The 57,671-nt window shown below is 70.6% G+C and carries 38 protein-coding genes; 14 read left to right on the top strand and 24 right to left on the bottom strand.

Going from position 1 to position 57,671, the window contains the following annotated elements; all coding sequences use genetic code 11:
- Positions 1-55: 55 nt before the first annotated feature.
- Both ACZ3HL_RS37300 and ACZ3HL_RS37295 read right to left on the bottom strand, forming a co-directional pair.
- Positions 56-1,030 carry a glycine betaine ABC transporter substrate-binding protein gene (locus ACZ3HL_RS37300; RefSeq protein WP_465536146.1) on the bottom strand — a complete coding sequence of 325 codons (975 nt, stop codon included), beginning with the start codon at positions 1,028-1,030 and terminating at the stop codon, positions 56-58.
- Between the two features lie 28 nt (positions 1,031-1,058).
- The gene (locus tag ACZ3HL_RS37295; RefSeq protein ID WP_465536144.1) at positions 1,059-3,467 is read right to left on the bottom strand and encodes an ABC transporter permease subunit; all 2,409 of its coding nucleotides are present in this window, start codon (positions 3,465-3,467) and stop codon (positions 1,059-1,061) included.
- A gap of 162 nt (positions 3,468-3,629) precedes the next feature.
- Between ACZ3HL_RS37295 and ACZ3HL_RS37290 the strand changes: the two genes are divergently transcribed.
- A complete protein-coding gene (locus ACZ3HL_RS37290) occupies positions 3,630-4,202 on the top strand; it encodes a TetR/AcrR family transcriptional regulator (RefSeq protein WP_465536142.1) in 573 nt (190 codons plus the stop codon).
- Positions 4,199-5,356 (top strand): NADH:flavin oxidoreductase, encoded by a 1,158-nt coding sequence (locus tag ACZ3HL_RS37285; protein ID WP_465536140.1) that lies wholly within the window; start codon positions 4,199-4,201, stop codon positions 5,354-5,356. The genes ACZ3HL_RS37290 and ACZ3HL_RS37285 overlap by 4 nt, the downstream gene beginning before the upstream one ends.
- Before the next feature lie 89 nt (positions 5,357-5,445).
- Here ACZ3HL_RS37285 and ACZ3HL_RS37280 read toward each other — a convergent pair whose 3' ends face one another.
- The 3 genes from ACZ3HL_RS37280 to ACZ3HL_RS37270 form a co-directional block, all read right to left on the bottom strand.
- Positions 5,446-6,510: a DUF4037 domain-containing protein gene (locus ACZ3HL_RS37280; protein ID WP_465536138.1), complete on the bottom strand. Its 1,065-nt coding sequence runs from the start codon at positions 6,508-6,510 to the stop codon at positions 5,446-5,448.
- Between the two features lie 80 nt (positions 6,511-6,590).
- Positions 6,591-7,448: an SAM-dependent methyltransferase gene (locus tag ACZ3HL_RS37275; protein WP_465536136.1), complete on the bottom strand. Its 858-nt coding sequence runs from the start codon at positions 7,446-7,448 to the stop codon at positions 6,591-6,593.
- A 161-nt stretch (positions 7,449-7,609) separates the two neighbouring features.
- Positions 7,610-8,206 carry a TetR/AcrR family transcriptional regulator gene (locus ACZ3HL_RS37270; RefSeq protein WP_465411743.1) on the bottom strand — a complete coding sequence of 199 codons (597 nt, stop codon included), beginning with the start codon at positions 8,204-8,206 and terminating at the stop codon, positions 7,610-7,612.
- A gap of 120 nt (positions 8,207-8,326) precedes the next feature.
- Between ACZ3HL_RS37270 and ACZ3HL_RS37265 the strand changes: the two genes are divergently transcribed.
- Together ACZ3HL_RS37265 and ACZ3HL_RS37260 are read left to right on the top strand one after the other, a co-directional pair.
- Positions 8,327-9,181, top strand: coding sequence for an NAD(P)H-binding protein (locus tag ACZ3HL_RS37265; protein ID WP_465536134.1), 855 nt, complete (start codon positions 8,327-8,329; stop codon positions 9,179-9,181).
- A 113-nt stretch (positions 9,182-9,294) separates the two neighbouring features.
- Positions 9,295-9,477 carry a hypothetical protein gene (locus ACZ3HL_RS37260; RefSeq protein ID WP_465536132.1) on the top strand — a complete coding sequence of 61 codons (183 nt, stop codon included), beginning with the start codon at positions 9,295-9,297 and terminating at the stop codon, positions 9,475-9,477.
- Between the two features lie 5 nt (positions 9,478-9,482).
- On the opposite strand, the gene ACZ3HL_RS37255 is transcribed toward ACZ3HL_RS37260, so the two are convergent.
- Together ACZ3HL_RS37255 and ACZ3HL_RS37250 are read right to left on the bottom strand one after the other, a co-directional pair.
- Entirely contained in the window at positions 9,483-10,811 is a 1,329-nt protein-coding gene (locus ACZ3HL_RS37255; protein ID WP_465411745.1) for an MFS transporter, read from the bottom strand.
- Positions 10,808-12,034: a M20 metallopeptidase family protein gene (locus ACZ3HL_RS37250; RefSeq protein WP_465536130.1), complete on the bottom strand. Its 1,227-nt coding sequence runs from the start codon at positions 12,032-12,034 to the stop codon at positions 10,808-10,810. Before ACZ3HL_RS37250 ends, ACZ3HL_RS37255 begins: the two co-directional genes overlap by 4 nt.
- 116 nt (positions 12,035-12,150) lie before the next feature.
- Between ACZ3HL_RS37250 and ACZ3HL_RS37245 the strand changes: the two genes are divergently transcribed.
- Positions 12,151-13,203, top strand: a complete 1,053-nt coding sequence (locus ACZ3HL_RS37245; RefSeq protein ID WP_465536128.1) for an AsnC family transcriptional regulator — start codon at positions 12,151-12,153, stop codon at positions 13,201-13,203.
- A gap of 359 nt (positions 13,204-13,562) precedes the next feature.
- On the opposite strand, the gene ACZ3HL_RS37240 is transcribed toward ACZ3HL_RS37245, so the two are convergent.
- The 9 genes from ACZ3HL_RS37240 to ACZ3HL_RS37200 all read right to left on the bottom strand — a co-directional run bounded on the left by ACZ3HL_RS37240 (position 13,563) and on the right by ACZ3HL_RS37200 (position 39,843).
- Positions 13,563-14,498 (bottom strand): TauD/TfdA family dioxygenase, encoded by a 936-nt coding sequence (locus tag ACZ3HL_RS37240; RefSeq protein ID WP_465536126.1) that lies wholly within the window; start codon positions 14,496-14,498, stop codon positions 13,563-13,565.
- Positions 14,495-15,760 (bottom strand): ATP-grasp domain-containing protein, encoded by a 1,266-nt coding sequence (locus ACZ3HL_RS37235; RefSeq protein ID WP_465536124.1) that lies wholly within the window; start codon positions 15,758-15,760, stop codon positions 14,495-14,497. The genes ACZ3HL_RS37240 and ACZ3HL_RS37235 overlap by 4 nt, the downstream gene beginning before the upstream one ends.
- Positions 15,757-17,028: an ATP-grasp domain-containing protein gene (locus ACZ3HL_RS37230; protein WP_465536122.1), complete on the bottom strand. Its 1,272-nt coding sequence runs from the start codon at positions 17,026-17,028 to the stop codon at positions 15,757-15,759. Before ACZ3HL_RS37230 ends, ACZ3HL_RS37235 begins: the two co-directional genes overlap by 4 nt.
- Entirely contained in the window at positions 17,025-22,460 is a 5,436-nt protein-coding gene (locus ACZ3HL_RS37225; RefSeq protein ID WP_465536120.1) for an amino acid adenylation domain-containing protein, read from the bottom strand. The genes ACZ3HL_RS37230 and ACZ3HL_RS37225 overlap by 4 nt, the downstream gene beginning before the upstream one ends.
- Positions 22,457-25,492, bottom strand: a complete 3,036-nt coding sequence (locus tag ACZ3HL_RS37220) for a non-ribosomal peptide synthetase (protein WP_465536118.1) — start codon at positions 25,490-25,492, stop codon at positions 22,457-22,459. Before ACZ3HL_RS37220 ends, ACZ3HL_RS37225 begins: the two co-directional genes overlap by 4 nt.
- 254 nt (positions 25,493-25,746) lie before the next feature.
- A complete protein-coding gene (locus tag ACZ3HL_RS37215; RefSeq protein WP_465536116.1) occupies positions 25,747-31,071 on the bottom strand; it encodes a type I polyketide synthase in 5,325 nt (1,774 codons plus the stop codon).
- A gap of 13 nt (positions 31,072-31,084) precedes the next feature.
- Positions 31,085-34,540: an acyl carrier protein gene (locus ACZ3HL_RS37210; RefSeq protein WP_465536114.1), complete on the bottom strand. Its 3,456-nt coding sequence runs from the start codon at positions 34,538-34,540 to the stop codon at positions 31,085-31,087.
- A complete protein-coding gene (locus ACZ3HL_RS37205; RefSeq protein ID WP_465536112.1) occupies positions 34,537-37,965 on the bottom strand; it encodes a beta-ketoacyl synthase N-terminal-like domain-containing protein in 3,429 nt (1,142 codons plus the stop codon). Before ACZ3HL_RS37205 ends, ACZ3HL_RS37210 begins: the two co-directional genes overlap by 4 nt.
- A gap of 1,026 nt (positions 37,966-38,991) precedes the next feature.
- On the bottom strand, positions 38,992-39,843 hold the full coding sequence (locus ACZ3HL_RS37200; RefSeq protein WP_465536110.1) for a phytanoyl-CoA dioxygenase family protein: 852 nt from the start codon (positions 39,841-39,843) through the stop codon (positions 38,992-38,994).
- 94 nt (positions 39,844-39,937) lie between these two features.
- Between ACZ3HL_RS37200 and ACZ3HL_RS37195 the strand changes: the two genes are divergently transcribed.
- Positions 39,938-40,933: a LacI family DNA-binding transcriptional regulator gene (locus ACZ3HL_RS37195; RefSeq protein ID WP_465411757.1), complete on the top strand. Its 996-nt coding sequence runs from the start codon at positions 39,938-39,940 to the stop codon at positions 40,931-40,933.
- A 12-nt stretch (positions 40,934-40,945) separates the two neighbouring features.
- Here ACZ3HL_RS37195 and ACZ3HL_RS37190 read toward each other — a convergent pair whose 3' ends face one another.
- Complete coding sequence (locus ACZ3HL_RS37190; RefSeq protein ID WP_465536108.1) at positions 40,946-41,896, bottom strand: DMT family transporter; 951 nt, start codon at positions 41,894-41,896, stop codon at positions 40,946-40,948.
- 179 nt (positions 41,897-42,075) lie between these two features.
- Here ACZ3HL_RS37190 and ACZ3HL_RS37185 point away from each other — a divergent pair, with 179 nt between their 5' ends.
- Positions 42,076-42,504, top strand: coding sequence for a hypothetical protein (locus ACZ3HL_RS37185; protein ID WP_465536106.1), 429 nt, complete (start codon positions 42,076-42,078; stop codon positions 42,502-42,504).
- Positions 42,505-42,533: 29 nt separating this feature from the next.
- Here ACZ3HL_RS37185 and ACZ3HL_RS37180 read toward each other — a convergent pair whose 3' ends face one another.
- Positions 42,534-43,328, bottom strand: coding sequence for an SAM-dependent methyltransferase (locus ACZ3HL_RS37180; RefSeq protein ID WP_465536104.1), 795 nt, complete (start codon positions 43,326-43,328; stop codon positions 42,534-42,536).
- Between the two features lie 118 nt (positions 43,329-43,446).
- On the opposite strand from ACZ3HL_RS37180, the gene ACZ3HL_RS37175 reads away from it, so the two are divergent.
- From ACZ3HL_RS37175 to ACZ3HL_RS37160, 4 genes are all read left to right on the top strand, one after another.
- A complete protein-coding gene (locus ACZ3HL_RS37175) occupies positions 43,447-43,977 on the top strand; it encodes a MarR family transcriptional regulator (protein ID WP_465536102.1) in 531 nt (176 codons plus the stop codon).
- A complete protein-coding gene (locus ACZ3HL_RS37170) occupies positions 43,974-45,134 on the top strand; it encodes a cytochrome P450 (RefSeq protein WP_465536100.1) in 1,161 nt (386 codons plus the stop codon). Before ACZ3HL_RS37175 ends, ACZ3HL_RS37170 begins: the two co-directional genes overlap by 4 nt.
- An 82-nt stretch (positions 45,135-45,216) precedes the next feature.
- On the top strand, positions 45,217-46,002 hold the full coding sequence (locus tag ACZ3HL_RS37165; protein ID WP_465536098.1) for an alpha/beta fold hydrolase: 786 nt from the start codon (positions 45,217-45,219) through the stop codon (positions 46,000-46,002).
- Between the two features lie 4 nt (positions 46,003-46,006).
- Positions 46,007-46,966, top strand: coding sequence for a MerR family transcriptional regulator (locus tag ACZ3HL_RS37160; RefSeq protein WP_465536096.1), 960 nt, complete (start codon positions 46,007-46,009; stop codon positions 46,964-46,966).
- A gap of 198 nt (positions 46,967-47,164) precedes the next feature.
- Here ACZ3HL_RS37160 and ACZ3HL_RS37155 read toward each other — a convergent pair whose 3' ends face one another.
- The gene (locus ACZ3HL_RS37155) at positions 47,165-48,400 is read right to left on the bottom strand and encodes an acetyl-CoA hydrolase/transferase family protein (RefSeq protein ID WP_465411765.1); all 1,236 of its coding nucleotides are present in this window, start codon (positions 48,398-48,400) and stop codon (positions 47,165-47,167) included.
- Positions 48,401-48,407: 7 nt separating this feature from the next.
- Positions 48,408-49,049, bottom strand: a complete 642-nt coding sequence (locus ACZ3HL_RS37150; protein ID WP_465536094.1) for a winged helix-turn-helix transcriptional regulator — start codon at positions 49,047-49,049, stop codon at positions 48,408-48,410.
- 60 nt (positions 49,050-49,109) lie between these two features.
- Between ACZ3HL_RS37150 and ACZ3HL_RS37145 the strand changes: the two genes are divergently transcribed.
- A complete protein-coding gene (locus tag ACZ3HL_RS37145; protein WP_465411767.1) occupies positions 49,110-49,994 on the top strand; it encodes an alpha/beta fold hydrolase in 885 nt (294 codons plus the stop codon).
- 71 nt (positions 49,995-50,065) lie between these two features.
- Positions 50,066-50,974 carry an RNA polymerase sigma-70 factor gene (locus tag ACZ3HL_RS37140; protein ID WP_465536092.1) on the top strand — a complete coding sequence of 303 codons (909 nt, stop codon included), beginning with the start codon at positions 50,066-50,068 and terminating at the stop codon, positions 50,972-50,974.
- Between the two features lie 67 nt (positions 50,975-51,041).
- Here the strand turns inward: ACZ3HL_RS37140 and ACZ3HL_RS37135 are convergent, their stop codons facing one another.
- Entirely contained in the window at positions 51,042-52,424 is a 1,383-nt protein-coding gene (locus ACZ3HL_RS37135) for an amino acid permease (protein WP_465536258.1), read from the bottom strand.
- A gap of 194 nt (positions 52,425-52,618) precedes the next feature.
- Complete coding sequence (locus ACZ3HL_RS37130; RefSeq protein ID WP_465536090.1) at positions 52,619-53,509, bottom strand: LysR substrate-binding domain-containing protein; 891 nt, start codon at positions 53,507-53,509, stop codon at positions 52,619-52,621.
- Positions 53,510-53,581: 72 nt separating this feature from the next.
- Here ACZ3HL_RS37130 and ACZ3HL_RS37125 point away from each other — a divergent pair, with 72 nt between their 5' ends.
- Positions 53,582-54,577 (top strand): YeiH family protein, encoded by a 996-nt coding sequence (locus tag ACZ3HL_RS37125; protein WP_465536088.1) that lies wholly within the window; start codon positions 53,582-53,584, stop codon positions 54,575-54,577.
- On the opposite strand, the gene ACZ3HL_RS37120 is transcribed toward ACZ3HL_RS37125, so the two are convergent.
- Positions 54,555-55,547: a phosphotransacetylase gene (locus ACZ3HL_RS37120; protein WP_465536086.1), complete on the bottom strand. Its 993-nt coding sequence runs from the start codon at positions 55,545-55,547 to the stop codon at positions 54,555-54,557. The two genes, ACZ3HL_RS37125 and ACZ3HL_RS37120, sit on opposite strands and share 23 nt — an antisense overlap.
- A gap of 67 nt (positions 55,548-55,614) precedes the next feature.
- On the bottom strand, positions 55,615-56,979 hold the full coding sequence (locus tag ACZ3HL_RS37115) for an aspartate aminotransferase family protein (RefSeq protein WP_465536084.1): 1,365 nt from the start codon (positions 56,977-56,979) through the stop codon (positions 55,615-55,617).
- Positions 56,980-57,671 lie beyond the last annotated feature (692 nt).

Raw genomic sequence — 57,671 nt, 5'->3', positions numbered from 1 at the left:
CACTCGCAGGCCGGTCAAGCGGGGCCGCCACGAGTCGACCGTTCAAGTGCGCGGTTCAGCTGATGAAGCCCGCCGACTTGAGCCAGTCGTGGGCGACCGTGGCGGGCTTCTGGCCGTCGACGCTGACCTTCTTGTTCAGGTCCGTGAGCGTCGCGGTGTCGAGCTTCGCGGCGATCGGCGTGAAGACTTCTTCCAGCTGCGGGTATTTCTGGGCGAGCGGAGTGGCGATCGTGATCGCGGGGTTGTACGTCGGGAAGAAGTGCTTGTCGTCCTCGAGCACGGTGAGGTGCTGCCCGGCCACGCGCCCGTCGGTGGAAGCGACCGAGCCGAAGCCGCACGGGTCCCCCTTGCCGACGCTCGGGTAGACGACGGCGTCGTTGAGCAGGTGCACGTGCGGGTCGGGCAGCGTGAACCCGTAGGTCTTCGCCAGGCCGGGGAACCCGTCGTCCCGGCTCTTGAACTCCGGCCCCATACAGGTCGAGGCAGCGGCCGGGTCCCGCTTCACCAGGGCCGCGTAGTCGGACAGCGTTTTGACGCCGGTCCTGGCCAGTGTCGCCGGATTGCCGGCGAGGGCGTAGGTGTCGTTGGCGGGCGAGCGTGCCCACCAGGTGACGCCGTTGGCGACGTCGGCTTGCTTGACCGCGTCGTACTGCGCCTGCGGGTCGCTGATCGGCTTGGTCTGGTTGAGATAGCTGATCCAGGCGGTGCCGGTGTATTCCCAGTACAGGTCGACCGCGCCACTGGTGAGCGCCTGGCGGACGTTGCTCGAGCCGGTGATGTTGGTCTTGTCCTGCGGGCTCGCCCCGGCCGCCTGCAGTGCGACGAGGGCGATCTGGCCGAGCAGCAGCTGCTCGTCGAACTCCTTGGAGCTGACCCGGAGCTGGACACCGTTCAGCGCGTCGATCTTCTTGATGGAGCCCGCGCCCACCTGCGCGCCGGTCTCGTCCTTGCCGATCGTGCAGCCGGCCGCGAGCGCCGCTGTCGCGACGAGCGCGAGCACGGCGGCGGTCGTGCGCTGGAGCATCCGCATGGGTTGGTCCTCCTTGAATTCGGTCGAGCTACAGGCCGCGCGGGTGCAGGACCTCCTCGGCGACCAGCCCCAGCCAGTCGACGAAGAGCGCCAGTACGGCGACGATGATTCCGAAGGTCAAGCTCAGCATCGGGCGGTACAGGCCGATCCCGGCGACAAGCCCGCCGCCGAGGCCGCCGCCGTCGATGAACGTCGCCAGCGTCGCGCTCGCGACGGTGAGCACCAGCGCGGTCCGGATCCCCGCGAGGATCACCGGGACCGCCAGCGGAAGTTCGATCCGCCACAGGATGGCCGCCTTGCCCATGCCCATGCCTCGCGCGGCGTCGACGACGGTCGGGTCGACGCCGTCGAGCCCGACGATCGTGTTGCGCAGCACCGGCAAGGTCGCGTAGACGACGAGTGCCGTCACCGCCGTCGCGGTGCCTGTGCCGATCCAGAGCGCGAGCAGCACGACGAGCCCGATCGACGGGATCGCCTGGCCGAGGTTGCCCAGCCCCAGCCCGATCGGCCTGGCCCAGCCGGCACCGGCGCGGGTGAGCAGGATGCCGAGCGGGAGGGCGATCGCGATCGTGCACGCCGTCGAGATCCCGGTGAGCCGCAGATGCGCGCCCAGTTCGGTGAAGATCTCGCCGGCGTTGAGGAAACGCTGCTCGATCGAGTCGAGCGGATGCGCACGTACGATCAGGAAGAGCGCCAGCAAGGTGACGCTGAGCAGGACCGGGCGCACCAGCAGCCCGAGCCGGCGCCGGCGAGGGCGCGCGGGCACCGTGGTGTCCGGACCCGCGTCAGGCGTCTCCTCGGCGTCCGGAATCGTGGGCGCGGCCGCCTCGTCGGCGGGCCGGAGCGCCGCGACGAGGCTGGACACGTGGCACACCCCCAGCGGCTGTGCGGTGCCGTCCTCGGTGACCACGACCGCGGTACTGCCGGTCCGCACCATCACGTCCAGCACGTCCCGAAGGGTGACGTCGGGCCGGACCGGCGGCAGGCCGTCCGGCCCGGACACCGGCCGGAGCTCCAGGTCACCCACCCGGATCAGGGCGAGCCGTTTCAGGTTCCGCTTCGGCCCGACGAAGCTCGCGACGTAATCGTCCGCCGGTGCGGCGAGGATCGCCTGGGGCGTGTCGTATTGCGCGATCGCCGACCGCGGCCGCAGCACGGCGATCCGGTCGCCGACCTTCAGCGCCTCGTCGAAATCGTGCGTGACGAAGACGATCGTCTTGCGCACTTCCCGTTGCAGGCGAAGGAATTCGTCCTGCAGCCGGGCACGGGTGATCGGGTCGGTGGAACCGAACGGCTCGTCCATCAGCATGACCGGCGGGTCCGCGGCCATCGCCCGCGCCACACCGACGCGCTGCTGCTGACCGCCGGAAAGCTCACGCGGATACCGAATGCCGTGCTCGCGGGTGAGACCGACGACCTCGAGCAGTTCGCGCACACGGTCGGCGATGCGCCGCCGGGTCCAGCCGAGCAGCCGCGGCACCACGCCGATGTTGGCGTCCACTCGCAAATGCGGGAAGAGCCCGACCTGCTGGATGACGTAGCCGGTGTGGCGCCGGTGTTCGTCGAGGTCGAGCGCCGACACGTCGGTGCCGCCGATCGTGACGACGCCCGCGGTGGGCTCGACGAGCCGGTTGATCATCCGCATGGTCGTGGTCTTGCCGCACCCCGACGGACCGGTCAGCACGACGATCTCGCCCGCGGGGATGCGCATCGTCAGGCGTTCGACCGCCGGTACGGCTCGTCCGGGATAGTGCTTGCCGACGTCCCTCAGCTCGATCGTCTCACCGCCCGTTCCGGCGGCTCCCCCAGCCGTCGCCGGGGCCACCGCTCGGAGGGCACGGGGACGTCGCCTTGTGGTCAGCTTGCCGACCACCACGAACGCCAGGTCGAACAGCAGCGCCAGCACCATGATCCCGAGCGTCCCGGTGAGCACCTGGTTCAGGGAGTTGACCGAGCCGAACCGGCCGAGCCCGTCGAAGATCTGGTTGCCGAGGCCGGGGCCCTTGACGTACGCGCCGATGGCCGCGATACCGATCGTGATCTGCGTCGAGACCCGGATGCCGGAGAGGATCACCGGCCAGGCGAGCGGCAGCCGCACGCGGAACAGCAGCCGCAGGCGGCCGAACCCCATCCCCCGCGCCGCGTCCACCACGGCCGGGTCGACGCCACGCAGCCCGACGATCGTGTTGCGCGTGATCGGCAGAAGCGCGTAGAGCACCAGTGCGAACAGGACATTCGTCAGCCCCAGCCCGAACGGGCCGATCAGGATGCCCAGCAGGGCGATGGACGGGACGGTCAGGAACGCCGCCGTCGTCGTGGTCGCCATCGCGCCGAGCCACCGCCGCCGGTAGGTGAGCAGGCCGATCGTCATTCCGACCAGCACGGCCAGCGCCATCGCCGCCAGGGTGAGATCCACGTGCAGGATCGCGTCGTTCACGACGTCGATCCAGTTCTCCCGGAGGTACTCCGACAGGCTCAGGGCGGCACTCCTCGACGTCGCAGGAAGAAAATCGCCGACCACAGCCCAACATGGCGGCGGGGTTCCTGTCCAGTTCAATCAGTGATTGAACTGGTGATGGAAATATGGTGTGCTGCACGAATGCCCAGCACCGACGCCACCACCCGGGAGCGACTGCTGACCGTCGCCGAACGACTGCTGCTGGAATCCGGGTACGACGCGGTGTCCGTCCGCGCGATCAACAGCGCGGCCGGCATGAATCCGGCGGCCGTGCACTACCACTTCGGGTCGAAGGACGCCTTGATCGCCGCGTTGCTGGAGGCCCGGCTCGCACCGGTGTGGCAGCGGCGGCTCGACGAGATCACCGGGCGGCGGCGGGGCGGTTGGGTGCCCACGGTGGCGGAACTGGTCGATCTCGTCGTGACTCCGCTCGCCGAGCTGGCCGCGGACCCGGTCGGGCGGCTGCGGTTGCGGTTGCTGGCACGGTTCGTGCTGGGACGGCGGGAGCAGGCGTGGACTTCGCGGTGGTTCGGGCTGGGGCCGTGGATCGAGCTGCTGCGGGACGCGCGGCCGGAGCTGTCGAAGGCGGCCGCGGCGCACCGGTGGCTGCTCGCCTTCGGCCTGATACTGCAGTTCTTCGCCGACGAGATGCCGGGCGAGGTGCCTGCCGGGACGCTGCGCGCGTTCCTCGTCGCGGGCTTGGCGGGGTCATGACCGACGTTTTCGCGCCCGCGCGGCTGGGTCCGGTGCGGCTGCGCAACCGGATCATCAAGGCCGCGACCTTCGAGGGAGCGACTCCGGACGCCGTGGTGACCGATCGGCTGATCGAGTTCCACCGGCGGGTGGCCCGCGGTGGTGTGGGGATGACGACGGTCGCTTACTGCGCGGTGTCCCCGGAGGGCCGGACCGACCGGCACCAGATCTGGATGCGCGACGAGGCCGTGCCCGGGCTGCGCCGTCTCACCGACGCGGTGCACGCCGAGGGTGCGGCGGTGAGCGCGCAGATCGGGCACGCGGGGCCGGTCGCGAACGCGGCGTCGAACCGGTCGCCCGCGCTGGCGCCGGGGCGGTTCCCGAATCCGCTGGGGATGCGGATGACGAAGGCGGCCACGGAACACGATCTGGATCGGGTCGTACGCGCACACGCGAAGGCGGCGCGAGTGGCGATCGAAGCCGGCTTCGACGCTGTCGAGATCCACTTCGGACACAATTATCTGGTCAGTTCGTTCCTCAGTCCCCGGTTGAACCGCAGACGTGACTCCTACGGCGGATCGCTCGAGAACCGGGCCAGGCTGGCACTGGAGGTCGCGCGGGCGGTCCGGGACGTAGCCGGCGACCGGATCGCGGTGACCGCGAAGCTCAACATGGACGACGGGGTGCCGGGTGGGTTCTGGCTGGACGAAAGCGTGCGGGTCGCGCGGTGGCTGGAGGCGGACGGGTCCGTCGACGCGCTGGAGCTGACGGCGGGTAGTTCGCTGCTGAACCCGATGTACCTGTTCACCGGGGACGCGCCGGTGCGGGAGTTCTCCGCGCGGTTCCCGCGGCCGTTGCGGTGGGGCGTCCGGGCGGCCGGTGGCGCCTTCCTGCGCAGTTACCCGTTCCAGGAGGCATACCTACTGGACCGGGCACGCCAGTTCCGCGCGGCGCTGGACCTGCCGCTGATCCTGCTCGGCGGGATCACGCGGCTGGAGACGATGGAGCAGGCGATGGCGGAGGGCTTCGCGTTCGTCGCGATGGCGCGGGCGCTGCTGCGTGAACCCGATCTGCCGCTGCGGCTGCGGTCCGGGGCGCGCTCGCTGTGCGTGCACTGCAACAAGTGCATGCCGACGATCTACCGCGGGACGCACTGCGTACTGGAAGCTCGGTGACGGCGGCCAGCAGGCGGATTGCCCGAAGGAGACGTTCGAGCTATTCGTCAGGACGACCGCGTCACGGCGGAGATGTGCTTTGTCGCCGGTCAGAGGCTGGGGCCCGCGATGTAGCGGCGGCGCAGCTCGGCGTACCCCCGGTCGGTCACGACGGTGCTGTCGACGTACTGGTCGATCGCCCCGACCGGCGGCAGCGCCCTGACGGCCGGGTCGCTGATCGTCGAGACAAGGGCGTCGGTGAACCGGTGAGCGCCCAGAACCTGGAACGGCCGGTCGTGGAAGTCGCGGACCGTCGTATCCAGCGGCTCCGTGAGACCGAGATTGTTGTGCACCCTCGCGGCGATCTCGTATGCGGGAGAAAGGTGCTGCTCCCGTTCCTGCCAGCTTCGTGCGGACAGTGCGCCGGACAGGTGCGGAGCCAGCACCTTGGCGCAGGGCAGTGCGCCGAACGCCGTGCCCAGCCACTTGCTGTAGGGCGGGTACTCCCGGTTCATCACCAGGCACAGCTTCATCAGGTCGCGGACCTGGCGCGCGGCGACCACGGCCGAGCCCAGGTCGTCGCCGACCTCACCGCAACGGCCGACGAAGGGCTCCTCCTGGGACAAGCGCATCCACTGACAAGCCAGGACATAGCGCCACACGTCGTCCGGATACCAGGCGAGGTGATCCCGGTAGCGCTCCAACAGGCCGGTCCCGTCGTGGAAGACCGCGCCACCGGTCAGTTCCCGCAGTACTTGTGTCGGGACCGTCAACCAGGCCGAAATCGGCAGGCCGCCGTCCGGGTCCGCGCCGAGTTGCTCGGTGAAGAAGCCCTGCAGATCCGTGACGTCCACCCAGTGCCGGGCCGGCGCGTCCGTTGGGAAGGCGAAGCGTACCGGGTAGCCGCGGAACTCGGCCGGGAGCTCGCGATCAAGCAGGGCGTCCAGATCGTCGACGCGGGCATGGAAGTCATCACTGCCAAGGAAAAGCTGCAGCCGCGGGCCCCAGGCATGGTCGGTGGAGCGCACCGTGTCGAAGCCCTGCACCTCCGAGCCCCAGCCGATCAGCGCCGCCGAGTAGGGCACCTCGTTCAGCGCCTTCGCCAAGATCGGCGCGACGACCTCGGTATGGAACAGCCGGGACAGCTCAAGCCCGGGAAGGAACGATCGCGTCACGTCCGTCACCCTGGCAGGAGTGACGAACGACGGGCGATCGATATTCGGCGTGCGGTACCGGCTCCCGACGGCAGCAGGCGCTAGGGTTTGCGGGCGACGACCCCGGCGATGCACTGCTCGACCTCGTTGAGCGGGGCGAGTTTCGGCCCGTCCGGCCACCAGAGATCGCACAGCTCCAGGCCCGGTTCCTTGCCAGGGCCGGAGGGCATGATCTCGAGGCCCTCGACGAAGCTCGAAATCTCGCTTGCCGTCCGGAACCGGCCCGAGCCCATCGGGCTGTGCATGAACAGCTCTTCCATCTTCCGGGCGAGCTCGCTCAGTCCCGGCTTCTCCGGATCGAAGAAGTGCGCGATGACGACGAACGAGCCACTGGGCAGCGCGTCGATGTACTCGCGCATCAGGTCCGCGCCGTTGTCGGCGGTGTAGTGATGCAGGGTGCCCACCTGCAGCAAGGCAACCGGACGCGTGAGGTCGAGGTGCTCACGAACCGCCGCGTTGGCCAGGAGCCGCTCGGGCTGGAAAATATCCTCGGCGACGAAGTGCGTGTTCGGGTTGTTCTCGAGGATGGCCCGGCCATGGGCGAGCACCACGGGATCGTTGTCGACGTACACCACCTGTGTCCCGGCGTTGACCCGCTGGGCGATCTGGTGGGTGTTCTCCGCCGTCGGCAATCCCGAACCGCAGTCGAGAAACTGGGTGATCTTCCCTTGCTGGGCGAGGAACCGCACGGCCCTGGTCAGGAAATTGCGGTTGGACCACGCCAGATCCCGGACTTCGGGTGCCTTGGTCGCGACCTGCCGCAGCACCTCACGGTCGATCTCGTAGTTGTCCTTGCCGCCCAGCGCGGCGTCGTACACGCGCGCGATGCTCGCCCGGGTCGGGTCCACCCCGACCGGAACCGAACTCGGCGCGGTGTACCCGGACTCGTACGACGGCATTTCCACCCTCACAACCGAACGCCGGCAAAGATCGACCCCACTACGTCAGTGATTCACCTACTGTACGCAACCACCGGCCGAAGGTCATGACGGCGCGGACGCTACCGAACACCTGCCACTCGGCTGGGCTACCGCGGAAGCCTTCGCCCTCGGCGAAGCCCTCAGGCGACAGGGTGGCGGATCCCGGCCAGGAGGTAAGTGGTGCGGCGGTCGTAGTCCTCCCGAGGAGGCCGCTTGCCGTGTTTGAGGGCGAGAGCGTTGTCGACGACGAGCGCGTGGAGATCGGCCGCCGTGAACTCCGGCCGCAGCGCACGGGAGGCCCGCGCCTCGGCGATGAGTTCTTCGTTGGCCTCGCTTCCGACCCGGCAGATCTCCATGAGCGGCCGCGAGTGCGGATAAGTCTGCAACAGGACGTCGTTGACGGCGGGCTGCCGGTATTGGAGGTCACGGATCGCCGTGAGGTAGTAGGCGATCCGCTCGCCGATGTCGTCGATGGTCCGAGAGTGGTCGATGACGGCGAACAGCTCGGTCGCGACGACCTCCTCGATCACGGCGTCGATGAGGCCGATCCGCCCGCCGAAGCGGTTGAAGATCGTCGCCTTGCTCACCCCCGCCACCTTGGCGACCTCCTCCAACGGCACCGTCAGGCCCCGTCCCTGGAAGGCGCCGATCGCCGCGGAGCGGATCTGCTCGGAATTGCGCCTGGCGTCGGCACGCAACCGGGATCCCGCGGGCACCCCACCGGCCAAAGCCTTCACCGCCCCTCACTGTCGCCCAGCTTTTCGTAATTTGACTACCCGGGTCAGCTTACCTAATGTCGTTGACGGACGCGAAACTGACCATGAGGGTCAACTTATGCGCACAGGAAGGCCAAGAACATGATCGTTGTCACCGGCGCAACAGGCGGACTGGGCGGCGCGACCGTCGAGCACCTCCTCGAACGCGTACCAGCCGACCGGATCGGTGTCAGTGTCCGCGACGTCGCCAAAGCGCAGCACTTCGCCGACCGCGGCGTGCGCGTGCGGCAGGGCTCCTACGACGACCCGGCCGCGCTGCGCGATTCCTTCGCCGGCGCCGAACAAGTCCTTCTGGTGTCCGGCAACGACCCGGCCGCCGACCTGGTCGGCCTGCATCGCAACGCCATCGAAGCCGCGGTCGCGGCCGGCGCCGGCCGGATCCTCTACACGAGCCAGCAGGGCGCCGTTCCCGGAAACCCGTACCTGCCGTCGGACTTCCACATCGCCACCGAGGCGATCCTCGGTGAGTCCGGGGTCGCCTGGACAGCCCTGCGCAACGGCGCCTACGGCCCGCTCGATCAGGTGCTCGGCCCGTGGCAGCAGACCGGCGAGGTCGCTCAGCCGGAAGACGGCCCCATCCCGTACACCGACCGTGCCGACATAGCCGAGGCCATCGCGGTCATCCTCGCCGGTGACCGCTCCTTCGACGGCCCAGTCACCCTCGCCGCGCCGACCGCCGTCACGTTCGACGATATCGCCAAGATCGCCTCCGACCTCACCGATCGCAGTATCAAGCGCGTCGTCGTGGACGACGAACAGTGGGTCGCCGGCCAGATCGCGACCGGCGTCCCGGAGCAGGCGGCCCGGCTCATCCTCACGTGGTACCAGGCAGCCCGCGCCGGCCACTTCGCCGAAACCGGCCGCCTGCTGGCCGGACTCCTCGGCCGCGAGCCCCGCACCGTCGCCGATCGGCTCGCTGCCGACATCGCCGCCTGACACGGAACCGGCGGCCGGCGCGGAATTCCTCGCTGTGGTCGAGCAGGAGTTCCAGGTGGTGCCGGGTCCGCGGAGGTGACCGTCTTGCGGAGCCCCGCGGTGAAAACGCGCGTGTGCAACGGACCCAGCGGACTCGGGCATCCAGCGGGCGCCCCGCCGAACAGACCGTCTACTCGCGACTCCGCGGCAAGGACGAGGCCGCACGAATCTGGCGGATCTCCGAGGAACTCACCGGCACCGCCTTCCCGGCCGACGAGGACGCCCACCCGAACCCGGGATCACCGCGTCGGCCGTGAGCGGATCACCGGACGGCGGTCCTGGACCCGGCTTCCGCGTTCGCCTTCTCGTGCAGGTCGACGCCCCGGGTTTCCGGAAGGGTGAAGACGACCAGGGCGCTGATGACCATGAGCACCATGCCGTAGACGACGAACAGCGACGGGTAGCCGTTCTTGGCGAGGAGCGTCTGCAGGTAGGGCGCGGTACCGCCGAAGGCCGCGACCGCGATCGAGTACGGCACACCGACTCCGATGGTGCGGATACGGGTCGGGAAGATCTCCGCGTAGACCGCCGGGCCGATGGAGGAGAACCCGGCCATGAAGACCAGCGCGATCGACATCGCCAGGAACAGCTGCCAGGCCTGGTCGCCGACCATCGCGTTCAGCGGGAAGCTGAGCACCAGGAGGCCGACGATCGCGATGAACAGGACCGGCTTCCTGCCGATGCGATCGGACAGCCGTCCCCACAGCGGCAGGGCGATCAGGAAGATCACGTTCGCGAAGACGCCGGCCCACAGCGCACCGGTCGGGTCGACGCCGCGCACGGTGATCGCGTACGACGGCGCGGCCACGGCCCACATGTAGTAGATGACCGTGGCCCCGACGGTCAGCCCGACGACCTGCACGAGCAGCTTCGGGTGCCGCTTGATCGTCTGCCAGATCCGGCCCTTCTCGGCCTTCTTCCCGGCGGCGTCGTCCTTGGCCGACTCGGCGAGGAACACGCCGGTTTCCCGCATGCGCAACCGCATGTAGAGCGAGTAGAGCCCGAAGACGCCACCGAGCACGAACGGGATCCGCCAGCCGAACGAGATCATCTGATCGTGGCTCAGCACACCGGAGAGGACCGCGCCCAGCAGCGTGCCCGCGAGCACGCCGCAGGTGCCGGAAAAGTAGATCAGGCTCGACCACAGTCCGCGTCGGGCGGGCGGGGCGACCTCGGCGATGTAGGTCTGCGCCGAAGGCAGCTCACCGCCGTGCGCGAGACCTTGGGCCAGCCGCGCCACCACGAGGATCATCGACGCCCACACGCCGATTTGGCCGTATGTCGGGGAAAAGCCGATGACGAGACTGCCACCGGCGGCGATCGCGACCGTCAGCGTCATCGACAGCTGACGGCCCTTGCGGTCGGCGATCCAGCCGAAGACCAAGCCGCCGAGAGGCCGGGCGGCGAAGCCGACCGCGAAGACCGCCAAGGTGCTCAGCAGCGCCGAGACCTCGTCCTGAGCGTTGAAGAACTGTGCGGCGAAGAACGACGCGAACGTCGCGTAGATGTTCCAGTCGAACCATTCCATCGCGTTGCCCGCGCCGAGCCCGAACAGGGTACGGCGGCGGTCCTTGCCCGCGGTCACGCTCATCGGGTGGCTCCTTCGGCGAAGCGGTCGAGACGGCGGACGGCGAGTTCGGCGTAGACGGTGGCGGCCCTGGACAACACGGTCGGATCGAAGTCGGCGTACGGGCTGTGGTTGTTGGGCGCGGTGTCCGGTTCGAGCCCGGGCATCAGCGCGCCGAGGCCGAGGAACGTGCCCGGAACCTCGGCCAGCACCCGGGAGAAGTCCTCGGAACCGGCCACCGGATTGGGCAGTTCGGTGTAGTACTGCTCGCCGATCGTTTCGCGGACGACCTGGGCGCCGAACGCGGTCTCGTCGACGTCGGTGACGGTGACCGGGTACTCGCTTTCGAACACGACGTCGGCGGTGACACCGTGCGCTCGCGCGACGCCGTCGATCGTCTCGCGGATCGCCGTGTCGAGCAGCGCACCGGCGGCGTCCGAGAAACAGCGGACGGTGGCCTCGAATTCGGCGGTGGCGGGGATGACGTTGCGTTTGGTACCGCCGCGGATCACGCCGACGGTGAGCACCGCCGGGTCGAAGATGTCGAACCGCCGGGTGACCATCGTCTGCAACGCGGTGATCATCGCCGCGGTCGCGGAGATCGGGTCCTTGGCGCGGTGCGGCATCGACCCGTGGCCGCCTTCACCGTGCACGGTGACGAGCAGCCGGTACGACGCGGACATCAGCGTGCCGGGACGGCTGGCGAATTGCCCGCTGGGCAGCATGGACGAGAAGACGTGGAGCCCGTAGGCCGCGTCGGCGCGCCTGCCCGCGGCGTCGAGCACGCCTTCCCGGAGCATCACGCCGGCGCCGTCCCAGCCCTCCTCACCGGGCTGGAACATCAGGACGACATCGCCGTTGATGCGGTCTCGGTGGGTGTGCAGGAGCCGGGCCGCGCCGACCAGCGACGTCGTGTGGAGATCGTGGCCGCAGGCGTGCATCGCGCCGTTCGTGGCGGCGAAGTCCAGTCCGGTCGCTTCGGCCACCGGGAGCGCGTCCATGTCCGCGCGCAGCAAGACCGTGCGCGGCCGGGCCGCGTCCCGAGCCGCGCCCTCGCCGCGCAGGACCGCGGTCACCGAGGTCGTGTCGGTGCCGGTGGAGACCTCGAGGCCGAGCCCGTCGAGTTCACGCAGAACCCGCTCCTGGGTGCGGGGCAGGTCGAGACCGATCTCGGGTTCGCGGTGCAGGTCGCTGCGCAACCGGACCAGCTCGTCCTGCAGGCTTCGAGCGTCGTCGTGAAGGTCCACCGGTCGATCTCCTCTTCGTCGGACGTCGGCGTCTTGGTCGTCGAGTGTGCGAATCCGCGTCCGATATCGGGCTAGAATTGTCGGAATCGCTCAACGATCGGCCCCTGGAAGAAGAAATGGTGATCGGCTCACTGGATGAGGAGGACTTTTCGCTCATCCACGCTCTGCAACTGCGGCCCCGTGCCACCTGGGCACAGCTTGGCGACGCCCTCGGCTCGTCGCCGGTGACGCTGGCGCGGCGATGGGAGCGGCTGCGCGATGGGGGCGGAGCCTGGGTGACGGCGTATCCACGCGTGCCCGGGCGGTCCCGGATCCAGGCCGCGTACGTCGAGATCCGCTGCGCGAGCGGTCAGGTCCGGGAACTCATCCGCGAACTGTCCACCTGGCCGTCGGTGGTCAGCATCGAGGAGGCTTCACGCGAGTACAGCCTGGTGCTGACGGTGTTCGGCCTCGGCATGCACGACCTCTCCACCCTGCTGCTGGACGCGATCCCCGGACTTCCCGGTGTCCTCAACATCCGTTCGCATCTGGTGTCCCGGCTGCACGTCGAGGGCAGCTCATGGCGGGTGGGCGCCCTGGACCGGGAGCGCGTGAAGGCGTTGTCCCAGCTGCCGCCGTCCAGTGGCACGGGCGGACGGCAGACGGCGCTACAGCCGTGGCAGGAGCCGTACGCCACGCTGACCGCGGCGATGGGCGAAGACGGCCGTCGCACCGCCGCGGACCTCGCCCGGCTCACCGGCCGTCCGGTGTCGACCGTCCGGCGTCAGCTCGGTCACCTGATCGCCGCCGACGCGCTGACGTTCCGGTGCGAGATCGCGCAGGGGCTCACCCCGTCGCCGATCGTCGTCAACTGGTGGTGCCAGGTGCCCGTCGCGCACGTGCCGACCTGTGTGGACCGGCTGCGGGCCAACCCGGCCATCCGCCAGATCGCGAGCCTGCCCGGCCCGGCGAATTTGCTGGTGACCACGTGGATGCGCTCGATCGAGGAATCGATGCGGATGCAGGAACATCTGGAACAGGACCTGGCCCCGCTGTCGATCGTCGACTCGGCACTGATCCTGCGGACGGCCAAACGGATGGGCTGGCTGCTGGACGATCTGGGGCGCAGCACGGGATTCGTCGTCACCATGCCCGCTCGCCGGGGGCGAGCCACGTTCTCAAGTCCGTGAAGGCCTCCTTGAGGGACTCTGGGTCCCTCAAGGAGGCCTTCAAGGACTGGGCGGCGGACCAGCCTTCCCAGAGTCGCGGCACCATCGGGCGCCGAGACGACGGTGCACCCAATGTGGCGTCGGAGACGCTCAGTGACCCCAATGCCACATCGGGAGCGTCCACCCGCCGACCGCACCGGTGGATAGCAATTTGGTCCGGCAAGGAGGCCTCACGGCGGCCGGGGAACGCTCGGGCGAGGGGTTTCGGGGAGTGCTCGGGTGGTGTCGCGACACGATCGCAGCCCGCATCCGACGCGGCGAAGGGAGCCTTCAGCCCACCATCGGCCCCACGACCGACCCCGGCCCCCGAAAGACGAAGGTCACGTCATCGCGACCAGGGTCCGCCGCTTTCCGGTGAACGGCTCGCGCCCGTGGGCCATCAGCATGTTGTTGATCACCATGATGTCGCCCGGCTGCCACGGGAACGCGTAGCTGACCTCGTCGTACACCGACTTGATCGTGTCGAGGTCCGGCTGCGGGATCGGCGAGCCGTCGGCGAAGAAAGCGTTGCGGGGCAGGTCTTCCACCGGGTACAGCTCCAGCAGCGCCTCGCTGACCTCCTCCCCCAGGCTCGACACGTGGAACAGGTTGGCCTGGTTGAACCACACCATCGCGCCGGTATGCGGTTCCGCGACGAAGGACGGGCGCACGTGCCGCGTCCGCAGGCCTTCGTCGGTCCACTCGAACGTCTGCCCGTTGGCGGCGCAGTACTCCTCCACCACCTGGCGGTCGTCGGTCTGGAATGCCTCCTGCCAGGTCAGCCCGAGGCCCTCCCGGAACGCCCGGGTGTAGGTGACACCGCCCGCGAACCGCTCGCGCAGGTCCTCCGGCAGCAGTCGGTACATGGCGCGGCTGTCCGCGATCGGCGTCGCGCCGCCGGTTTCGGCCGCCGTGTCGCACAGGAAGAACAGGCGGTCCGGCCAGTGCGCCGAGTAGGAGTTCTCGTTGTGCATCGGGATCGACTCGGCGGGCGGGTACTCCGTCGAGGTGTAGATGTTGCCCGAGACCGCCGAGCGCGGCGTCGACCGTTCCGTGTACGTCAGCAGCGAGCCGCCGACCTCCTCGGTGATCTGGTTGAACACCGTCAGGTCGGCCGGCATCCCGCGCAGCAGGATCGCGCCGTGCTCGCGCAGCCGGTCCTGCAGCACTTCGCGGTGCGCGCGCACCCAGTCCAGGCCCGTGGCCGCGTACACGGTGAGCTTCGTGTGTTCGTTGCCCTCGATGTGACCGAGGTTCGCCGCGAGTTCGGCGGTCATGACTCCTCCAGTTCGAATCGGATCAGCTTGGCGGCCTCGGCGTGCAGCGCGGCGAGGTCTTCGGTGTCGGCGAAGCCCGCGGCGAGCACGTTCACCGCGTAGATCTCCTGGTCGTCGGTAAGCAGCTGGCCGGGCCTCACGATCGTGACGACCTCCAGGACCTCGGGCAGGTCGGCGACCTCGTCGGTGCCCTCGACGCGGATCAGCCGCCCGGTGCCCTCGGTGTAGAAGATCAGGTAGCCCACCGGCACCGGCAGGCCCGCACCGCGCGCCGGTGGCGGCGTGCCCAGCGCGAGCGACACGGCCTCGGCGATGACGTCGATGCCGGTCGCGAGCTTCAGCAGCACCGGCTGGGCCCCGCCCGCCGGGCGGCCCGCGTTCACCTCGACGATCGTCGGGCCGAGTTCGGCGTCGTCGATCAGCTCCAGATGAGCGCAGGTGTTGTCCAGGCCCAGCGCGAGCGCGGCGGCCGTCGCCGCCGACAACAGCCGCTCGGTGTCCTTTTCGGACAGTTCGAGCGGCGGGCAGACCATGCCGAGCTCGAATTTGCGCTCGTCGATCAGCGGCTTCTCCACCACGGCCACCGGTTCCGCGACGCCGTCGCGTACCAGGACGTCGACCGCGTACTCCGGGCCGCGCAGCAGGCCCTCGACGAGAAACACCTTCAGCGGGTCGATCGTCCCGACGAGCCGGTGGTACCGGGCGTCCTCCGACAGCGGCAACCGCTCGGCCAGCAGCCGGTACGCCGCCGCCAGCTCGTCCACTGTGGACACCGTCCGCACGAGATTGCTCGCGGCACCGTTCACCGGCTTGACGATCGCCGGGAGCCCGACCGCCGCGGCCACCGACGCCGCCTCGGACTCGGCGGAGATCAACGAGCAACGCGGCCCCGGCAACCCGGCCGCGGCCAGCGCTTGCCGCACCGCGAACTTGTTGTGTGCCAAGGTGAACACCGCCGCCGGACAGCGCGCCACGCCGAGCAGCTCGGCCGCACGGGCGACGCTCGCGACGATCCCCTCGGCGACCGTCAGCACCCCGGCCGGGCCGGCGGACCGCGCCCGGATCGCCTCGGCCATCGCTTCGGCGTCACGGACGTCCTCGACGAAGACGAAACCGTCCACCAGTTCCGCCAGCTGTGCCTGCTCGGCCGGTTCCAGGGGCTGGGTGACCAGCTCGGCCCGCAGCCCGGTCGCGCGCACGGCGGCCACGACGTCGGCGAACCACTGCCCGGCGGTCTCCCGGACCACGAACGCGGTGTTCACACATCCTCCAGTTCCAGCCGGACGAGCTTGCTCGCCTCCGCGTGCAGGTCGGCGAGGTCGTCGTGATCGGCGAACCCGGCCACGACGAGGTTGACCGCGTAGATCTCCTGCTCGTCGGTGAGCACCTGCCCCGGCGAGACGGTGGTGACGACGTCGATCACCTCGGGCAGCTCAGCGATCTCGTCGAGCCCGCCGATACTTCTCAACCGGCCCGAACCGGCCGCGTAGAGGATCAGCATGCCCAGCGGGATCGGCAGTTTCGCGGGTTCCCGCACCGGCGGCGGAGCGCCCACCGCGAGCGCCGCCAGCTCGGCGAACACGTCGATGCCGGTGCGCAGCTTCGCCAGCAGCGGCATGATCGACCCGGCGGGCCTTCCCGCGTTGACCTCGACGATCGTCGGTCCGCGTTCGGCGTCGTCGATCAGCTCGACGTGGGCACAGGTGTTGTCGAGACCCAGCGCGCGGACGGCGGCGACGGCCGCCGCGGTGACCAATCCGGCCCGTTCGGCGGTGAGCCCGGCGGGCGGGCACGACAACGCCAGCTCGAACTTCCGCTCGTCGATCAACGGCTTGTCGAGGATTTCGACCGGTTCGGCCACCCCGTCACGGATGAGCACGTCCACCGCGTACTCAGGGCCGCTCAGCAACCCTTCGACCAGGAACGTCGCCGAAGGGTCCAGTGTCCCCAGTGGACGGTGGTAACGCGGATCCGCGGACTCGGGCAGCCGCGCGGCCAGCACCTCGTACGCGGCCGCCAGCTCGTCCACAGTGGACACGGTGCGAACGAGGTTGCTGCCCGCGCCGTTGACCGGTTTGACGATCGCCGGGAACCCGACCGCCGCGGCGACCGATGCCGCTTCGGCGGCCGACGAGATCAGGGCGTGGGCGGGCCCGGGCAGCCCGGCCGCGGCGAGCGCCTCCCGGACCTCGAACTTGTTCGCGCACAAGGCGAACACCGACGCGGGGCAGCGCGCCACCCCGAGCAGCTCCGCGGCACGGGCCGTGCTCGCGATGGCGCCGTCCGAACCGGTGAAGATCCCGGCCAAGGCGCTGCCCGCGATCTCCCGGACCTTCGCCGCGACGGCCTCCGCGTCGTGGACGTCGTCGAGCGCGACGACGTCGTCCACCACGCCGTCCAGCGCGGCGCGCTCGGCCGCGTCCATCGGCGGGGCGAGCAGCACCACGCGGTGCCCGGCCGCCCGCACCGACGGCGCGACCTCGCCGACCCAGTGCCCGCGGGCCTCCCTGACCAGCACTGCCGTACTCATGTGGCTTCCTTCCCCGCGAGCTTGCGCTCCCGTTCCTGCGCCCCCACCAGGTCGTCGGGCAGCGAATCGGGTACTTCGGTGTCGAACCGGCGCAGCAGCCGCAGCGAGAACCCGCCAACGTTGATCAGCAGCAGGATCAGCGCGAAGACGACGTAGGCGAGCCCGATGCCCCGGGTCTCGCCGGTACCGAGCACGGCGCCGACCGACCCGGTCAGCGCGCCGCCCGGCGCCAGCAGCGGCGAGAACCAGCCGACGGCCAGCGGCGCCAGCACGGCGAACCCGATCGGCAGCGTCGACCACGTGATCGTCTGGTTGATCGCGAACACCCGGCCGTGGAACCGCTGCGGCACCTTGACCTGCACGAGCGTCGCGTAGATGCCCTGCGACACGGACATCGCGGCGGCGAGGAGGAACACCCCGGCGGCGACGACGATCAGCGACGGCCGCAGGCCCATCACCAGGCTGCCGAGCGCGATCCCGACGTTGCCGACGAGCACGCCGACCATCCGCCGGTGCCGCGGTCCGCCCCACAGCGCCATCCCGATCCCGCCCGCCACCGCGCCGACGGCCTCGGCCAGGGCCACCTTCGCGACGTCGGTGACCGAACCGAACGACAGCACGAGCGGCGAGAGCAACACCAGCGCGGGGGCGAGGAAGACGTTCGCCAGCGCGAAGTACAGCAGCATCGTGCGGAAACCGCGGTGGTTCCACGAATACCGCAGGCCGCCCGCGATCGCCGTCAGCAGCGGTTCGCGCGGGCGCCAGCCCAGCATGTCCGGGAACCGCACCAGCAGCAGCCCCACGATCGCGAACGTGTAGCTCGCCATGTCCAGGATCAGGATGCCGGACAGCTGGATCGTCGCCAGCAGCCCGGCCGCGATCACGGGCATCAGCAGCTGGGCGAATCCGGTGGACAGCTGTGCGAGGCCCATCGCGTGCCCGAGATACTGCTTCGGCACCAGCTGCGCCACCGAGGACTGATAGGCGATGCGCTGGAACGAGGCGGCCACCGACCCGAGTGGGATCAGCACGTAGAACAGCCACAGCTGGACGTGCCCGGTGATCAGCAGCAACGCCAGTATCAGCTGGATCCCGCCGGCGATGCTGCTGGCCGCGATCATGATCCTCCGCCGGTCACCGCGGTCGACCAGAGCGCCCGCCACCGGCAGGACGAGCACGCCGAACAGCAGCGCGAGCGCCCACAGCAGGCCGAGGTCGGCGACCGAGCCCGTGCGGGTGTAGAGCCAGATCGGCACCGCGAACGACGTCAGCGCCGAGCCGGTCGAGGACACCAGCTGTCCGATCGTGATCGTGACGAACCGGCCCATACTCGGCCGCACCGCGGGCTTGTCGTCCACTTCTGCCCGGTGCGTCTCGTGCACCGCCCAGCCCGCGTCCTCGCCGCGGACCCGGACGTCGAGCTCGCCGGGGTCGTCCAGCGCCGGGTGCACGCGCGTGACGATCTCCGCGAGTTCTTCGGCCCGGTAGCGCAGGAAGAAGTGCCCTGCCTGGTCGAGCACCACGAGCCCGGTGGTGTCGGTGAGGAACTCCCATTCCCGGTACCGCTCGGCGTAGAAGTCGGTGACCGGGTCCTCGGAGCCGACCACCGACACGATCGGCGCGCGCAGTTTGGCCACGCGGGCGTCGAGCAGGCCGCTGAAGTACTCCTCGGCGGCGCGGCTATCGGCACGCATGTTCGTGATGATCCGGTCGGCCTGCGCCGGGTCGAGGTCGTCGGTGTCGACGCCCATGCCCTTGAGCCAGTTCGAGTAGTACCGGTTGCTGCGCAGCTTCTCCAGCCGGGTGCGCAGCGTCCCCACCGCGCCCTTCATCCGGGCGAACGGGAAGATCGCGCCGATGTAGACGACCTCCAGCGCGCGGCCGCGCTCTTCGAGCAGCCGGGCGACGGCGACGGCGAGCGCGTTGCCGACACCGCAGTGACCGTAGATGGCCAGCGGGCCGTCGATGCGGTCGAGGATCTCGTCGGTCAGCCGCTCGACCAGGTCGTCGAAGGGCAGGGCCTCCTCGGACAGCCCGACGTCGTGGCCGGGGATGGCGACCGAGTAGAGCGAGTAGCCCTCCGGGAGCGCGTCGGCCAGTGGCTGGTAGACGATCGCGCTGCCGCCGCCGTACGGGAAGCAGACGTAGGTCAGCGTCCGCTGCTTCGCCGGTTTGGTCAGCTCGTAGAGCAGGTGTCGCGGCCGGTCGGCGTCGTCACCGTCCATGAAGGACGCCAGTTCGCGGATCGTTCGGTGCTGGAACAGATCCATGACGCCGACCTGGCCCGCGCCAGCCTTGCCGATCCTGGCCACCACCTGAGTGGCCAGCATCGAATGGCCGCCGAGGTCGAAGAAGTCGTCGTCGACGCCCAGTTCGTCCACCTTGAGCACGTCGCGCCAGATTTCGGCCAGCAGGGTCTCGACCGGAGTCGACGGCGCGACCAGTTCCTTGGTCGCGTCCCGCGACGCGACCGGAGCGGGCAGTGCCTTGCGGTCGAGTTTGCCGTTCGGGGTGAGCGGCAGCTCGTCGAGCGCGACGAACGACGGCGGGACCATGTAGTCCGGGAGGCTCTGCTTGAGCGCCGTCCGCAACGCACCCGGCTCGGCGTCGCCGACGACGTACCCGACCAGCCGCTTGTCCCCCGGCGTGTCCTCGCGGACGATCACGGCGGCGTCGCGCACACCCGGCTGGGCGCGCAAGGTCGTCTCGATCTCCCCCAGCTCGATGCGGAGGCCGCGCAGCTTGACCTGGTGGTCGATCCGGCCGAGGAACGCGATCGTCCCGTCCGGGCGCCAGTGCGCGAGGTCGCCGGTGCGGTACATCCGTCCACTGTGGAACGGATCGGGCACGAACCGCTCGGCCGTCAGTTCCGGGCGGTTGTGGTACCCCAGGGCGAGACCGACGCCGGCGATGTGCAGTTCGCCGGGCACGCCGACGGGGCATGGCCGTCCGGCACGGTCGAGGACGTAGATCCGGATGTTCTGGATCGGCGCGCCGATCGGCACCGACGCGACGTCGGCGAGCGCGGCAGGCGTGCAGTGCCAGGAGGTGACGTCGATGGCGGCTTCAGTCGGGCCGTAGAGGTTGTGCAGCTCGCAGTCCGGCAGCCGCCGGACGAACTCGCGGGCGGCGTCGAGCGGCAGTTCCTCGCCGCTGCACACGACCCGTCGCAGCGCCGTGCAGGTCTCGACGCCTTGTTCGGCCAGGAAAAGCGTGAGCATCGACGGCACGAAGTGCGCGGTGGTGACGCCTTCGGACGCGAGCAGCTCACGCAGGTACGCGGCGTCCTTGTGGCCGCCGGGTTCGGCGAGCACCAGCCGCGCGCCGGTGATCAGCGGCCAGAAGAACTCCCAGACCGACACGTCGAAACCGGCGGGGGTCTTCTGCAGCACCGAATCGGTGCCGTCGAGGCGGTACGCGCGCTGCATCCAGTCGAGCCGGTTGACGATGCCGCGATGACCGTTGGGCACGCCTTTCGGCTGGCCGGTGGAACCCGAGGTGTAGATGACGTACGCCGGATCCTCCGGCCCGGCCAGCGGCTCGGGCGGCCCTGCCGTCTCGGCGAGGTCGGCAGTGTCGTCAGTGTCGTCCAAGACAACGACGGTCGCGTCACCCGGAGGCAGCGTTTCGCGCAACGCCGCCTGCGTCAGCACGACGGGCGCGACCGCGTCCCGCAGCATGAACGCCAGCCGGTCGGCCGGGTACTCCGGATCGAGCGGGACGTACGCGCCACCGGCCTTCAGCACGCCGAGGAGCGCGACGACCAGCTCGAACGACCGCTCCGCGAACACACCGGTGAGCACGCCCGGTCCGACGCCGAGGCCACGCAGCCGGTGCGCGAGCCGGTTGGCCCGCTCGTCCAGCTCGCGGTAGGTCAGCGACGCCCCGCGGAAGGTCACCGCGGGCGCGTCCGGCGTCCGGGCGGCCTGTTCCTCGACGAGCGCGTGCAGCGTGGTCTGCGGGAACTCGGCCGTCGTGGCGTTCCAGTGCTCCAGGACGAGTTCGCGCTGCTCCGCGTCGAGAATGTCCACTTCGGACAGCCGACGGCCCGGGTCGGCGACGATCGAGCGCAGCAGGGTGACCAGCCGCCCCGCCATCCCGGCGACCGTGTCCGGGGTGAACAGCGCGGTGTTGTACACGAGCTTGCCGATCAGCCCGCGGTCGAGCTCGATCGCGTGGAACTCGAAGTCGAACCGGGTCGCGGGCAGGTCCATCGGCAGCCAGCGGAAGTCCACTTCGGACTCCCCGGCCGCGCCCATCCGGCCCATCTCGTAGTTCTGCAGCACGAACATCGCCTGGAACACCGGCGACCGGCTGACGTCGCGGGGCACGCCGAGCGCGTTCACCAGCCGCTCGAACGGGACGTCGGCGTGCTCGAACGCGTCCAGCACGTGCCGCCTGGTGCGTTCCAGCAGCTCGGCGAACGTCGGGTCGCCCGCCAGCTGGGCACGCAGCGGCAGCATGTTGATGAACATGCCCGCCACACCCTCCAGCTCGGGCAGGCCGCGTCCGGCCGACGACGAGCCGATCGCGAAGTCCTCCTGGCCCGAGTACCGCGAAAGCAGCACCTGGTAGGCGGCCAGCAGGGTCATGAAGAGCGTGACGCCGTGCTCGCGGCTCAGCTCGCCGAGGGCGCGGGCAAGGTCCCGTTCGACGAAGAACTCGTGGATCGCGCCGTCGAAACTCTGCTTGGCGGGCCGGGGCCGGTCGGTGGGCAGCTCCAGGGGCTCGACCCCGGTGAGCTGCGCCTTCCAGTGCTCCAGCTGCCGGTCGAGTGCGCCGCCGGTGAGCGTGCGGCGCTGCCAGTGCGCGAAGTCGCCGTACCCGATGCTCAGCGCGGGAAGCTCGGCCGTGCCGCCGGTGCTCAGGGCGTGGTACTGCGCCGCGAGGTCACGCAGCAGCAGGTCGACCGACCAGCCGTCGCCCACGATGTGGTGCGTGCACAGGACCAGCAGGTGTTCCTCGTCGGACACCCGGGCCAGCGTCGCCCGCAGAAGCGGGCCCGCGGCCAGGTCGAACGTCTCGGCCGCGGCGGCGTCGACGGCGGCCCGGGCCGCTTCCTCGCTTCCCGCGTCCACTATGGACATCTCGACCGCGATCGGGGGTTCGATGTGGACTGTCGGCTGCCCGTCGTCCCCGGCCGGGAACCGCATCCGCAGTGCCTCGTGCCGTGACGGCAGACTGTCCAAAGCGGACTGGAGCGCGGTGACGTCGAGCCTGCCGGTCAGCCGGATCGGCACCGGGATGTGGTAGGACCCGGTGCCCGGCGCGAACTGCTCCATGAACCAGACGCGTTCCTGCTGATACGACAGCGGGACGACGGCGTCGGCAGGACGCGGGGTGATGGTCGCGGCCGGTTGCGCGCGCCGTCGCAGCCGTTGTTCGAGCAGGGCGCGGCGCGCGGCCGCGCTGGTTTCGTCGATCGCGGTCATGAGTTCTCGCCTTCGGCCAGCTGACGCTGGACCTCTTCGTCGCTGAGCTGGTCGAGGTCGTCGGAGAGCCGCCGCTCGATCTCGGCGGCGAGCCCGGCGACGGTGGTGAGGGTGAACAGTCCCCGCACCGGGATGTCGACCTCGATCTGCTTGCGGAGCCGGGCCATCGCGCGGATCGCCAGCAGCGAGTTGCCACCGCGGGCGAAGAAGTCGTCGTGCGCGCCGAGATCGTCGATGCCGAGCAGCTCCCCGAGCACCTCGGCGACGAGTTCTTCGGCCGCGGTCCGGGGTGCGACGTACGCCGGCGCTTCGCCGGGTTCGGGATCCGGCAGCGCGGTCCGGTCGAGCTTGCCGCTGGCCGCCACCGGCAGCGCGTCGAGCGGCACGAACCGGGACGGCACCAGGTACTCCGGCAAGGTCTTCCGCAGTGCCTCGGCCGCTCCCTCGGTGCTGCCGACGACGTAGCCGACGAGCGCGTCGCCGCGGACCGCCACGGCCGCGTCCCGCACTTCCGGCAGCTCGCGCAGCGCCGCTTCGACCTCGCCGGGCTCGATGCGGTAGCCGCGCAGCTTCACCTGCTCGTCGACGCGGCCCAGGTAGTCGAGCGTGCCGTCGCGGCGCCATCGGGCGAGGTCGCCGGTCGCGTACATCCGGCCGGACAGCCCCTCGGTGAACTTCGCGGCCGTCAGCTCCGGCAGGCCGAGGTAGCCGCGGGCGAGCTGCGGCCCGGCGACGTACAACTCGCCCGGGACGCCCGGCGGCACCGGCTGCCCCCGCTCGTCGAGGACGTACACGCGGGTGCCGGGCACCGGACGTCCGATCGAGACGGGTCCGGAGGGCAGCCCGTCACCGGGTTCGACCCGGTGCGCGACGCAGCCGACCGTGGCCTCGGTCGGGCCGTACTCGTTGACGACGAGCGTGCCGGGATACCGGTCCCGCCACGGCTGAACGGCTTCGGCGGTCAGCGCTTCACCGCCGAGCACCAGCTCACCCGCCGGGAACAGCTCTTCGGCGAGGATGGCGAGGTGCGTCGGCGTCGCCTTGACGAACGTCGGGCGGGCGCCGTCGACCACCGCTCCCCCGGCGGTGAGGGTGCCGAGCAGCGTCGTCACGGTGAGGTCGAACGACGGCGACGTGTGCAGCAACGCCCGTCCCGCCAGGCCGGGGTACGCCTCACGCGCCCACGCCAGATACGTGTCGACGGCCCCGTGCTCGACCTCGACACCCTTGGGGCGACCGGTCGAGCCCGACGTGTAGATGACATAGGCGACGTCGCCCGGTCCGGCAGCCGGCTCCGGGTTCTCGGTGGCCGCGGCGGACCACTCGGCCGGGTCGTCCAGCGCCAGCGTCTTGGTGTCCAAAGTGGACCCGCCGATGACCAGCACGAACGGGACACTCGCGTCGGCGAGGATCAACGCCTGCCGGGGAGCCGGGTTGGCCGGGTCGAGCGGGACGTAGGCCGCGCCGCTCTTCAGCACCCCGAGCAGGCCGATCAGCAGGTCCGCCGAGTTCGGCACGCACACCCCGACGACGGTGCCGGGACCGGCGCCCAGCTCGCGCAGCCGGTGTGCGACGCGGTTGGCTCGCGTGTTCAGCTCGGCGTACGTCAGACGGACCCCGCCGAAGTCGACGGCGGGTGCGTCCGGGGTCCGCCGCGCCTGGTCCTCGAATCGGGCGTGCACGGTCGTCGCGTCCGAAGTGGACATCGCCGGGTTCCAGCCGGTCAGGACCAGTTCACGTTCGGCGTCCGACAGCAGCGGCAGATCCGCGATCGATCGAGTGGGATCGGCGGTCGCCGCGGTCAGCAGCCGCACGTACCGTTCGGCCACGGCTTCGGCGGTTTCGCGGTCGAACAGGTCGGTGCGGTAGACGAGCCTGCCGTCCACGGCGGTCAGGTCGATCGCGATGTCGTCCTTCGCGGTGGCCGAGCGGATCGGCTCCAGCCCCGAGTCCGGCAGGAAGTTGAACCCGAGCTGATACAGCGCCTGCACACCGGGATCGCGCTCGGCCCCGACCGCTTCGGCGACCGCCTGGAACGGCACCTGGCTGTGGTCGATCGCCTCCAGCAGCGTGGTCCGCACCCTGCCCACCAGCTCGCTGAACGCGGGCGCGCCCGAGCAGTCGACGCGCACGGCCATCTGGTTGACGAACATGCCGATCAGGTCGGCCAGCTCGGGCAGGTCGCGGCCGGCGACCGGGACACCGACGACGATGTCGTCCACTCTGGACAGTCGCGACAGGAGCGCCGCGTAGCCGGCCAGCAACACCATGAACGGCGACGCCGACAGCTCCCGGCTCAGCTCGCCGACCCGGTCGATAAGACCGTCCGGGAGGGCGAAGTACACCTGGTCACCGGCAAACGTCAGCTCCGACGGGCGCGGCCGGTCGGTGGGCAGGCCGTGCACCGGTGGCAGCCCGGCGAGCTGCTTCCGCCAGTAGTCCAGCTGTTCGCCGGCCGTTTCGAGCTGCCCGCGCTGCCAAGCCGAGAAATCCGGGTACTGGATGGACAACTCGGGCAGCTTCGGCTCGCGGCCCTCGAACACGGCGTCGCACGCCTCGCCGAGCTCGGCCCCCAGCACCAGCACCGAACCGGCGTCGAACACGGTGTGGTGCACGACGAACGTCAGCACCCACTCGTCGTCGGTCATCCGGCACACCTGGGCCCGCCACGGCGGCGGTGAGTCGAGCGGGATGGCCCCGCGCGACACCTCACCGACGAGTTCGGCGAGCCGGTCTTCCCGGGCGTCGGCGGGCAGGTCCCGCAGGTCGTGCACCTCGGGCTCGATCGGTACCTCGGCGTGCACCACCTGCATGAGCGCGCCGCCGTCCATGCGGAACGACGTGCGCAGCGCCTCGTGCCGTCCGACGATGACGCCGAGCGCGGCGCGCCACTGCTCGGCGGTCAGCGGGCGGTCCAGCCGGGCCTGGCAGTGCAGGTTGTACACCGGGGACGCGGGGTCGAGCTGGCCGGACAGCCAGATCCGCTCCTGGCCGAACGAGGCCGGGAACGTCCATTCCTTCGTGTCGCTCATGATTTCCTGTTCTCAAGGTCTGTTGGTGAACCCGCGGATGGCGTGGTGGTCGTGAGTTCTTTCGAGGGGCAAGTCGAACGCGACGTGTTGCGAAAGCCACTTTCGCGACGCTGGAGGTTGGCAAAGTGGCTTTCGCAACGTCGGCGGCCCGCCCGGGCGGGGTCGGCGCGTGTCGCGAAAGCCACTTTCGAGACGTGTGATGTCCCGAAAGTGGCTTTCGCTACACGAACGCAGCTCACGACCACGTCACCGGCTCAGCGTTCGAGCTTCGGGATGGTGGTCCGGGCGGGTTCTTCGGCAGGCGTCGCGGCCTTACCGGCGCGCAGCTCCTCGATCCGCTCGGCCAGAGTGGCCACTGTGGACGCTTCGAACAGCGTCTTCATCGCCAGCCGCGTGCCGGTGGCCTTGCGCACCTGGGCGATGAGCTGGATCGCGACCAGCGAATTGCCGCCGAGAGCGAAGAAATCGTCGTGCACGCCGATCTTCTCCACGCCGAGCAGCTCGGTCCACTGCCGGGCGATCTCGGCCTCCAGGTCGGTGCGCGGGGCGACGTAGTCGTCCTCCGACAGGGCCACCGGCGCTTCGCCGGGTTCCTCCAGCTCCTCGGCGCCGACCTGGCGCTCGATCAGCTCCCGCACCGGCAGGGTGGTGATCACCACCTGCCCGCCGAGACCGGGGGCCAGCGCCCGGACGAACGCCTCGGCGCCGTCCACCGGCCGAATCCCGGTCGACGTCGACGCGGTATCCACAGTGGACACTGTCGGCGCCGAAGTCAGGCCACCGCCGACGGCGTCCTGATCGACCTGCCGCAGCACGAAATCCTCGATCGTGACGAGCACTCGGCCGGTCTCGTCGCACAGCGAGAGGTCGGCCGCCACCACCTGGTCGCCACCGGTGTCGCGGTAGCGCAGGTGGCTGCGGAAACTCGCCGGGAGCGCGTCGTGCACGACGATCCGGCCGTAGCTCATCGGCAGATAGGTGCCGCTCCCCCGGCCGCGGCCGAAGGCGGTCGCGACGTCGAGCAGCGCCGGGTGCAGGCCCCATGCGCCGATGTCACCCGCCGCCGCGCCGGGAGCCGTGATCGTGGCCAGCTCCTCCTGTGCGCCGATGCGGTGTTCGCGCAGCGCCGCCCAGCGCGGGCCGAAGGTGACCATGCTGGTGCGGCCGGTTCCGAAGCCGTGCCCGTCGTCGATCGGCTCGGTCCGCCCGGTCACCGCCTCGATGTCCACAGTGGACGTCACCTCGGCCGCGACCCATCCCGCTGCTCCGCGCACGTGGGTCCGGCTCGCACCGGCGACGTGGCTGGTCACGGTGAATTCGTCGCCGTCGAACTCCACGCGGTACTCGGCGGTCGAGCCGTCCGGGACACCGAACGGCTCCAGGAACACAACGTCCCGCAGCTCGACGACGTGCCCGTCACCGGGCTTCGGCAGCGCCGCGGCCACTGCCGCGCGGACGGTCTCCAGGTGTCCCGTGCCCGGCACCACCGGCACCCCGGCGATCCGGTGTTCGTCGAGCAGCCAGTGCGTGGCCGCCGAAACGAGGCCGTGCGCGCCGTCCTCGAAACGCGTCGTGAGCACCGGGTGCTCGACGGGGCCGAGCGCGCGCGACCGGGCGGTGCGGATCGTGGTCGGCGCGGCCACCTCCGCGGCCATGCCGACCTCGTCCCAGCCGCCCCAGGCGTGCGAGACGAGCCGCGCTTGCCAGCCGTGGTCGCCTCGCGCGTAGGCGTCCAGGAAGTTGTTGGCGGCGCAGTAGTCGACCTGCCCGATACCGCCTGCCACCGCGGTGATCGACGAGCACAGCGCGACGAAGTCCATCGGCAGGTCGGCGAACCCCTCGGCCAGCGCCAGCGTCCCGGCGATCTTCGGGGCCAGCACGGCCTCGGCCGCGGCCCGCTCCTTCACTTCGGCGACGCCGCCGCCGGGCAACCCGGCGGCGTGCACGATCCCGTCGAGACCGCCGAACTCGCGCTCGGCCAGCTCACGCACCTCGCGCAGGCGCGCCGCGTCGGTGACGTCGGCGGCGACGACGTGCACCTCCGCGCCCGCGGCCTCCATCCGCCGCACGGCGAGCATCGCGCGCCCGGCGCGGTCGGTACCTCCGTGCGCGGCGAGGTGCGCGTCCCACTCCGCCCGCGGCGGCAGCCCGGCGCGGGTGAGCAGCACGAGCTTCGCCCGCACCCGGCGGGCGAGATCCTCGGCGAGGGTGATGCCGATGCCGCCGGTCCCGCCCGTGATCAGGTACCGGCCGCCCTCGCGCAGCACCGGCTCGGCGGCCGCGGGCAGTTCGAGCTGGGTGTAGTCCAGCACCCAGCGACGACCGGCCCGCAGCGCGACCTCGGCCGCCGCGTCGGCCGGGCGGAACAGCTCGGCGACGACGTCCTGCAACCTATCCGCGTCGATCCGGCGCACCACCGTGCCCGCGATCTCCAGCGGCACCACCCGCGCGATACCGGCGAGGGTCGCGTGCTCGGGGCGGGTCAGGTCGGCGCCGGTGACGTCGGCGGTTCCGGTGCTCAGCACGTCGATCCGCACCGGCTCGCCCCAGGCCTGGACGAGGTTCAGCAGGCTGAAGAACCCGAGGTCCTGTGCGGCCATGCCGCGCTCTTCCCCGGCCAGCGTCCAGGCGTGCACGACCCGCTCGGGTCGCGCGGGCAGCGCCGCCACAAGCGAGTCGTAGTCCTCGCGCACTCCGGGCCGGACGGTGAATCCGGTCTCCGTCACGGCGAACCCGTCGCCGGGGCGCACCTCGGTGACCGTCACGCCCGCGGCGCGCAGCAGGCCGGGCAGGACGTCGTCGGTGGCGAAGACGAGCGCGTTCGCGAAGGGCTCGCGTCTCAGGTCCGGTTCCGCCTGCCGCCACGCCGGGACCGCGAACCACTCGGACAGCGGCAGCGGACCGCTCGACCGCACGGGCTGGGTGGCCGAGACCGGGTCCGGGTCGACCCAGTACCGCTTGCGTGCGTACGGGTAGCCGGGCAGCGGGACCCGCCGGCCGGGCGCGCCGAACGTCCGCGGTTCCAGGGAAACCCCGTTCGCCCACAAGAGACCGGCCGCGCCGTACAGCGTTTCGACGTCGCCGATGCGCTCGTTGCGGCCCGGCAGGCTCGGCTGCGGCGCGGGCATCCCCTTCGGGACCTGGCCGCGGGACAGCCCGGACAGCTGATGCCCCGGGCCGCATTCGACGAGCGCCCAGCGGCCGCCGCGCGCGAACAGGTGCTTGACGCAGTCGCCGAACCGGACGGCCTGACGCAGGTGAGACGCCCAGTAGGCGGGGTCGATGGCCTGGGCGTCGGTGATCCAGTCGCCGGTGACGTTCGACAGGAACGGCAGCGCGGGCGCGGTGCGCGCGACGGCGGCGACGGCCTCGGTGAACTCGGAGAGGATCGGGTCCATCATCGGCGAGTGGAACGCGTGCGAGGTCACCAGCTCGCGGCACTGCACGCCGCTGGCCTTGAGCGTCGCCGCGAAGTCCGCGACCGCGTCCGGCGGCCCGGCCACGACACACGTGCCGGGCCCGTTCACCCCGGCGATCGCGAGGTTTTCCGGCAGCCGCGTGGCGACGCCCTCCCCATCGAGCTGGACGGCCAGCATCGCCCCGGCGGGCATCGACTGCATGAGACGGCCGCGCGTGGCGACCAGGTTCAGCGCGTCCGGCAGGGTGAAGACCCCGGCGACCGTGGCGGCGACGTACTCGCCGACCGAGTGACCGATCATCGCCGCGGGCCGCACGCCCCAGCTCCGCCACAGCATCGCCAGCGCGTACTCGACCACGAACAGCGCGGGCTGGGTCACGCGGGTCTCCCGCAGCGCCTGCTCGCCACCGCGCCCGAAGATCAGGTCGCGCAGCTCCGGCAGTTCGGATCCGAGCAGCCGCAGGCACTCGTCGACGGCCGCGGCGAACACCGGCTCGGCGTCGTAGAGCTCGGCGCCCATCCCGGCGTACTGGGAACCCTGGCCGGGGAAGAGGAACGCCACGTTCGTCTCCCCGGCCTGTCCGGACACGAGGCGCCGGGAGTCGCGCAGCCCGTCGACCGCGTCCTCCGGGTCACGGGCGACCACGACCGCGCGGTGCGGGTACTCGGTGCGCCCGGCGGCGAGGGTGTGGGCCACGTCGGCGAGGTCGAGGTCGATGTCCCCGGCCAGCCGCTCGGCGAGCTGGTCGACCGCCGTCGAGAGCGCTTCCGCCGTGTTGGCCGACACCCGCAGCAAGTGGGCAGGGTGCGCCGTCCTGGACCGCTGCGGGACCGGCGCCTCCTCCAGCACGACGTGCGCGTTGGTACCGCCGACGCCGAACGAGCTGACACCTGCCCTCCGCGGCACCCGGTCCGCCTCCCACTTCGTCACCTCGCGCGCCGGATAGAACGGGCTAGCCGGGAAGTCGATACCCGGGTTGGGTTCGTGGTAGTTGATGGTCGGCGGGATCAGCCCGTGCTCCATGACGAGCACGGCCTTGATCAGCGAGACCACGCCCGCCGCCTGCGACAGGTGGCCGATGTTGGACTTGACCGAGCCGATCGCGCACCAGCCGGTGTCCTCGGCCCCGTTTCCGTACACAGTGGACAGTGCGGTGATCTCGATCGGGTCACCCAGCGCGGTACCGGTGCCGTGCGCCTCGACGTAGCCGATGGTGCGCGGGTCGACACCGGCCATGCCGACGGCCTGCGCGACCGCCTCGGTCTGCCCGGACATGCTGGGCGCGGAGAAGCCGACCTTGGTGGCGCCGTCGTTGTTGATCGCGTTGCCCAGCACGACACCCCGGATGTGGTCGCCGTCCTCGATCGCCTGCGACAGCCGCTTCACCAGCACGACACCGACGCCGCTGCTCCAGACCGTGCCGTTGGCTCCGGCGTCGAACGCGCGCACATGGCCGTCCGGCGAGGTGAAGCCGTCGACACCCATGTAGCCGACGCCGTGCGGCATCTCCACGTTGACCCCGCCTGCCAGCGCCATGTCGCACTCGCCGTTGCGCAGCGCCTCGCAGGCCAGGTGCACCGCGACCAGGGACGTCGAGCAGGCGGTGAACACCGCGAGGCTCGGCCCGCGGAGGTTGAGCTTGTAGGACACCGAGGTCGTCAGGTAGCTCGGCTGGTTGCCGGTCGAGATGCCGATACCGCCGTGCTGCGAGGCGAGGAGTCGCTCGTTGCGCATCAGGTTCTCGGTCAGGTATCCGGTGCCCCCGGACCCGCCGTAGACGCCGATCGCGCCGCTGAAGCGGGCCGGGTCGTAGCCCGCGTCGGTCAGCGCCGCGTGGCACGACTGGAGGAACAGCCGATGCTGCGGATCGGTGATCTCGGCCTCACGGCTGGTCATCCCGAACAGTTCGGCGTCGAACTCGTCGAAGCCGTCGACCACGGCGGTGGCGTTCACCCAGCTCGGATCGTCCACGGTGTCCGGTGTGGCGCCGCGGGCGATCATCTCCTCGCGGGTGGCGGGCACGATCGACTCGACACCGTCGACGAGGTTGCGCCAGAACTGGTGCGCGTCACGCGCACCGGGCACGCGCACGTCGAGTCCGACGATCGCGATCGGTTCGGCTCCGGGATCGCCGGCGCCGGTTTCGGGGTGGTGGGTCACGGTGGTGCTCCTATCAGGGGCCGGCCGGGCCGGCGGTGCGACGGGGTCTTCTGGTCTGGGTGCGGCCGCGGCGGGCGGCGACGCGTTCGGCGGCACGGGCCAGCTCAGGGCTGGCGGCGACACCGGAGTGCAGATGCGCGGCGAGGGCGCGGACGGTGGGATGGCTGAGCAGGTCGACCATCGGGATCCGGCGGGCGAGCCGGTCGGTGAGCTGGGCGTGGACCCGGGCCAGGGCGAGCGAATTCCCGCCGACGTCGAAGAAATTGTCGGTGTGCCCGACTTCGGCGACACCGAGGACGTCACACCAGGCCCGAGCGATCACGGCCTCGGTCGCGGCGAGCACCGCCGGGTCCGCGGCCACCGACGGCGGACGTGCCCGGACGCGGGTCGTCGCGGCCGGCGCGGCGGTGCGGACAGCCGCCCGCGGCAGCTCCGGCGCACTCGTCCCGACCGGCGCGTCCGGCGCCGCGGCCAGCGCGCCGAGCAGGGCGACGTAGTCCTCGGCGAGCCCGGCCATCCGGTCTTGGCCGAACAGGTCCGGGTTGTACAGCAGTTCGACGCCGTCGTCGTGGACGTACACCGTGAGGTCGAACGGCGACCCCGGCTTGTCGACCGGCAGCCACGCCGAGGCCACGCCCGGCAGCTCCAGCCGCGGCTCGGTGAAGTTCAGGACGTTGAACATCACCTGCACGAGCGGGGAGTGCGCGGGGTCTCGGGGCACGCCGAGGGCTTCGACGAGCCGCTCCACCGGCGCGGCCGGATGCGCGGTCGCGGCGAGGAGTTCCGCGCCGCCGTCGCGGACGTGCGTGGCGAAATCCGCGGCGTCGTCGGCCCGCAGCCGCACCGGCACGATGTCCACGAAGAACCCCGCGACGTCTTGGCTTTCGGCGAGCTGCCGGTCCGCGACGACCGTGGCGACCAGGTGGTCGGTCGCGCCGGTGAGCCGCCGCAGCAGCTGGCCGAACGCGGCGAGCAGCACCCCCGCGCGCGTCGTGCCGGTGCGGGCGGCCAGTGCCCGCACCGATTCCGCGGCACCGTCCGGAAAGGACCGACGCAGGCTCGCGCCCCGGTAGGTCTGCACGGCCGGGCGCGGCCGGTCCCGCGGAAGGTCCACTGTGGTCGGTGCACCGGCGAGATGTTCGGTCCACCAGGCGGCATCCACGGCCGCGCGGCGTTCGTCGCGTCCGGCCCGCCACACCGCGTAGTCCGCATAGGAGGCCGCCGGCGGCGGTAGCGGCTCGCCCCGGTAGGCAGCCGACAGGTCGGCGCACAGCAGTTCCTGCGACCAGCCGTCGAACACCGCGTGGTGCACCGTGAAGCCGAGCACGTGCTCCGTCTCGCCGAGCCGGTAGAGCCGCACACGCCAGGGAGCCTCACGGTCGAGTCGCACCGGCGTCGCGGCGTCGGCGGCCAGCCGGGCCCGCAGACCGTCCTCGGTCACCGGCGCCACCGGCAGCGGAACGTCCGACGGGGGCAGGCGATCCGCCAGCGGCGCGCCGTCGACGGTGCGGATCCGCCAGCGGAGCACGTCGTGCCGCTCGGCGACCGCGCGCAAGGCGTGACGCAGCGCTTCGACGTCCAGCGCGCCGGTCAGCCGGAACGCCATCGCGATGTTGTAGGGCGCGGCGTCCGGGGCGAGCTGGTCGAGGAACCACAGCCGCCGCTGCTGCGGCGACAGCGCGGGCGCGTGCCCGGTGGTCAGCCCCGGCCCGGTCAGCGGCGACGCGGTCGCGACCCTCCGGGTGAGCCCGTCGAGAGTGCCGCCTGCCAAGACGTCCTCCGTGGCGACGTCCGCGGCCAGCTCCGCCCGTAGCGCCGCGACCAAGCGCATCGCGGCGATCGAATTCCCGCCCGAGGCCAGGAAATCCGTCCCCGCGCCGTCGCCGAGCACGCGCCGCCAGATGGCCGCGACCGCGCGTTCGGCCGGGGTGCCGAGCGGGCCGAGGTCCTCCCGTTGCCCCGCCAGCGCCGCTTCGGCCAGGTCGCGCAGCGCGGGCCGGTCGATCTTGCCGGTGAGCGGGTTGACCGGCAGCCGGTCGAGCACCCGGACCGCGGCCGGGCGCATCGCCGCGGTGAGCAGGCCCTGACCGAGGTCGTCCACATCGGACGGTGCGGACGCCGGCGCCAGGAAGGCCACCAGCCGGGTTCCGCCCGGCCCCGGAACGGCCGTCACGGCCGCGGCGTCGACGTCCGGGTGGCTCGTGAGCGCGGCCTCCACCTCGCCCAGCTCGATCCGCTGGCCGCGGACCTTCACCTGCCGGTCGGCGCGGCCGAGGAACTCCAGCCTGCCGTCGGGCAACTCGCGGGCCAGGTCGCCCGTGCGGTAAAGCCGTTCCCCCGGCGTGATCGGGTCGTCCACGAACTTCGCGGCGGTCAGCTCCGGGCTGCCGAGGTAGCCGAGCGCGACGCCAGGACCGCCGATCAGGAGCTCGCCGATCTCGCCGGGCGCCACCGGCCGAAGCTCGGCGTCCACGACGTACGCCCGGTGATTCGGCGTCGGGCGGCCGAGCGGCAGCGGGTCGGCCGGGATACCGGTGACCTCGTCGGTGACGACCACGACGGTGGTCTCGGTCGGGCCGTAGGCGTTGAAGAACCGCCTGCCCGGCATCCAGCGTGCGGCGAGCTCCGCGGGCACCGGCTCGCCACCACAGGCGATGACGCGCCAGCCGGGGACGGCGGCGGGGTCCACCATGGACAACAGCGTCGGCGTGACGAAACCCCATTCGACGTCGTGCTCGACGAGGAACCGCCGCAGCCGTTCGGGGTCGGCCCGGTCGGCGGTACTGGTGAGCTGGACCGATCCGCCGTGCGTCAGCGGGACGAACACGTCCATGGTGAAGGCGTCGAAGGCGAGCGAGGAGATGCCGAGCGCCCTGGCGCCGGGCCGGATCCCGAGGGCGGCGGCGAAGCCGGTGACGAACGCGACCACGTTGCGGTGACTGGTCAGCACGCCCTTGGGCCGTCCGGTGGAGCCGGAGGTGTAGAGGAGGTGGACGAGGTCGTCCGGACCGGCGGGGCATTCGGCGGGCCCATCCGCGGGCGGGGGCACGTCGAGAGCTTCGATGCCTTCCACGGCACCGAATTCGTCCGTCGCGCAGTCGCCGACGACCAGCGAGATCCCGGCGTCCTCGGCGATTTCGGCCAGCCGCGCCTTCGGGCCGCCGGGTTCGAGCGGCACGTAGGCGGCCCCGGACAGCAGGACACCCACGACGGTCGAGATCAGCTCCGGCCGCCGGTGCGCGCAGACACCGACGCGAACGCCGGGTCCGGCACCCCGTGACCGCAGCAGCCGGGCGACGCCGGTCGCCGAAGCGACCAGTTCGCGGTAGGTGAGCCGGGTGTCGCCCTGCCGGACGGCGACGGCATCCGGGGTGCGCGCCGCCTGGGCGAGGATCAGCTCGGTGAGCGTGGTGTCCGGATAGGACAGTGGCGGGCCGTGGCCACCCACGACGGGCAAGGTGTCGGTCACCGAGGGGTCTCCTGGTCGGTCGTGTGGTGAGGCGGTGGGTCGATCCAGTGCCGCTCCCGCTGGAACGGATAACCCGGCAACGGGACGCGGCCGGGTTCGCCGCCCGCGTCCCACTCGATCTCGCCGCCCGCGGCCCAGCGGACGGCCGGTTCCCGCCCTGCTCCGGCCGGGCCCTCGACGTCGGTTCCGTTCGCCAGCAAGGCATCGAGCGCGTCGACGGCCGACGCGACCGAGTCCGCCACCACGGCGGCCCGGTACGCGAACGCCCTCCGGCTCGAAAGCGTGTACGCCACGTCCCTGAGGTCCGGCGCGTCCGTGGCGAGCCGATCGCGCAGCAGGGACACCGCCTCGCGCAACGCCTTCGGGTCACGCGCGGACACCGGCAGGACGAAGGGGCCACTCGCCACGGGGCGCGGCGCGACGGCAGGCGCCTCCTCCACGATCATGTGCACGTTCGTGCCGCCCATGCCGAACGAGCTGACCCCGGCCAGCCGCCGCTCGCGGACGGGCCAGTCGGTGGCCTTCGCCGGGACGTACCAGGGGCCGCCGGCCAGGTCGACCTCCGGGTGCGGGGCCGTGAAATGCAGGCTCGGCGGGATGACACCGTGCCGCACGGACAACACGGCCTTGATCAGTCCGGCGATACCGGCCGCGGCGTCGAGGTGCCCGATGTTCGTCTTCACCGAACCCAGCGCACACGATTCCGGCGCCGCGTCCCGGTAGACGCGGTTCAGCGCGGCCACCTCGATCGCGTCCCCCAGCGGGGTGCCGCTGCCGTGGGCTTCGAGCAGCGCGACCTCGTCCGGGGTGACCTCCGCGACGGCCAGCGCCTCGGCCACCGCGGCCGCCTGCCCGGCCGGTCCCGGCACGGCGTAGCCCGCGCGGTCCGGGCCGTCGTTCGTGATCGCCCAGCCGGGTAGCACGGCGTAGACGTGGTCCCGATCGGCGAGCGCGTCCGCCAGCCGCCGGAGCACGACCACCCCGGCGCCCGAGCTGAACCCGGCGCCCGCCGCGGCGACGTCGAACGCGCGGCAGCGGCCGTCCGGCGAGACGAGCCCGCCACCGCGGTACCGCGGCCACGTCACGCTCACCCCGCCGGCCAGTGCGACGTCGCACCGGTAGTCCGCGAGGCTCTGCGCGGCCAGCGCCACCGCCGCGAGCGAACTGGAACACGCGCTCTGCACGGCCATCGCCGGACCGGTCAGCCCGAGCCGGTAGGCGACCTGGCCGGGCAGGTGGTCGGTGAGCTGGCGGCCGGTCAGCCGCCCCTCCCAGTCGTCCGGGTCGACGTCGCCGGTCACCGCCGGGTTGCCGAACAGGTGGAACAGGAAGTAGCGGTTCACCGAGGCGGCCGTGAACACCCCGACCGGCCCGGTCTCGGCGGCGGGATCACGTCCCGCGTCTTCGAGTGCCTGCCAAGCCGTTTCGAGGAAGAGCCGGTGCTGCGGGTCGGTTCGCGCGGCCTCGTCGGCGGTGAAGCCGAAGAACCCGGCGTCGAACTCCTCGATCCCCTCGATCCGGCCACCCGCCCGGACGTACGCCGGGTCTGCACGCAAACCCGGCCCGATGCCCAGCGCCGACAGCTCTTCCTCGGCGTAGTCGTGGATCGAGTCGACACCCGCGCAGAGGTTCCACCAGAACGAGGCGGCGTCCGGCGCGCCGGGGAACCGGCAGGCCAGTCCGACGACGGCGATGAGGTCCCCGGCCTGCTCCTCCGCGGTGACCGGCGCCCGAGTGTCCGAAGTGGACTCCGTGAGCCAGGCGGCCTGCCCGGCGATCGTCGTGCGCTCGAACAGCGCGAGCAGCGGGACGTCCACGCCGAACTCGTCGGCCAGCCGCACCTGCACCCGCCCGAGCCGCAGCGAGTCGCCACCGGCGTCGAAGAACGCTTCGGTGCTGCCGATCCGGTCACGGCCCAGCACCTCGCACCAGATCCGGTGCACACGTTCCTCGGCCGGGGTCAGCCGCTCGGCCGGGACGGTCGCGGCCGAGCGTGGGTCCGGCAGCGCCAGTTCGTCGAGCTTTCCGGTGACGGTCAGCGGAAAAGCGTCCAGCACCGCGACGGCCGCGGGTACCGAGTAGCCAGGGAGCGCGTCCGCCAGTGCGGCTCGCAGGACCCTGCCGTCCGGACGCGGGCCGGCGGCCGTCACGTAGGCGAGCAGGTCGCCGTCTCGCACGATCGCGCGGGCTTCGGCCACGCCGGGCTGCTCGGCGAGCTTGGCTTCGATCTCGGTCAGCTCCACCCGGAAGCCGCGGACCTTGACCTGCCGGTCGAGCCTGCCGAGGCAGACGAGGTTCCCGTCCGGCAGCAGCGTGCCGAGGTCGCCGGTCCGGTAGCGACGGCCACCGTCGGCGGTCGCCCCGAACGCCGGGCTCGGCTGGTCGAGATAGCCGTCGACGAGGTGCCGTCCGCGCACCTCGATCTCGCCGGTCTCCAGCACGGAGAGCGCGAACCCCGGCAGCGCGCGCCCGATCGGCAGCGGCCCCTCGGCGTCCGGGTCCAGCTCGGCGGCGGTCGTCCGGTAGTGCGCGGCGAAGGTCACCTCGGTGGCGCCGTAACCGTTGACGAACACGCAGTCCGGCGCGAACCGGCCGCGGCGGACGTCGGCGTGGGTCGCCTGTTCGCCGCCGAGCAGCACGGTCCGCACGGAGGGGAGGCCGGTCTCGCCGAGGACGTCGAGCAGGTGCCGGTAGACCGTGGGCGTCGAGTGATAGACGGTCACCTCGTGCCGGGCCAGCTCGCGCGCGGCGTGGGCGACGCCGTGCGCGCGAAGGTCGACCGGCACGAGTGCGGCGCCGGTGAGCAGTGCCGGGTAGAGGTCCGGGATCGCCGCGTCGAAGCCGAAGGACGCGAGCAGGCTGAGCCGGTCGGCCGGGGTGATGCCGAGCGCGTCGATCTGGTTGTCGACGACGTGCAGGAGGTTGCGGTGGGTCTGTGCGACGGCCTTCGGCCTGCCGGTGGACCCGGACGTGAACAGCACGTACGCCAAGCCGTCCGGATCGGATTCGGGCACCGGGAGCGGCGCGGTCTCCGCGCCCGACCGCACCAGCCGCGCGGATCCGGTGCGGCACAAGAACTCCGCGAGCCCGGCGTACTCCGGGTCGGCGAGTACGGCGGTCACGCGCGCGGCCGCGAGCTGGTATTCGAGCCGCTCCCGGGGGAAGGTCGGGTCCAGCGGGACATAGGTGCAGCCCACGGCGAGGGTGCCGAGGATCGCCGCGATCGCGGCGCTGCCGTGCCCGGTGACGAGCCCGACCCGCTCCCCCGGCCGCACACCGGCGTCGTGCAACCGCAGCGCGCGGCCGCCCGCGAGCCCGGCGAGGCGGGCGTAGGTGAGCGCGGCGCCGTGCTCGTGGACCGCGATCCGGTCGGGTGACTGCCGGGCGTGTACGTCGAATCGGCTGACGCAGCCGGGTCGGGTCATCGGGCGTCGAGCAGTCGCTCCGAGGTTTTTCGGGCGCGCGACAACAACAACGGCGTGGACTTCATCTTGCTCCCCAGTGCAGATTCAGGTGAAGAATCACGCAAGGTTATGACGACCGGCCGCGCCGTGGAATACGAATTTCGCGGATTTAGTCCGAACGCTCCATCCATATTGGACCATACGTCGCAATTTTCCGCGAGTTACGCCCGAATCGGCGCCCTTGGCGGCACTTCACGACGGTCCTTCGGACACAAACGACACTCGATCGATCACATTCGGTGACACGTCGGATATTAACCGACACCTTGTCATGGGAAACGTTCACCGGCAGCCGGTCGGCCGATTTCCGCAATCGATTCAGAAATATCGCGGTGACGTGAAATGCGGAGGTTCGCCAGGACGCCCGCGCCAGGCTTGGACGGGGAGATCCGCGACCGGCCCGGGACAGCCACGGTGAAGCGGCGGGCCCACTGTCCGCACGGGGCGGATTTCGTGGCCTGGGCACCCGATTCGAGCGCTTCTCGACCGAGTCGCGAGTGGCGTTCCCTTGTGGGGTGTGTGGAAATAGGGACGTTGAGTGTCCCCATTTCCACACACCGGTCGCGTCAGGGACGGTCTCGCCGGACTGTGTGGATTTCGGGTCATCCAACGCCCCAAAATCCACACAGTGAGGGACGCGGTCCGGCGGAGGGAGGCGGGCCCGGCGCCGGGCCCGAAGCGAGGCGACCGAAACGGCACGGCCGGCGGCTGTGAAACTCGCCCACCTCACCAGCTCGATCAGCTCTCGATCACCCAGCCCCGCGGCCGCCGGCGTTCCTGCGCGGTTCTCGGATCGCGGGAAAGCACCGGGAAACATCACCGCGGGAATTTTCTCCCCACCGTGAATCGACGGAATGTATTCGCCGAGGAGATGCGGAGAAAGTGCGCGGGGTTTATCCCCGAAAGGGACCGAATTGCCGGGAAATCAGCGAATTAGGCGACGACGAAGAACCACCGTCCGGCCGCTGCGAACCGGCCGGTTTCGACTCAGATGCCGGATTCGCCCATCACAAGCCCCTCGATAGTGTGCTTCTGCGTGATGGGCCGCAGAGTGTCGACGATCGGGCAATCGAGGTGGGCGCGCACCGAGTCCGGCAGGGTCGCCCAGAATTCCCGTGTCACGGCGGTGTCGTGGCGGGCGTCGTTGCCCGCACCGGGCCCGTCGAGACCGAGGACGAGAACGGGACGGCTCTTGGCCGAGTGGTTCGCGGTTCCTCTGTGGACGGTCAGCGCCGACCGGATCGAAATGTCGCCCATACGCGGGAATTTGCGTACGGCCAGCTCCCGGTAGCGCGGGTACGCCTCCCGGGGAGGGAACATGCCGTGCTCGAACGTGCCGCCGTCCTCCCAGTGCGTGCCGGGCGCGATCTCGAAGGGCCCCATGTCCGGTTCGGTGTCGACGGCGGTCACGTTGACGGCCAACGAGTTCAGCCTGCCGTTGCGGGCGGTCTCCTCAGGCATCGGGAAGTCGCGGTGCCATGGCTGGTCCATCGCGCCCGCCAGCGGGACGTCGAAGCCGACCTCGACGATCCGGTACTCCGGACCCAGCACGGCCTCGGCGACGGCGGTGATCCACGGATGGGACGCCAATTCGGCGAACCCCCGCAACTGTTCGGGATGGATTTCGACGTAGAACCGGTCGGGTCCGCGACCGACCGCACCGTTCTCGCGGCCGCGCGCTTCGGCGAACGCCGTCTCGATGTCTTCGCCCAGCCGTCCGACCCACTCACGACTGAACGCCTGCGGGAGACCGATGATGCCCTCCCGGTGCAGGCGGGCGGTCAGGGATTCGAGTTCGTCGGCGGACAGCGGGGCGGGGACGGTGTGGTTGACGGGCATCTCGACCTCCGGGCGACACGGCACTGTCAGCTCAGTTTGCAACGTGGCATGCCACGTTGCAAGAGGTATCCTCGCCGGGAGCGAGAGGACGAGGATGAACCCGAAGCTGCGGGATGTGGCCGAGCACGCCGGGGTGTCCGTGCGGACGGTGTCGAACGTGGTCAACGGCTTCCGCTACGTCGCCCCGGCGACCAGGGAGCGGGTGCAGGCGAGTATCGACGCCCTCGGCTACCGGCCCAACATGGCCGCCCGGACACTCCGGCAAGGCCGGACGGGGCTGGTCGCGCTGGTGATCCCGGAAATCGACTCGCCCTACTTCTCCGAGCTCGCCGCGCGGACGGTGCGTATCGCCGAAGCCCGGGGGCTGACGGTCCTCATCGACCAGACCGACGGCGACGCCGAACGGGAGACGCAACTGCTGCACGGACGGCGCAGCCAGCTGGTCGACGGCGTGCTGTTCAGCCCGTGGGCGGTGACCCCCGCGGAGCTGGCCTCCCGGACCGACACCGCTCCGCTCGTGCTTCTCGGGGAGCACGACGGAACCGCCGGGGTCGACCACGTCGCGATCGACAACGTCGCGGCCGCACGCGAGGCCACCGCGCACCTGCTGGCGCGCGGCCGGCGGCGGATCGCCGCGGTCGGGAGCCAGCCGCGTTCGCTCAACGCGACGGCCCGCCAGCGGCTGGCCGGGTACCGGGAGGCGCTCGCCGACGCCGGGCTACCCGCCGAACCCGAGCTTGAGGTGACCGTGCCAAGTCTGCATCGCGCCGACGGCCATCAGGCGATGCTGCGGCTGCTGGACTCTCCCCGGCCGCCCGACGCGGTTTTCTGCTTCACCGACGAACTCGCGCTGGGCGCGTCGCGAGCCGCCGCCGACCGCGGCGTCGCGGTGCCGGATTCCTTGGCACTGATCGGTTTCGACGACATCGAAGACGGCAGGTTCAGTGTCCCGGCGCTCACCACCGTCTCTCCGGACAAGGATCGCATCGCCGAACTCGCCCTCGACCGGCTGGCCGAGCAGATGTCGAGCCCGCGATCACCGCGCTCGATCGTCGCCCCGCACCGGCTGGTCGTCCGGGAAACGAGCTGAGCCGGTCGCGGATCATTGCGGCGCGGGTTCCTTCGAGTGACGTCCCAGGCTGCCGATCGCGGCCATGATCAGCACGACCCCCACCACCCCCGCGGCCGTGAGCCGTTCATCCAGCCAGACGACGGCGATCACGACGGCGGTGACCGGTTCGAGCAGGGTCGCCACCACCGCCGCGCCGCTGGGTGTGGACCGGAGGCCGGTGAACAGCAGTGCGTAAGCGAGCGCCATGGTCACGGCCCCGAGGTAGCCGATCAGCGCCCACGACCCGAGGTCGCCGGTCCACATCCCACCGCCGGTCGCCAGCGGCACGATCAGCCCGGCGGGAACGAGGACCATCGCGGCGACACAGGTCGTCGTCGTGGTCATGGTCAGTGTGTCGAGCCGCAGCGACAGTGGACCGGCTGCGTCAGCAGAGAGGGCGTAGGCGGCGCCGGACGCGAGTGCGGCGAGCACACCTAGAACCGGATACGGCGCTTCGCCGTCAGGGCTACCGGCAACGCTGACGAGGAGGAGCCCCGCGAGTGCGACCGTGACCGTGACGAACTGGCCGGCGGAAGGCCTGCGGCGACGCCGGACGCTGCCGGTGATCAGCAACAGCACCGGCGCGAATCCCAGACACACCACGGTGGTGATGCTCACCCCGGCCCACAGGACGGCCACGAAGAAGAGCAGCTGGAAGATCGCCGTCGAAACCCCGACCACGGTCACTCGCCGCCAATGCCGCCGCCCGAGCCGCACGCAGTCACGCGACCGCCGCAGCACGGCGGCGGCGATCACCAGGACGACGACCGCGACGAGGGCGCGGTAGCCGCCGATGGCCAGTGGTGAGAGGCCCGAAGCGTGGTGGACGACCGGGATGACCGGACCGATCGTGCCCCAGAGCACGCCGGCCAGACACACCAGGACCAGTGCTCTCCCCCGGCCGGCGGACGCCTGAACGGGCTGTGTTTCCGTGGTTGCCACACCGGCAGCATGACAAACGGTCTCGGCCCCGGTCGACGCCGGATCCGGAATTCGCCATCGGCTACCCCGGTTTTCGTTCTGGCGAAAAGGTGTGTATGCGGCCCGCGTCCATCGGCGATGGTAATTCCCACGCCCAACGAACAACCGGGCGAATTCCACAAAGTCAGAAAGGGATAGTTGTGCGTAAACTGCATTTTGTCGGCGTTACGACCGCCGCGCTGTTGACGCTGGGCGCCGGCTCGGCCTCGGCCGTCACGACGACGGAACTGGAGGGCCAGAACGAGGAGTCCGTGGCCCAGGACAGCGAGCGCTACCGGAATTTCGACCTCCAGGAGCTCGGCGGACCGCTCCTCGCCAGGGTCGTCGTCGACCTGAAGGACCGCGATTTCACCGTGTGCGACAAGAAGGCGAACGACTACTGGGCCTACGCTTCGTTCCAGGAAACGGTGAGCTCGCCTCCGGCGAAGCCTTACTACCGGGACACGACTTCAGGTCCGAAGTGCACCCATTACAACAAGAAGATCTCGAAGAAGAAGGACATCGTCACGATCTGCCAGTCCGACCCCTGGTGGGACACCTGCATCGACCGCGGCGTCCGGTGGTGGTGACCGTCCACAGATTCACGACGTGACCGGACTCAGACCTTGCGTCCGACGCCGGCGTAGACGTCGTCCGGTTCGATATCGCGGAGACCGGGTTCCGGCCGCCACAGTGGCGCGCTCACCACACCGGGGTCGACCAGCTCCAGCCCATCGAAGAGAGCGGCCACTTCGGCGTAGGGGCGGAAATACATGGGATCCCTGCTGTTCTTCATCGCCTCGGTGACCGCCGCCATTTCCAGGGGCGCGTGGTCCGCGGTCAGATGCGACAACGCGACCAGGCTGCCGGCGGGCAGTGCCTCGCGGTAGCGGGTGACGATCTCCGCGGGGCGCAGGCTGTCCGGGATGAAGTGGAACACGGCCACCATGAGCAGCCCGATCGGCTCGCCGTCGGCCAGCAACGCCCGCGCCGCCTCCGAGTTCAAGACCGCTTCCGGACCGCAGAGATCTTCCTCGACGACACTGGCGTTCGGGTTCCCGTCCAGGATGAGCCGGCTGTGGGCGACGGCGACCTTGTCGTAGTCGACGTAGACCACCCGGCATCCGGGGTCCATGTCCTGGGCGATTTCGTGCACGTTGCCGACGGCCGGGATCCCTGAACCCAGATCGAGGAACCGGGTGATCCCCTGCCCGACCATGTACTGCACGGCGCGGCGAAGGAACGCCCGGTTGGACGCGGCGACCTGGCGGCCCGTCGGCAGGACCGCCATGACCTTCTCGCCGACAGCGCGGTCGGCGTCGAAATTGTGGCTGCCGCCAAGCAACCAGTCGTAGACCCGTGCCGCACTGGGCACTCGGATGTCGACACCCTCTGGAACCCGTTCGCCCGCCACGGACACCCCACACCTCGCAACGCATCGGTTCTCGGCACACCCTGTCGCCGGTACGGTACCGACCGCGACACCCCCTCGAAACCCGCATTAGCATCGTTTTAGATGTATCGTTATCGATGTGAAGGCCAGTGAGTTGTATCTTCTCGGCAAGCACCTGATGGAGCTGGCCGCCCAGGGCATGCGTGACGATTCGGATCCGGAGACCCCGGAGATCCACGACGTGCTGATCTCGGTGCTCGTCGAGGAGCCGGGCTTGTCGATCGGCGAATTGACCGCCCGCACCGGTTTCGCGCAGAGCCACGTCTCCGGTGCCGTCGCCAGGATGCGGGCGGAGGGCGCGCTCGTGACGCGTCCTGATCCGGCGGATCGTCGCCGCACCCTGGTCGTCCCGGTCGACGCGTTGGTCGAAGCCGTCGCCCGGCGCCAGCAGCGTGCCGCCGAAGAGATCCTCGCCGCGGCGCTCGCCGAGCTCGATCCGGACGAGGACTCGGTCGCGGACCGGGCCGAGCGCCTCACCCGCGCGGCCGACGAGCTGTACCGGCTGCTGACCGCTCGCGCGCTGGGGGTGGACGAGGATTCCGCCCTCACACCGTTGCACTCGCTGGCCGAGAAGACGACCGGAAGACCGAAGAACGGAGAGGGAACATGACTGGGGCAGCCGAATACCCGTTCACGGACACGGAACCGTTGCGGTGTCCCGCGGAATTCATCCGCCGTCAGGACGAGGAACCCGTCGGCCGGGTGCGCCTGGCCTCCGGTGAGGACGCCTGGCTCGTCACGCGTTACGCGGACATCCGGGGCTTGCTCGGCGATCAGCGGTTCCGCCCCTGGGTACCGGGGACCGGCTCGGCCGACGGCGCAGGACTGCTCTTCACCATGTCGGGCCCCGCGCACGCGCGGCTGCGGCGCATCGCGGCCAAGGCGCTCACCCCGCGCCGGATCGAACTGTTGCGCCCGCGCCTGGAAGCCCTCGCGGCGGAGTCGGCCGCGAAGCTGATCTCGCAGGGCCGGCCCGCCGACGCGCTGAACGGGTTCGCGATTCCTTTCGCCCTCGCCTCGCTCAGCGAGCTTCTCGGTGTCCCACAGTCGGTTCGCGGCGAGCTGCGGTCCTGGACCGACAGCATCGTCGCGGTGTTCACCGCGCCGAGCTATGAAGAAATGGCCGAAGCGGCCCAAAAGCTGGGCGGCTATCTCGCGGAATTGGTGGAGACCAAGCGAAACGCTCCCGGTGACGATCTGCTGACCGGCCTGATCGAGGCCCGCGACGACTCCGGCGACTCGTTGCGCCCGGACGAGATCACGCAGCTCGCCTTCGCGATCGTGATCGCCGGATACGTCCCGCCGGCGAACGCGCTGGCTCAGGCCGTACTCCGGCTGGCGGTCGAACCGGCACTCCCCCGCGAACCCGCCGGGATCCCCGCACTGGTCGAGGAACTCCTGCGACAGGACCAGAGTTCGGCCATGGACCAAGGACGCGTCGCCGTCGAGGACGCCGAGATAGGCGGAGTCCCGATCCGAGCGGGCGAATTCGTCCTCGCGCCCTTGCGGGCGGGCAACCACGATCGCAGGCGGTTTCCGGAACCGGAGCTGGTCGATCCCGCTCGTACACCCGGCCATCTCACTTTCGGGCACGGGCCACATCATTGCCTCGGGGCGGCACTGGCCCGCACGGAACTCCAGGCCGGGCTCACCGCCTTACTCGCCGCCGCACCACGACTGAGACTGGCCGTGCCGTTCGAAGAACTCGCCTGGCGGCGGATGTTCCTCACCCTTCGCGGCCCCGTCGGCGTCCCGATCACCTGGTGACACTTTCCCCGTCGGGGATCATCCGCCTGTATCCGCGCTGAAGTTGACCCTGACGCAGGGTCAACCCCTCAGCATGGCTGCCATGAACACACGAGACAGCCACTTCACGGTCCACCAAGACGGCGTCGCGATCCGGGGCTCCCGCGGCGGCCGGGGACGGCCGCTGGTGCTGTGTCCCGGGCTGCTCACGCCACAGGCGGATCTGCACGAGCTGATCGGGTTGCTGCGCCGCGACCACGACGTGGTGACGTTCGATCTGAGGGGCCACGGCCTCTCCTCCCCCGCCGACCGGTACACCTTCGAGGCGTTCCTCGGCGATTTCGGTGCTGTCATGGCGGAGTCTGGCTACGTCGGCCCGCAGGCCGTTCTCGTGGGTCATTCGCTGGGCGCGGACCTGGCCGTGCACTACGCCGCCGGCCATCCGGACACCGTGTCCGCGCTCGTCCTCATCGACGGCGCGAACCCGGTGCCCGAACCGTTCCTCACCGAAGCCGACCTGCCGGAGTTCCGTGCGATGGCGGAGGGACTGCGGCACGAGTTCGAGCGGGTGGCGGGCACCGCGCGTCAGGTTCTGCTTTCCCCTCAAGACTTTCTCGACCTCAACCTCGAGATCGAAGCGGTGCGCTCCGGCATCCTCGACCGGTATCGGAGGATCGACTGTCCGATTCACCTGATCATGGCGGCCTCGATGGCCGGGGACAACGGCGAAGAACGTGCGCGGTGGCGCAACGAGAACTGGCGCGCCGGAGTCGAACGGCTCACCCGCGAGCGGCCGCACGTCTCCACGTCGTGGCTCGACGCCGACCACCGGCTCGTCGTCACCCACGCCCGGGAGATCGCCCGGCTGATCCGCGTTGCCGCACACTGAGCGGATGTTGACCATCGGTGAGCTGGCGTCGTACGCGGGGGTGACGGTGCGCGCGGTGCGGCACTATCACGCCAAGGGCCTGCTGCCGGAGCCCGAGCGCGACCATTCCGGTTACCGGCGGTACGACGCCGGTGCGGTGATCGAGCTGGTCAGGATCAGGACGCTCGCCGAAGCCGGGGTCCCGCTGTCGCGAGTGCGGGAACTGCTCCAGGCCGACGAACGCGAGTTCGCCGCGGCGGTCGCCGACATCGACGAGCGGCTGCGGGCCGAAATCCGCCAACGGCAGCGGCATCGCGAGCGGATCGCCCGGCTGGCCGCTGGGGACGCTCTGGTGCTGCCGCCGGAGGTGGTCGCGATTCTCGACGTGCTGCGGGCTCACGGCATCGACGAGCGGATCGTCCAGGTCGAGCGGGACGGCTGGATCCTGCTGGCCGCGCACTCACCCGAACGGATCCCGGAATGGGCGGCGCGCAAGAGGGAGCAGCTCGCCGATCCGCCGCTCATCGATTTCTATCTCACCCTGGGGCAGGCGCTCGACCGGAGCGACGACGATACCGGGCTGATCGAGCTCGCCGACAAGCTGGCCGTCCACATCACGCGGATGGCGGACGAGCGGAACGAGGCCTATGTCGGCGACACCGACGTCGCACCGCCGTTCGCCGAACTGATGGACGCACTCGCCTTCGACACCGCCCCGCCGGCCCGCCGGCTGATCGAGCTGCTGAGAACGCGAGGCTGGACCGGCTGGACGAAACTCGAACGCATGCTTCCGGCATCGGACGCCGCTGTCGTAGAACCAAATCGACGCGCGGCCGACGGCGACGACGCGGAAGGCGGCGCTGCCGTTGGCAGGCAACGACGACAGCCCCGCCACCGACGCGATACCCCAGTGGGCGGGCGAACGGCCTCTGACGAACCGATCGCTCTTCCTGAGCCGTCCCACCGGTTTGAACCCCTCGCGTGAGGGTAGCCACTGGCAGGCCGAGAGCCCCCGGCGGCGGTGGGTGGTGCGCACGCGTCCCCACCGCGTCACAGGGCGGCCGGCTTTCCCTCGGTGAGGGTGGAACTCCCGGGGGCGAGCCGGCCGTTCAGTGCGGGTCGACCTCGCACCGGACGAAAGAGGCTTTCGCGACATGCCCCGCACCCTCAAGGAAAACCGGCACTACGAGAGCGTGAATCCCAGTTCCCTGCCCCGCGTCACGAGCTCTTCCCTGGCCGAGGGATGCGCGACGTGGTCGACGATCTGCCGCGCCTGTTCGTTCGAATCGTTGCCCCAGATGGTCGCGACGCCGTGTTCGCTCACCAGGAAACTGTGCTGGAACGACGTCACCGGCCCGGTCAGCCGCGGCACGACGGTCGAGACGTCGGCCTTCGGATGCCACGACGGCAGCGCGATGATCGCCCGCCCGCCGGGTGAATGCAACGCCCCGACCACGAAGTCCGTCTGCCCGCCGAATCCCGAATAGATCGCGCCTCGCACCCGGCTCGCGTTGGCCTGCGCGAACAGGTCCACTTCGAGCGCGCTGTTCACCGACACCAGGCCACGCTGACGGGCGATCACGGCGGGATCGTTCGTTTTTTCCGTGCGCAGCAAGCGAACCCGCGGGTTGCGGTCGAGCCAGCGGTACAGCTCCGCGGTGCCGAACACGAACGACGCCGTCACCGGCACCGCCGGATCGAGGGCACCGGCGCGGTCGAGCGCGAGCACGCCGTCGCTGAACATCTCCGACCAGATCGCGAGTCCGCGTCGTCCGGTCACCGCGGCCAGTGTCGCGTCCGGGATCCCGCCGATGCCCAGTTGCAGGGTCGCGCCGTCCTCGACCAGGCCCGCCACCCGCTCACCGATGGTCCGGGCCGTGTCCGCCACTGGCCGCGGGACCGGTGACAGGAGCGGCTCGGCCGCCTCGAGCGCGTAGTCGATCTCGCTGACCGGAAGGACTCCGTCACCATGGACGAATGGCATCTCCGGGTTGAGCTGCGCGACGACCAGGCCACCACGCGCCCGCACCGCCTCGACCGCCGCGGGCAGGATGTTCACCTCGGTACCCAGCGACACCATGCCGTCCACCGGAACCGAGGTGTGCAGCAGGACGACGTCCGGCGGCAACGCGGTCTTGAGCAGTTGCGGCACCAGCGACAACCGCGACGGGAAATACCGCAGCCCGGCGCGGCCGCGCATCCCGGCACCCACGAACGGCGTCTCCAGCAGCACCCCTTCGCGGTCCGGCATTCCGGCCTGCGCGTTCAACGCGAACAGCCGGTACTCCGCCAGCGCCGTGTCCAGCACTTTCAGCGCCCGCATCGGGGTGGCGAAGTTCCCGCTCACCACCACCCGGGGGCATGACGCGGGAACGCCCGCCAGGATGGAACCGAGCTGACTCTCCGACAAGACACGCATGAACCGATCATGCCCGAGGGACCGCATGGCGGGTCTGGAGGAGGTCCCGCACCGCCGCTTCGTCCCCCTCGATGTCGACGAGCCCGGCGACGTCGTCGAGCTCGAGCGCACCCGCCGCCAGCCCGAGCACGATCGCCGCGTCCGCCCGGAGGACGGCGTCGAGTTCGCCACCGTCGTGCTTCTCGATCTCCGTTCCGCCCGGCGCCGCTCGCACCTGGAACCGGCAGCCGTCCACCTCGATGCCGACCGCCGACGACCGGCGCGCGGCGGATTCGCCGGGCAGCAACGCTCGAAGGGCGACGACGAGCCATGCGGCGTCGAAGCGATCGCCCTCCGGCCCGCGCGTCATGAGCGGGGCGGACCAGCGGACGAGGCCCTCGATCGGCTCGCGCAGCCCGGCGCCCCATTCCGTGAGGGCGTAGACGACGGCGTTGGTCCCCTCGGCCAGGTTCCGTTCGACCACGCCGGCGGCCTCGAGGTCGCGGAGGCGATCGGCGAGCAGATTGGTGGCCACGCCGGGGAGCCCGTCGAGCAGCTCCCGGTAGCGGGCGGGGGCGATGAGGAGCTGGCGGACGATGAGCAGATTCCACCGGTCGCCGACGACGTCGAGCGCCCGGGCGAGCCCGCAGTACTGGCCGTAACTCCGCATCGCTTGACCTTCTCAAGTGCGCGTGAAAAACTCAAGCATCCGATGCTGGAGGGGGCCGTGATGGCCGACATCACCGAGAACGTCCGGCCCTCCTGGGTCGACGACGACCTGTTCCCGTTCGAGAGCCGCTTCGTCGACATCGACGGGAACACCGTGCACTACATCGACGAAGGCTCGGGGCCGACCCTGGTGTTCCTGCACGGCAATCCGACCTGGTCGTTCCTCTGGCGTGACGTGATCCGCGCGCTGCGCGGAGACTTCCGGTGCATCGCGCTCGACTACCCCGGTTTCGGGCTGTCGACGCCGAAGCCCGGCTACCGCTACTGGCCCGAGGAGCACGCCGACGTGGTCACCGGGTTCATCGACGCGCTCGGCATCGAGGAAGCGACCCTCGTCGGGCAGGACTGGGGCGGCCTGATCGGCCTGGCCGCCGCTCAGCGACGGCCAGGCGCGTTCGATCGGCTCGTGCTCGCGAACACCTGGGCCTGGCCGGTCAACGGGATCCTCCATTTCGAGGCCTTCTCCCGCGTCATCGGCGGGCCCGTCGGCCGTTTCCTGGTCCGGCGGTTCAACCTTCTCGTCAACACGTTCATCCCCACCGGCCACCGGCGGCGGAAGCCGACCGCGGCGGAGATGACCCACTACCGCCGGGCGCTGGACACCCCCGCGCGGCGGCAGTCTTCCGCCGTGTTCCCCGGCCGGACCCTCGCCAGCCGAGCCTTCTTCACCGAAGTCGAGGCGGGCCTCGCCGATGTCGCCCACCTGCCGACGCTGATCGTGTGGGGCGACGCCGACATCGCCTTCCGCCCCCAGGAACGCGAACGCCTCGAAGCGACCTTCCCCGGCCATCGGACCGTGATCGTCGAGGGCGCGGGCACCTACGTCGAGTCCGACGCACCCGAGGAATTCGTCGCCGCGATCCGTGATTGGCTGGGAACCGGCTGACTGTCACAAAACGGTGCCGGCCGGGGTCGTATGGGCAAAGCACGACCGATACGACCAAGCGAGGACCGGCGATGAATGAACGACCCGAGGCGCAGGGCGCCATGGACCCGGCGACCGAAGCGTTCGTGACCCATCGCAATCTGCTTTTCACCGTGGCCTACGAGATGCTCGGTTCGGCCACCGACGCCGAGGACGTCCTGCAGGAAACGTGGTTGCGCTGGGCGGGCGTCACCTTCGACACGGTGCTGGATCCGCGGGCGTTCCTGGTCCGGATCACCACCCGGCAGGCGCTCAAACGGCTGCGGACGCTCGGCAGGCGCAAGGAGTCCTACGTCGGCCCGTGGCTACCGGAACCGCTGCTGACCACACCCGATGTCGCCGAGGACGTCGAACTGGCCGCCAGCGTCTCGATGGCGATGCTGCTGGTGCTGGAAACACTCGCGCCGACCGAGCGAGCGGTCTTCGTGCTGCGGGAGGTGTTCGCCGTCGGCTACGACGAAATCGCCGAGGCCGTCGACAAGACTCCCGCCGCCGTACGCCAGATCGCCCACCGGGCGCGGGCCCATGTCGCCGCGCGCAGACCGCGCGGCACCGGGTCACCGGCCGAGCACCGGGCCGCGCTCCAGGCGTTCCAGTCGGCGGTGGAAACCGGCGATCTGCAGGGCCTGCTGGACATCCTCGCGCCGGACGTCGTCGCGCTCAGCGACGGCGGCGGGGTGAAACACGCCCTGCTGCGGCCGATCGTGGGCGCGGACAAGGTGGCTCGTCTGCTGGCGGTCGGCTGGTGGAAACGCGAGGCGGACAGATCCGTCGAACCGGTACAGGTCAACGGCGGCCCCGGGTTGCTGATCCGCGTCGGCGGAGAGATCGACGGCGTGCTGGCGGTCCGGGTCGAAAACGGCTTGGTCACGGGCGCCTACCACGTCCGCAACCCCGAGAAACTCTCCAGCGTGACCAGGGAGATCGCCGTGAGCCGGTGATCCGCCGGGCGGAAAGCGTCCTTCACCGCGCCGGATGCGGTGAAGGGACGCTTTCCGCCCGTCCTGGTCACTCCCGGACGGTCGCCGGGGCACGCTGGGGTTCGCCGGGAACGGGATCGACGGGCCCGGACGGCACCTTCGCCACCGGCCTTCCCCGCCGCCGCCGGATCTCGAATCCGAGGAGGATCAACGCGAGCGTCACCGCGCTGAGCCAGAACTGCGACCGCGTCGAGGGCAGCAGCGCCATCGCCAGGATCACCGCGGCCATCAGCGCGATGGTCGCGTAGCTCAGCCACGGGAACAGCCACATCTTGAGCGTGAGCTTGTCCGGATCCTCTCGTTCCAGCCTGCGGCGGAGCCGCACCTGCGCGAGCGCGATCGAGAGGTACACGAACAGCGCCACGGCGCCGTAGGAGTTGACCAGGAACTGGAAGATCAGGTCCGGCGAGGTGTAGGCGGCGATGACCGACACGTACCCGATCGCGGTCCCGGCCAGGATCGCGCGCCGCGGCACACCGCTGCGGGAAAGCCTGGTGAAGGCCTTCGGGGCGTCGCCGTTGCTGGTGAGCGCGAACAGCATCCGCGACGAGGTGTAGAGCGCCGAGTTCAGGCAGGAGAGCACCGCGGTCAGGACGATCGCGTTCATGATCGTGGCCACGGCCGGGATGCCGAGCACCTCCAGCACGGCCGCGTACGGGCTCACCGCGGTCGCCGGATCGTCCCAGGACTTGATCGCGACGACGAGGAACACCGAACCGACGTAGAACAGCACCACCCGGAAGATGATCGACCGCATGGCCTTCGCGATCGCCTTCTTCGGTTCCGCGGACTCGGCGGCGGCGATGGTGACGATCTCCGCGCCGGTGTAGAAGCCGATGCACGGGACCACCGCCGCGAGCACAGCGCCGATCCCGAGTGGCGCGAATCCGCCGTGGGAGACCAGGTTCGTCAGCCCACCTTGGGCACCCGGCCAGAAACCGAACAGGTACAGGGCGCCGACGACCAGGAAGACGACGATCGCGACGACCTTGATCGACGAGAACCAGTACTCGAACTCGCCGTAGGACCGGGCCGAGACCATGTTGGTGCCGGTGAGGATCAGGAGCAGGCCGAGACTGAGCACCCACAGTGGCACGTCCGGTACCCACAGCTGCAGGATCCGGCCGCCCGCGACGGCTTCGACCGCCACGACGATCACGAAGAAGTACCAGTACATCCAGCCGACGGCGAAACCCGCGCGATTGCCGAGCGCTTCCCTCGCGTAGACGTAGAACGAGCCGAGCGCGGGTTTGGCGATCGTCATCTCCGCGAGCATCCGCATGATGAGCACGGTGATCAGGCCCGCGATGAGGAACGAGACCACCGCGGCCGGACCGGCCGACTGGATGACCACGCCGCTGCCGACGAACAGCCCCGCTCCGATGACGCCGCCGAGGGCGATCAAGTTCATATGTCGCTGCTTGAGCCCTGGTTTCAGGCCGCTGCTCTGTGCCGGGTCGGACGCTGAAGTCACGTCTCCTCCTTCTCGCACGCACCGCCGGGGCGGTGGCGCTGGGAGCTCCATTGTGGTTCCGGTCACCGTAGGAACAAGTCGGGCCCTGAGCGAGAGCCAGTTACGATGCGGGAAAGGGGTCCAGATACCACTCAGGACGGCTCGCGCGTCGCCAAGGCCAGCAGTTCCGCCGCCGGGCCGGCGAGGCGCCGTCCGGCGGGCCAGACCGCGCGCAGGACGCGTCCGAAGTCGACACCTATCACCGCGACAGGCACGAGATCGTGACCGGTGACGTCCAGCGCGCTGATCACCGCGGGGCCGGCGCCCGCGATCACGGCGTTGCGGACGGCGGACGCGGAACCCAGCTCCAGCAACGGTTTCACCGGTCCCGCCCCGGCAAGGCGCAAGGCGGAGTCGACGGTCTCCCTGGTTCCGGAGCCGTGTTCCCGCACCACGAGCGGCGTGCTCGCCAGCTCCGCCGGGGTCAGCGGACGACGTTCGCGTGCCCAGGGATGGGCGCCGGAGACGACCACCACGAGATGGTCCCCCCCCCCGACCTTCCGCGACGTGAGACCGGGCAGCGCGCCGGGCGACTCGACGAAGCCGAGGTCGACCTCGCCCTCGCGGGCCAGTGCGGCCACCTGATCCGAGTTCGTGACCTCGAGGCCGAGGTAGAGGCCCGGGTTCGCGCGTTTGAGCTCGCCGATCCAGCCCGGGACCAGGTGTTCGGCCAGTGTCATGCTCGCCGCGACACGGAGGCCGGCCTCGTGCCGGGTCCGCAGGGCCTCGGCGCCGTCGAGCAGCCCGTCGAGCTCGGTGAGCACGCGGCGCGCCCAGCCGGCGATCACCCGACCGTCCGGGGTGAGCACGGAGCCGCGGCGGGTCCGGTCCATCAGCACCAGTCCGAGCCGTCGTTCCACAAAGGACAGGCGCTTGCTCGCCGACGCCTGCGCGATCCCGAGAGTGGTGGCGGCCTGCCCGATACTGCCCAGTTCGCCGACCAGGACGAGCAGGCGCAGGGAATCCAGCTCCGGCGCTGTCATAGCCAAACTGCATGACCTACCCGCCGCATTCCCGGCTACCGGCACCGTCCTCTCCGGACGACGCTCGTCAGCATGAGCACCACGTATGCGCGGCGGACGAAGCCGCATCTGACCGGTCTCGCCGTCACCGCGCTCGGGGTGGCCGTCGCGTACCTGCTGAGCACCGCCGTTCCCGTGCTCAGCGCCCTCACGCTCGCGGTCGTGCTCGGGGTGCTCGCCGGCTCGCTGCCGGTGCTTTCGGACGGCACCCGGCAAGCCATCGCGAAGGTGACGAAGAGGCTCCTGCGCGCCGGTGTCGTCCTTCTCGGCCTGCAACTCGCGATCCCTTCGGTGCTCTCACTCGGTCCTGGCACACTGCTCGCGGTCGTGCTGACGGTCGGTCTCACGTTCCTCGGCACGATCGGGCTCGGCAGGCTGGTCGGCGTGCCGCGCGGTCTCGCGATGCTGGTCGCAACCGGGTTCTCCATCTGTGGCGCGTCGGCGATCGCGGCGATGGAAGGCGTCGTCGAGCGTGAAGACTCCGACGTCGCGACGGCGGTCGCCCTGGTCACCTTCTACGGCGGCCTGGCGATCGCGGCGGTCCCGCTCCTCGGCGGCTGGCTGGGAATGGACGCGCTGCGGCTCGGCGGCTGGGCGGGGTTGAGCGTGCACGAGGTCGCGCAGGTCGTCGCGGCCGCCACCCCGGCGGGGACGGCCGCCGTCGCGGTCGCCGTGGTGGTGAAGCTGAGCCGGGTCGTCCTGCTGGCGCCGATGGTCGCGGCGGTCAGCGTGCACGAACGCCGTCGCCGCCCGTCCGCGGGCGGCAAGCGCACGCCGCTGGTCCCGCTGTTCGTCCTCGGTTTCCTGGCGATGGTGGTGGTGCGGAGCACCGGGATCCTGCCGGGCGTCGCGCTCGACGTCGCCAAGGTGGTCTGCACGCTGCTGCTGGCGGGAGCGCTCTTCGGGCTCGGCTGCGCGGTCCGGATCGGCACCCTGGTCCGCACCGGTGGCCGGGCGCTGTTGCTCGGGCTGCTCTCCACCTTGCTCGTCGGCACCATCGGTTATGTCAGCCTTGCCCTACTCGGCTAGCTTGAACGGCGGTCAGGAGCGCGAGCGTCTCGATGTCGGAGGCCGAGCAGCCGCGGGAGAGGTCGTTGAGCGGCGCGGCGAGGCCCTGGAGTATCGGGCCGAGCGCGACGGCGCCCCCGAGCCGCTCCGCGATCTTGTAGCCGATGTTGCCCGCGTCCAGATTGGGGAAGACGAGGACGTTCGCGCGGCCGGCGACCGCGGATCCGGGTGCCTTGGCCGCCGCGATCGAAGCCACCAGCGCGGCGTCGAATTGCAATTCCCCGTCCACGGGAAGGCCGGGTTCCCGCTGCCGCACCAGGGAAGTCGCCTCACGGACGACGTCGACGCGCTGATGGGCGGCACTCCCCTGCGTGCTGAACGACAGCATCGCGACCACGGGGTCTTCGCCCGTCAGGCCACGGTGGGTCGCCGCGGCGGCGAGGGCGATGTCCGCCAGCTGCTCCGCGTCCGGCTCGGGCACCACGGCACAGTCCGAAAAGGTCAGCCGCCGCCCGTCCGGGAGCAGCAGCAGGAAGCAACTGCTCAAAGTGGACACTCCAGGGGCAAGGCCCACGACCCGCAGCCCCGCGCGCAGGACGTCGGCGGTCGGCCGGGTCGCCCCGGCGACACAAGCGTCCACGCAGCCCGCCCGCAAGGCCGCGGCCGCCACGAACACCGGATCGCGCCGGGCGGCGTCGAGGTTCTCCGGACGACGCGCGAATCCCGCCGTCAGCGCGGCCTCGATCCCGTCGTCGGTGAGGGCGTCCGCGACGTCCACGATCAGGTCTTCCGGGGCCCCCGCGGCACGAAGCCGCGCCCCGTCACCGAAAAGCAGGGGGTGCACGACTCCTTCGTCCCGGAGCGTCAGCGCGGCACGGACGGCGCGACCGTCGTCGCCGTCCGGCAAGGCGACGCGGAGATCCCGGCCGCGCAACGCCTCCCGCCAGCCGTCGAGCGGGGCGTCCGGCGTGACCTCGGTGGTCAGGCTCATCGAAGTACCTCCACGGACGAAGTGGGGGCCGCCGGAAGACGGCGACCCCCACGTGGTGAAAAGAGGATCAGGGCTGGACGGCCTTCTCGACGTCGTTGAGCATCGCGTCGACGCCGTGGAGAAGCTCGGTGAGCACCTCGCGATCGGCGACGAGCGGCGGCGAGATCATCAGCATCGTCGCGCCGCGATCGTCGCCGCGGAGGATGACGCCCGTGCGCCGGAACGCCTCCGGGAGCACCTCGCGAAGCACCTTCGACGACTCGGCCTCGGTCAGCTCCCGGCCGCTGTCGCGGTCGGCCATCAGCTCGATGGCGTAGAAGAATCCGGTGCCACGGACGTCCTTGACGCAACGGTGCGCGGACTTGAGCGAGTTCAGCGCGGCGAACAGCTCCGGGCCCTCGGTGAGCACGTTGCCGAGCACGTTCTCGTCCCGCATCGCGGTGAGGTTCGCGACCGCGACGGCGGTGGCGACGGGATGTCCGCCCCAGGTCGCACCGTGGGTGAAGACGCCGCCCTTCGGGGAGTCGTACAGCTCGGTGACCAGCTTCTCGCGCACGATCACCCCACCGAGCGGCGCGTACCCCGACGTCGATCCCTTGGCGAAGGTAATCAGGTCCGGCACCACTCCGGTCACACCGTGACCGAACCAGTGCCCCAGCCTGCCGAACGAACAGATGACCTCGTCGGACACGAGCAGGATGCCGTACTTGTCGCACAGGGCACGCAAAGCGGGCCAGTACCCCTTCGGCGGCACCAGTGCGCCGCGGCCGTTCTGCACCGGCTCGGCGAACAGCGCCGCGATGGTCTCCGGTCCCTCTTCGAGGATGACTCGCTCGATCGCCGTGACACAGTCCAATTCGGACGCGGGGCCGCAGTCTCCCAGCAGGCCCAACGTGTTCGGCACGTGGCGGACGCCGGGCATGAGCGGGCCGAAGGGTTCCTTGATCTTCGCCAGCCCGGTCACCGAGAGGGCGCCGATGGTGGTGCCGTGATAGGCCATGTCGCGGCTGATGATCTTCGTCCGCTCGGGCTGCCCCTGGCTGCGGTGATACTGCCGGGCGAATTTCAGCGCGGTTTCGACCGCCTCCGAGCCGGAGTTGACGAAGAACGTCGTCCCGAGGTCGCCGGGCGCGAGCTCGGCCAGCAGCGTGGCCGCCTCGATCGCCGGGGTGTGCGCCGAACCCCAGTTGCTCGCGTAGGCGAGGGTGCCGACCTGGTCGGCGGCGGCCTTGGCGATGTCGGCGCGCCCGTGGCCCATGTTGACGCAGAAGAGCCCGGCGAGACCGTCGAGATGGCGGCGTCCTTCGGTGTCGATCAGGTAGCTTCCCTCGCCGCGTACGAACACCGGGAAATCCGAGGCCCAGGTGTCCTTGCGGGTGAAGTGCGGGCCGAGATGCCTGCGGGCCTGCGCTCGCAGCTGGGTGACGTCCACCGGAGACCTCCTTCGAGACACGAGTCTGTGCTTTGACTTTCGCAACCCGGCTGGCACCGGCCCAGCACCAGAGCGGCGACGTTCGATGGGTCCAGTTGGCCTGGGTCGTCGCCGCACCTCGGCGCGGAGATCCGCTCCGTCCGCACCTCCGCGCGGTCCCGCAAGGGCCGGGTCATGGACATCTACCACCTACGCCGCCCGGCCCTCCTCCCGCATTTAGTCCTCTAAATGCGTTCGCTCCCCTCCACCTCTCCCGTGCCCGGCCCTCCCCCACGTCCCCAAACCCGTAACTCGCGTGCCTGAACCCGTAACTCGCGTGCCCAGGCCCGTCATTCGCGTGCCCAGAGCCGTAACTCGTGTGATCAGATGGACGACACGCGTGTTTGTGTGGACGACTCGCGTGATCAGATGGACGACACGGCACATGGCCCCGGCCGACACCGTGTCGTCCGTCTGGTCACGCGAGTTACGTCTCTGATCACGCGAGTTACGTCCCTGATCACGCGTGTGGCGGGTTTGGTCACGCGGACGGCGAGAGCAGAAGAAAGGGTCCAGGTCCCGGGAGAACTCGTGGTTCTCGACCGGGGCCTGGACCCTCTTTTTCCGGCGGTCGGCGCCGTGGCCTCCGGGCGTGGGGGGCACGCCCTGGGGGCCGAGAGGGCGCGCAAAACATTCTATTAGGAGACCGCCGG

It is taken from the genome of Amycolatopsis sp. NPDC000009, from assembly GCF_055563465.1.
This window is presented reverse-complemented; position numbering and strand designations above follow the sequence as displayed.

Coding starts and splice junctions, on each gene's coding strand:
- ACZ3HL_RS37300 (WP_465536146.1), bottom strand. CDS start 1,030: ATGCGGATGCTCCAGCGCACGACCGCCGCCGTGCTCGCGCTCGTCGCG.
- ACZ3HL_RS37290 (WP_465536142.1), top strand. CDS start 3,630: ATGCCCAGCACCGACGCCACCACCCGGGAGCGACTGCTGACCGTCGCC.
- ACZ3HL_RS37285 (WP_465536140.1), top strand. CDS start 4,199: ATGACCGACGTTTTCGCGCCCGCGCGGCTGGGTCCGGTGCGGCTGCGC.
- ACZ3HL_RS37275 (WP_465536136.1), bottom strand. CDS start 7,448: ATGCCGTCGTACGAGTCCGGGTACACCGCGCCGAGTTCGGTTCCGGTC.
- ACZ3HL_RS37265 (WP_465536134.1), top strand. CDS start 8,327: ATGATCGTTGTCACCGGCGCAACAGGCGGACTGGGCGGCGCGACCGTC.
- ACZ3HL_RS37255 (WP_465411745.1), bottom strand. CDS start 10,811: ATGAGCGTGACCGCGGGCAAGGACCGCCGCCGTACCCTGTTCGGGCTC.
- ACZ3HL_RS37245 (WP_465536128.1), top strand. CDS start 12,151: ATGGTGATCGGCTCACTGGATGAGGAGGACTTTTCGCTCATCCACGCT.
- ACZ3HL_RS37240 (WP_465536126.1), bottom strand. CDS start 14,498: ATGACCGCCGAACTCGCGGCGAACCTCGGTCACATCGAGGGCAACGAA.
- ACZ3HL_RS37230 (WP_465536122.1), bottom strand. CDS start 17,028: ATGAGTACGGCAGTGCTGGTCAGGGAGGCCCGCGGGCACTGGGTCGGC.
- ACZ3HL_RS37225 (WP_465536120.1), bottom strand. CDS start 22,460: ATGACCGCGATCGACGAAACCAGCGCGGCCGCGCGCCGCGCCCTGCTC.
- ACZ3HL_RS37220 (WP_465536118.1), bottom strand. CDS start 25,492: ATGAGCGACACGAAGGAATGGACGTTCCCGGCCTCGTTCGGCCAGGAG.
- ACZ3HL_RS37205 (WP_465536112.1), bottom strand. CDS start 37,965: ATGACCCGACCCGGCTGCGTCAGCCGATTCGACGTACACGCCCGGCAG.
- ACZ3HL_RS37200 (WP_465536110.1), bottom strand. CDS start 39,843: ATGCCCGTCAACCACACCGTCCCCGCCCCGCTGTCCGCCGACGAACTC.
- ACZ3HL_RS37195 (WP_465411757.1), top strand. CDS start 39,938: ATGAACCCGAAGCTGCGGGATGTGGCCGAGCACGCCGGGGTGTCCGTG.
- ACZ3HL_RS37170 (WP_465536100.1), top strand. CDS start 43,974: ATGACTGGGGCAGCCGAATACCCGTTCACGGACACGGAACCGTTGCGG.
- ACZ3HL_RS37165 (WP_465536098.1), top strand. CDS start 45,217: ATGAACACACGAGACAGCCACTTCACGGTCCACCAAGACGGCGTCGCG.
- ACZ3HL_RS37160 (WP_465536096.1), top strand. CDS start 46,007: ATGTTGACCATCGGTGAGCTGGCGTCGTACGCGGGGGTGACGGTGCGC.
- ACZ3HL_RS37155 (WP_465411765.1), bottom strand. CDS start 48,400: ATGCGTGTCTTGTCGGAGAGTCAGCTCGGTTCCATCCTGGCGGGCGTT.
- ACZ3HL_RS37150 (WP_465536094.1), bottom strand. CDS start 49,049: ATGCGGAGTTACGGCCAGTACTGCGGGCTCGCCCGGGCGCTCGACGTC.
- ACZ3HL_RS37145 (WP_465411767.1), top strand. CDS start 49,110: ATGGCCGACATCACCGAGAACGTCCGGCCCTCCTGGGTCGACGACGAC.
- ACZ3HL_RS37140 (WP_465536092.1), top strand. CDS start 50,066: ATGAATGAACGACCCGAGGCGCAGGGCGCCATGGACCCGGCGACCGAA.
- ACZ3HL_RS37135 (WP_465536258.1), bottom strand. CDS start 52,424: ATGAACTTGATCGCCCTCGGCGGCGTCATCGGAGCGGGGCTGTTCGTC.
- ACZ3HL_RS37130 (WP_465536090.1), bottom strand. CDS start 53,509: ATGACAGCGCCGGAGCTGGATTCCCTGCGCCTGCTCGTCCTGGTCGGC.
- ACZ3HL_RS37125 (WP_465536088.1), top strand. CDS start 53,582: ATGAGCACCACGTATGCGCGGCGGACGAAGCCGCATCTGACCGGTCTC.
- ACZ3HL_RS37120 (WP_465536086.1), bottom strand. CDS start 55,547: ATGAGCCTGACCACCGAGGTCACGCCGGACGCCCCGCTCGACGGCTGG.